Annotated in this window: 58 protein-coding genes (2 of these 58 only partly in view); 24 read left to right on the forward strand and 34 right to left on the reverse strand. The window is 71.1% G+C overall.

From position 1 onward, the window contains the following. The 5 genes in view from AC5JJ1_RS13870 to AC5JJ1_RS13890 are tightly spaced (at most 42 nt apart) and all read right to left on the reverse strand, a layout consistent with a single transcriptional unit that may run on beyond the window. On the reverse strand, positions 1 to 461 hold the 5' portion of the coding sequence (locus AC5JJ1_RS13870; RefSeq protein WP_495785693.1) for a chromate transporter. It extends 118 nt beyond the left edge of the window; only the first 461 of its 579 coding nucleotides appear in the window; the start codon lies at positions 459 to 461; the stop codon falls past the left edge of the window. 42 nt (positions 462 to 503) lie between these two features. After that, positions 504 to 968, reverse strand: coding sequence for a GNAT family N-acetyltransferase (locus tag AC5JJ1_RS13875; RefSeq protein WP_495785694.1), 465 nt, complete (start codon positions 966 to 968; stop codon positions 504 to 506). After that, the gene (locus tag AC5JJ1_RS13880) at positions 969 to 1,436 is read right to left on the reverse strand and encodes a YybH family protein (RefSeq protein WP_495785695.1); all 468 of its coding nucleotides are present in this window, start codon (positions 1,434 to 1,436) and stop codon (positions 969 to 971) included. It lies immediately after the preceding gene. Continuing rightward, positions 1,436 to 1,960 carry a demethoxyubiquinone hydroxylase family protein gene (locus AC5JJ1_RS13885; RefSeq protein ID WP_495785696.1) on the reverse strand — a complete coding sequence of 175 codons (525 nt, stop codon included), beginning with the start codon at positions 1,958 to 1,960 and terminating at the stop codon, positions 1,436 to 1,438. Before AC5JJ1_RS13885 ends, AC5JJ1_RS13880 begins: the two co-directional genes overlap by 1 nt. Beyond that, on the reverse strand, positions 1,960 to 2,424 hold the full coding sequence (locus tag AC5JJ1_RS13890; RefSeq protein WP_495785697.1) for a disulfide bond formation protein B: 465 nt from the start codon (positions 2,422 to 2,424) through the stop codon (positions 1,960 to 1,962). Before AC5JJ1_RS13890 ends, AC5JJ1_RS13885 begins: the two co-directional genes overlap by 1 nt. Before the next feature lie 101 nt (positions 2,425 to 2,525). Here AC5JJ1_RS13890 and AC5JJ1_RS13895 point away from each other — a divergent pair, with 101 nt between their 5' ends. The 3 genes from AC5JJ1_RS13895 to AC5JJ1_RS13905 are packed head-to-tail and all read left to right on the forward strand — an operon-like array spanning position 2,526 to position 4,173. Then, positions 2,526 to 3,152, forward strand: coding sequence for a glutathione S-transferase family protein (locus AC5JJ1_RS13895; RefSeq protein ID WP_495785698.1), 627 nt, complete (start codon positions 2,526 to 2,528; stop codon positions 3,150 to 3,152). 3 nt (positions 3,153 to 3,155) lie between these two features. Beyond that, complete coding sequence (locus AC5JJ1_RS13900) at positions 3,156 to 3,791, forward strand: glutathione S-transferase family protein (protein ID WP_495785699.1); 636 nt, start codon at positions 3,156 to 3,158, stop codon at positions 3,789 to 3,791. A 16-nt stretch (positions 3,792 to 3,807) separates the two neighbouring features. Further along, positions 3,808 to 4,173, forward strand: coding sequence for a nuclear transport factor 2 family protein (locus AC5JJ1_RS13905; RefSeq protein ID WP_495785700.1), 366 nt, complete (start codon positions 3,808 to 3,810; stop codon positions 4,171 to 4,173). A gap of 207 nt (positions 4,174 to 4,380) precedes the next feature. Here the strand turns inward: AC5JJ1_RS13905 and AC5JJ1_RS13910 are convergent, their stop codons facing one another. The 7 genes from AC5JJ1_RS13910 to cysK all read right to left on the reverse strand — a co-directional run bounded on the left by AC5JJ1_RS13910 (position 4,381) and on the right by cysK (position 10,174). Further along, positions 4,381 to 5,718 (reverse strand): alpha,alpha-trehalose-phosphate synthase (UDP-forming), encoded by a 1,338-nt coding sequence (locus AC5JJ1_RS13910; RefSeq protein WP_495785701.1) that lies wholly within the window; start codon positions 5,716 to 5,718, stop codon positions 4,381 to 4,383. Then, positions 5,715 to 6,458, reverse strand: coding sequence for a trehalose-phosphatase (gene otsB / locus AC5JJ1_RS13915; RefSeq protein WP_495785702.1), 744 nt, complete (start codon positions 6,456 to 6,458; stop codon positions 5,715 to 5,717). Before otsB ends, AC5JJ1_RS13910 begins: the two co-directional genes overlap by 4 nt. A 61-nt stretch (positions 6,459 to 6,519) precedes the next feature. Next, positions 6,520 to 6,732 carry a hypothetical protein gene (locus AC5JJ1_RS13920; RefSeq protein ID WP_495785703.1) on the reverse strand — a complete coding sequence of 71 codons (213 nt, stop codon included), beginning with the start codon at positions 6,730 to 6,732 and terminating at the stop codon, positions 6,520 to 6,522. Positions 6,733 to 6,835: 103 nt separating this feature from the next. After that, positions 6,836 to 7,885, reverse strand: coding sequence for a DUF4214 domain-containing protein (locus AC5JJ1_RS13925; protein ID WP_495785704.1), 1,050 nt, complete (start codon positions 7,883 to 7,885; stop codon positions 6,836 to 6,838). 222 nt (positions 7,886 to 8,107) lie between these two features. Continuing rightward, entirely contained in the window at positions 8,108 to 8,299 is a 192-nt protein-coding gene (locus AC5JJ1_RS13930; protein ID WP_495785705.1) for a calcium-binding protein, read from the reverse strand. Positions 8,300 to 8,458: 159 nt separating this feature from the next. Then, the gene (locus AC5JJ1_RS13935) at positions 8,459 to 9,253 is read right to left on the reverse strand and encodes an enoyl-CoA hydratase/isomerase family protein (protein WP_495785706.1); all 795 of its coding nucleotides are present in this window, start codon (positions 9,251 to 9,253) and stop codon (positions 8,459 to 8,461) included. 6 nt (positions 9,254 to 9,259) lie between these two features. Further along, entirely contained in the window at positions 9,260 to 10,174 is a 915-nt protein-coding gene (gene cysK / locus AC5JJ1_RS13940) for a cysteine synthase A (protein ID WP_495785707.1), read from the reverse strand. Between the two features lie 113 nt (positions 10,175 to 10,287). Between cysK and AC5JJ1_RS13945 the strand changes: the two genes are divergently transcribed. After that, positions 10,288 to 10,974, forward strand: coding sequence for a DsbA family oxidoreductase (locus AC5JJ1_RS13945; protein WP_495785708.1), 687 nt, complete (start codon positions 10,288 to 10,290; stop codon positions 10,972 to 10,974). Positions 10,975 to 10,982: 8 nt separating this feature from the next. On the opposite strand, the gene AC5JJ1_RS13950 is transcribed toward AC5JJ1_RS13945, so the two are convergent. Continuing rightward, positions 10,983 to 11,723, reverse strand: coding sequence for an SDR family oxidoreductase (locus tag AC5JJ1_RS13950; protein WP_495785709.1), 741 nt, complete (start codon positions 11,721 to 11,723; stop codon positions 10,983 to 10,985). Positions 11,724 to 11,832: 109 nt separating this feature from the next. On the opposite strand from AC5JJ1_RS13950, the gene parA reads away from it, so the two are divergent. The 6 genes from parA to AC5JJ1_RS13980 all read left to right on the forward strand — a co-directional run bounded on the left by parA (position 11,833) and on the right by AC5JJ1_RS13980 (position 15,670). Beyond that, a complete protein-coding gene (parA, locus tag AC5JJ1_RS13955; protein ID WP_495785710.1) occupies positions 11,833 to 12,480 on the forward strand; it encodes a ParA family partition ATPase in 648 nt (215 codons plus the stop codon). A 3-nt stretch (positions 12,481 to 12,483) separates the two neighbouring features. After that, positions 12,484 to 12,945, forward strand: coding sequence for a CopD family protein (locus tag AC5JJ1_RS13960; RefSeq protein ID WP_495785711.1), 462 nt, complete (start codon positions 12,484 to 12,486; stop codon positions 12,943 to 12,945). Then, a complete protein-coding gene (locus AC5JJ1_RS13965; RefSeq protein ID WP_495785712.1) occupies positions 12,942 to 13,388 on the forward strand; it encodes a GNAT family N-acetyltransferase in 447 nt (148 codons plus the stop codon). The genes AC5JJ1_RS13960 and AC5JJ1_RS13965 overlap by 4 nt, the downstream gene beginning before the upstream one ends. Further along, positions 13,388 to 13,813: a GNAT family N-acetyltransferase gene (locus AC5JJ1_RS13970; protein ID WP_495785713.1), complete on the forward strand. Its 426-nt coding sequence runs from the start codon at positions 13,388 to 13,390 to the stop codon at positions 13,811 to 13,813. The genes AC5JJ1_RS13965 and AC5JJ1_RS13970 overlap by 1 nt, the downstream gene beginning before the upstream one ends. Before the next feature lie 118 nt (positions 13,814 to 13,931). Further along, a complete protein-coding gene (locus AC5JJ1_RS13975; RefSeq protein ID WP_495785714.1) occupies positions 13,932 to 14,312 on the forward strand; it encodes a hypothetical protein in 381 nt (126 codons plus the stop codon). 14 nt (positions 14,313 to 14,326) lie between these two features. Continuing rightward, complete coding sequence (locus AC5JJ1_RS13980) at positions 14,327 to 15,670, forward strand: hypothetical protein (protein WP_495785715.1); 1,344 nt, start codon at positions 14,327 to 14,329, stop codon at positions 15,668 to 15,670. On the opposite strand, the gene AC5JJ1_RS13985 is transcribed toward AC5JJ1_RS13980, so the two are convergent. After that, a complete protein-coding gene (locus AC5JJ1_RS13985) occupies positions 15,660 to 16,595 on the reverse strand; it encodes a DMT family transporter (protein WP_495785716.1) in 936 nt (311 codons plus the stop codon). The genes AC5JJ1_RS13980 and AC5JJ1_RS13985 overlap by 11 nt on opposite strands. 37 nt (positions 16,596 to 16,632) lie before the next feature. Between AC5JJ1_RS13985 and AC5JJ1_RS13990 the strand changes: the two genes are divergently transcribed. The 4 genes from AC5JJ1_RS13990 to metC are packed head-to-tail and all read left to right on the forward strand — an operon-like array spanning position 16,633 to position 20,048. Next, on the forward strand, positions 16,633 to 17,271 hold the full coding sequence (locus tag AC5JJ1_RS13990; RefSeq protein WP_495785717.1) for an NUDIX domain-containing protein: 639 nt from the start codon (positions 16,633 to 16,635) through the stop codon (positions 17,269 to 17,271). Further along, the gene (locus AC5JJ1_RS13995) at positions 17,271 to 17,993 is read left to right on the forward strand and encodes an alanyl-tRNA editing protein (RefSeq protein WP_495785718.1); all 723 of its coding nucleotides are present in this window, start codon (positions 17,271 to 17,273) and stop codon (positions 17,991 to 17,993) included. Before AC5JJ1_RS13990 ends, AC5JJ1_RS13995 begins: the two co-directional genes overlap by 1 nt. 7 nt (positions 17,994 to 18,000) lie before the next feature. Then, positions 18,001 to 18,846 carry a sulfurtransferase gene (locus AC5JJ1_RS14000; protein WP_495785719.1) on the forward strand — a complete coding sequence of 282 codons (846 nt, stop codon included), beginning with the start codon at positions 18,001 to 18,003 and terminating at the stop codon, positions 18,844 to 18,846. Next, positions 18,846 to 20,048: a cystathionine beta-lyase gene (gene metC, locus AC5JJ1_RS14005; protein ID WP_495785720.1), complete on the forward strand. Its 1,203-nt coding sequence runs from the start codon at positions 18,846 to 18,848 to the stop codon at positions 20,046 to 20,048. The genes AC5JJ1_RS14000 and metC overlap by 1 nt, the downstream gene beginning before the upstream one ends. On the opposite strand, the gene AC5JJ1_RS14010 is transcribed toward metC, so the two are convergent. Beyond that, the gene (locus AC5JJ1_RS14010; RefSeq protein WP_495785721.1) at positions 20,037 to 20,939 is read right to left on the reverse strand and encodes a LysR family transcriptional regulator; all 903 of its coding nucleotides are present in this window, start codon (positions 20,937 to 20,939) and stop codon (positions 20,037 to 20,039) included. The two genes, metC and AC5JJ1_RS14010, sit on opposite strands and share 12 nt — an antisense overlap. 83 nt (positions 20,940 to 21,022) lie before the next feature. Here AC5JJ1_RS14010 and AC5JJ1_RS14015 point away from each other — a divergent pair, with 83 nt between their 5' ends. Beyond that, positions 21,023 to 22,246, forward strand: coding sequence for an MFS transporter (locus AC5JJ1_RS14015; RefSeq protein WP_495785722.1), 1,224 nt, complete (start codon positions 21,023 to 21,025; stop codon positions 22,244 to 22,246). Between the two features lie 85 nt (positions 22,247 to 22,331). Here the strand turns inward: AC5JJ1_RS14015 and AC5JJ1_RS14020 are convergent, their stop codons facing one another. The 3 genes from AC5JJ1_RS14020 to AC5JJ1_RS14030 all read right to left on the reverse strand — a co-directional run bounded on the left by AC5JJ1_RS14020 (position 22,332) and on the right by AC5JJ1_RS14030 (position 24,803). Further along, positions 22,332 to 23,048 (reverse strand): cold-shock protein, encoded by a 717-nt coding sequence (locus tag AC5JJ1_RS14020; RefSeq protein ID WP_495785723.1) that lies wholly within the window; start codon positions 23,046 to 23,048, stop codon positions 22,332 to 22,334. Positions 23,049 to 23,145: 97 nt separating this feature from the next. Next, complete coding sequence (locus AC5JJ1_RS14025) at positions 23,146 to 24,405, reverse strand: NAD(P)/FAD-dependent oxidoreductase (protein ID WP_495785724.1); 1,260 nt, start codon at positions 24,403 to 24,405, stop codon at positions 23,146 to 23,148. Continuing rightward, a complete protein-coding gene (locus AC5JJ1_RS14030) occupies positions 24,402 to 24,803 on the reverse strand; it encodes an AtzH-like domain-containing protein (RefSeq protein WP_495785725.1) in 402 nt (133 codons plus the stop codon). Before AC5JJ1_RS14030 ends, AC5JJ1_RS14025 begins: the two co-directional genes overlap by 4 nt. Positions 24,804 to 24,914: 111 nt before the next feature. Between AC5JJ1_RS14030 and AC5JJ1_RS14035 the strand changes: the two genes are divergently transcribed. Beyond that, positions 24,915 to 26,192, forward strand: coding sequence for a family 1 glycosylhydrolase (locus AC5JJ1_RS14035; RefSeq protein WP_495785726.1), 1,278 nt, complete (start codon positions 24,915 to 24,917; stop codon positions 26,190 to 26,192). 58 nt (positions 26,193 to 26,250) lie between these two features. Here the strand turns inward: AC5JJ1_RS14035 and AC5JJ1_RS14040 are convergent, their stop codons facing one another. From AC5JJ1_RS14040 to AC5JJ1_RS14105, 14 genes are all read right to left on the reverse strand, one after another. Further along, positions 26,251 to 27,045 carry an FAD binding domain-containing protein gene (locus AC5JJ1_RS14040; RefSeq protein ID WP_495785727.1) on the reverse strand — a complete coding sequence of 265 codons (795 nt, stop codon included), beginning with the start codon at positions 27,043 to 27,045 and terminating at the stop codon, positions 26,251 to 26,253. 15 nt (positions 27,046 to 27,060) lie between these two features. Further along, complete coding sequence (locus AC5JJ1_RS14045; RefSeq protein ID WP_495785728.1) at positions 27,061 to 29,448, reverse strand: xanthine dehydrogenase family protein molybdopterin-binding subunit; 2,388 nt, start codon at positions 29,446 to 29,448, stop codon at positions 27,061 to 27,063. 98 nt (positions 29,449 to 29,546) lie between these two features. Then, a complete protein-coding gene (locus AC5JJ1_RS14050; RefSeq protein WP_495785729.1) occupies positions 29,547 to 30,050 on the reverse strand; it encodes a (2Fe-2S)-binding protein in 504 nt (167 codons plus the stop codon). Between the two features lie 108 nt (positions 30,051 to 30,158). Continuing rightward, positions 30,159 to 30,467 carry a hypothetical protein gene (locus tag AC5JJ1_RS14055; RefSeq protein ID WP_495785730.1) on the reverse strand — a complete coding sequence of 103 codons (309 nt, stop codon included), beginning with the start codon at positions 30,465 to 30,467 and terminating at the stop codon, positions 30,159 to 30,161. Between the two features lie 4 nt (positions 30,468 to 30,471). Further along, positions 30,472 to 31,512, reverse strand: coding sequence for an ABC transporter ATP-binding protein (locus AC5JJ1_RS14060; protein ID WP_495785731.1), 1,041 nt, complete (start codon positions 31,510 to 31,512; stop codon positions 30,472 to 30,474). Next, complete coding sequence (locus AC5JJ1_RS14065) at positions 31,509 to 32,507, reverse strand: ABC transporter ATP-binding protein (protein ID WP_495785732.1); 999 nt, start codon at positions 32,505 to 32,507, stop codon at positions 31,509 to 31,511. Before AC5JJ1_RS14065 ends, AC5JJ1_RS14060 begins: the two co-directional genes overlap by 4 nt. 4 nt (positions 32,508 to 32,511) lie before the next feature. Then, positions 32,512 to 33,435 carry an ABC transporter permease gene (locus AC5JJ1_RS14070; RefSeq protein WP_495785733.1) on the reverse strand — a complete coding sequence of 308 codons (924 nt, stop codon included), beginning with the start codon at positions 33,433 to 33,435 and terminating at the stop codon, positions 32,512 to 32,514. Beyond that, a complete protein-coding gene (locus tag AC5JJ1_RS14075; RefSeq protein WP_495785734.1) occupies positions 33,435 to 34,376 on the reverse strand; it encodes an ABC transporter permease in 942 nt (313 codons plus the stop codon). Before AC5JJ1_RS14075 ends, AC5JJ1_RS14070 begins: the two co-directional genes overlap by 1 nt. A gap of 77 nt (positions 34,377 to 34,453) precedes the next feature. Then, complete coding sequence (locus tag AC5JJ1_RS14080) at positions 34,454 to 36,058, reverse strand: ABC transporter substrate-binding protein (RefSeq protein WP_495785735.1); 1,605 nt, start codon at positions 36,056 to 36,058, stop codon at positions 34,454 to 34,456. Between the two features lie 153 nt (positions 36,059 to 36,211). Beyond that, positions 36,212 to 37,792, reverse strand: a complete 1,581-nt coding sequence (locus AC5JJ1_RS14085; protein ID WP_495785736.1) for an ABC transporter substrate-binding protein — start codon at positions 37,790 to 37,792, stop codon at positions 36,212 to 36,214. Between the two features lie 226 nt (positions 37,793 to 38,018). After that, complete coding sequence (locus AC5JJ1_RS14090) at positions 38,019 to 39,590, reverse strand: ABC transporter substrate-binding protein (protein WP_495785737.1); 1,572 nt, start codon at positions 39,588 to 39,590, stop codon at positions 38,019 to 38,021. 3 nt (positions 39,591 to 39,593) lie between these two features. Further along, entirely contained in the window at positions 39,594 to 41,177 is a 1,584-nt protein-coding gene (locus AC5JJ1_RS14095; protein ID WP_495785738.1) for an ABC transporter substrate-binding protein, read from the reverse strand. A 3-nt stretch (positions 41,178 to 41,180) separates the two neighbouring features. Further along, on the reverse strand, positions 41,181 to 42,758 hold the full coding sequence (locus tag AC5JJ1_RS14100) for an ABC transporter substrate-binding protein (protein ID WP_495785739.1): 1,578 nt from the start codon (positions 42,756 to 42,758) through the stop codon (positions 41,181 to 41,183). Positions 42,759 to 42,838: 80 nt separating this feature from the next. Next, positions 42,839 to 44,431 (reverse strand): ABC transporter substrate-binding protein, encoded by a 1,593-nt coding sequence (locus tag AC5JJ1_RS14105; RefSeq protein ID WP_495785740.1) that lies wholly within the window; start codon positions 44,429 to 44,431, stop codon positions 42,839 to 42,841. A 285-nt stretch (positions 44,432 to 44,716) separates the two neighbouring features. On the opposite strand from AC5JJ1_RS14105, the gene AC5JJ1_RS14110 reads away from it, so the two are divergent. The 6 genes from AC5JJ1_RS14110 (at position 44,717) to AC5JJ1_RS14135 (ending at position 49,406) form a co-directional block, all read left to right on the forward strand. Continuing rightward, a complete protein-coding gene (locus tag AC5JJ1_RS14110) occupies positions 44,717 to 45,199 on the forward strand; it encodes a GtrA family protein (RefSeq protein ID WP_495785741.1) in 483 nt (160 codons plus the stop codon). Positions 45,200 to 45,273: 74 nt separating this feature from the next. Continuing rightward, positions 45,274 to 46,770 carry an exopolysaccharide biosynthesis polyprenyl glycosylphosphotransferase gene (locus AC5JJ1_RS14115; RefSeq protein WP_495785742.1) on the forward strand — a complete coding sequence of 499 codons (1,497 nt, stop codon included), beginning with the start codon at positions 45,274 to 45,276 and terminating at the stop codon, positions 46,768 to 46,770. A gap of 68 nt (positions 46,771 to 46,838) precedes the next feature. Continuing rightward, positions 46,839 to 47,849, forward strand: coding sequence for a glycosyltransferase family 2 protein (locus AC5JJ1_RS14120; RefSeq protein WP_495785743.1), 1,011 nt, complete (start codon positions 46,839 to 46,841; stop codon positions 47,847 to 47,849). After that, positions 47,846 to 48,880 carry a glycosyltransferase family 2 protein gene (locus AC5JJ1_RS14125; protein WP_495785744.1) on the forward strand — a complete coding sequence of 345 codons (1,035 nt, stop codon included), beginning with the start codon at positions 47,846 to 47,848 and terminating at the stop codon, positions 48,878 to 48,880. Before AC5JJ1_RS14120 ends, AC5JJ1_RS14125 begins: the two co-directional genes overlap by 4 nt. A 31-nt stretch (positions 48,881 to 48,911) precedes the next feature. After that, entirely contained in the window at positions 48,912 to 49,202 is a 291-nt protein-coding gene (locus AC5JJ1_RS14130; RefSeq protein ID WP_495785745.1) for a hypothetical protein, read from the forward strand. Between the two features lie 6 nt (positions 49,203 to 49,208). After that, on the forward strand, positions 49,209 to 49,406 hold the full coding sequence (locus tag AC5JJ1_RS14135; RefSeq protein ID WP_495749052.1) for a hypothetical protein: 198 nt from the start codon (positions 49,209 to 49,211) through the stop codon (positions 49,404 to 49,406). A 1-nt stretch (position 49,407) separates the two neighbouring features. Here AC5JJ1_RS14135 and AC5JJ1_RS14140 read toward each other — a convergent pair whose 3' ends face one another. Together AC5JJ1_RS14140 and AC5JJ1_RS14145 are read right to left on the reverse strand one after the other, a co-directional pair. Further along, entirely contained in the window at positions 49,408 to 50,154 is a 747-nt protein-coding gene (locus tag AC5JJ1_RS14140) for a WecB/TagA/CpsF family glycosyltransferase (protein WP_495785746.1), read from the reverse strand. Then, complete coding sequence (locus AC5JJ1_RS14145) at positions 50,144 to 51,451, reverse strand: outer membrane beta-barrel protein (RefSeq protein WP_495785747.1); 1,308 nt, start codon at positions 51,449 to 51,451, stop codon at positions 50,144 to 50,146. Before AC5JJ1_RS14145 ends, AC5JJ1_RS14140 begins: the two co-directional genes overlap by 11 nt. 424 nt (positions 51,452 to 51,875) lie before the next feature. Here AC5JJ1_RS14145 and AC5JJ1_RS14150 point away from each other — a divergent pair, with 424 nt between their 5' ends. Both AC5JJ1_RS14150 and AC5JJ1_RS14155 read left to right on the forward strand, forming a co-directional pair. After that, positions 51,876 to 52,286 carry a hypothetical protein gene (locus tag AC5JJ1_RS14150; protein WP_495785748.1) on the forward strand — a complete coding sequence of 137 codons (411 nt, stop codon included), beginning with the start codon at positions 51,876 to 51,878 and terminating at the stop codon, positions 52,284 to 52,286. A 3-nt stretch (positions 52,287 to 52,289) separates the two neighbouring features. After that, positions 52,290 to 53,794 carry the 5' portion of a type I secretion system permease/ATPase gene (locus AC5JJ1_RS14155; protein ID WP_495785749.1) on the forward strand. It continues 259 nt past the right edge of the window, so only the first 1,505 of its 1,764 coding nucleotides appear in the window; its start codon is at positions 52,290 to 52,292; the stop codon falls past the right edge of the window.

The raw sequence follows: 53,794 nt of genomic DNA on the forward strand, positions 1-53,794 counted from the left end.
GCCAGCAGCAGGATGGCGAGCGCCTCCGGCCGCAGCTTCAGCTTGCCGGCCATCTTGAAGGCGGTGCCGATCACCATCCCCGCCGCGCCGGCCGCGATGCCCGCCATCACCGGCGCCACGGCCGGGAGCTGCCCGTAGCGGTCATAGAAGAGGCACAGCAGCACGAGGATGAGGAAGGGCGCGCAATAGAGGCCCGCGGTGGCCAGCAGCGCGCCCGAGAGGCCGTGGAAGCGCCGCCCGATCATCACCGCCGCATTGCCCACATTGGGCCCCGGCAGCACCTGGCCGAGACCGAGCACCTCGGCATAATCCCGCTCACTCAGCCAGTGCCGCTCCTCGACGATGACGCGCCGCGCCCATGCGGCGACCCCGCCGAAGCCAAAGAGGCCGATCTTGAGATAGCCGGTGAAGAGCTCGGCGGGACCGGGGATGGTGGTCATGGGCGGCGGGGCTTCGGGCAAGGCAGCTCTCCGGGCGGTCGCGCCATGCTCGCGCCGAACCGCCTACGGGTCCAGGCGCCGCCGCATCAGCGTGACCTCGCGGCCCTTGTCCTGCTCGAGGCCGACGCGCTCCCAGCCGAGGCGGGCATAGAGCGGCTCCGCCGTGCGGGTGTAGAGCCAGAGCTCGGCGACCGAGGCGGCGCGGGCGAAGCCCTCCACATGGCGCACCAGCGCCGAGGCATGGCCGCGCCCGCGATGCTCCGGCAGGACGAAGACGCCGGCGAGCCAGGGCGTCAGGTCCGGGCGGGAGGGCAGGTCGTCAGGCGCGAGGCTCGCCGTGCCGACCGGACGGTCGTCCTCGAACAGGACGAAGCTGTCCTCCGGCCCCCGGGCCGGCGCCTGGATCAGCGCCGTCATCGCCTCCACGGTCATGCCGCCGGGCTCACGGTGAAATGCCTCCACCACCCAGCGAGCGACCAGCGGGGCCAGCTCCGGCTGCTCGGAGACGGCGAGGATGCTCGTGGCCATCTACCGCGCCTTCACCGCCCGCCGGCCATGGCTGTCCTGCGGCACGCCGCGCTGCAGCGACATGTGGCTGTGGACGCCGACCCAGCGCCCGTCCTTCTGCCGCGCCAGCACGATCGTCGCCCGCCCCGGCCGGGGGAAGGGCCTGCCGTCCGGGTGGAAGCCGGTGCTGTCCCAGGGGGTGATGGCGACCGCCATCGCCCCGTCCGGCGAGGCCAGCACCAGCGTCTGGCCGAGGTCGAAGGCGAAGCCCTCCGTTCGCGGCCAGACATTGTCCCATTGCGTCTCGGTCCAGGCCTGGCGGCTGCGCACTAGCTCCTGGTAGGTGCCGAAGATGACGATGTTCTCGTGCCAGAAGGGATAGGCGGCGGCGTAGTCCACCTCCCGCACGCAGGCGGCGAAGCGCCCCAGCCAGTCCCTCACCGCCGCGGTGGTGGCGGCATCGGCTTCCGGCAGGGGCAGCGTGTCCATCAGATCTTCTCGCTCACCTTGATCGCCACCTTGCAGCCGGCCTTGATGGCGGCGCTCAGCAGCCGGTAGGCGGGCGTCAGCTCCGCCTCGTGCTCGATGCCGATATCGCGGTGCTCCAGCTCCTCGGCCCGGAACTGCACGATATGGGCGCGGAGCGCCGCCTCGTCCTCGCCGAGGGCGGCTTCCTGCGCGCCGTAATGCTCGTCGATCGCCTCCTCCACCGCAACGGTGCAGGCCATGGCAGCACGGTGGCCGAGCATGGCGGTCGCGGCGCCGAGGGCGTAGCCGGCGACATGCCAGACGGGCAGCAGCGCGGTCGGGCGCACCCGCCGCTCCGCGATCAGGCGGGAGAAGGTGTCGAGATGCACCTGCTCCTGCTCCTGCATGTGGCGGATCAGCCCCTCCCATTTCGTCCCGCGCAGGACGTCGAGCTGGCCCTGGTAGATCCGCTTGGCGCCGTACTCGCCGGCATGGTCCACGCGGATGGTCTCCTCTACCATCCGCCGGTCGGTCTTCCTCGTCATCAGCGTGCTCCTCTCCGCATCCAGATGGCGGCCAGGACGGAAAGGCCAAGCGCGTAGAGCAGGTTCATCCCCGCCATCGAGACCGGCAGGCCGGGGATGAGGTAGGTCGGCGCGTCGCAGGGCTTGGAGGGGGCGGCGGCCAGCGAGCGCATCAGGTCCTCGACGCTCGCCCCGCCCGCGGCGCGCGGCGCCTGGCAACCGGCGAGCGGCGAAGGCCACCAGCCCTGCTCAACCCCGACATGGAAGCCGGCGATCGCCCCCGAGGCCAGGACGGCGAGCACCGCGAGCAGGGCGAGCGGCCGCCGCGCCCGGGGCAGCAGCGCGGCGGTGAGGGCCAGCGCCGCCGCCAACCAATAGGGCGCCCGCTGCCAGGTGCAGAGCTCGCAGGGGGCGATGCCCCAGATGTCCTCGCTGGCGCGGGCGAAGAGCGGCGCGGCGACGGCGGAGAGGGCAAGGGCGAGCATGGCGAACATCCCGCCTGTGTGGCGCCGCCCGGCCTCCGGCGCAACTGGACCGCCGCACACGGCCCGAATAGGGTCGCGCCGGGATGGGGGGATGCACGCCGATGCTGAGGCTCTGGGGCCGCACCAGTTCGAGCAACGTCATGAAGGTGCTCTGGCTCTGCGAGGAGCTTGGCCTCGCCCATGAGCGGATCGATGCCGGCGGCGAGTTCGGCCGCACCACCGAGCCGGGCTACCTGGCGATGAACCCGAATGCCAAGGTCCCGGTCATCGAGGAGGCGGATGGATTCTCGCTTTGGGAGAGCAACTCCATCCTCCGTTACCTGGTCGCCGCGCACGCCCCCGGCAGCCCGCTCCACCCCGCCGCGCCGCGCGCCCGCGCCGATGTGGAGCGCTGGATGGACTGGCAGCTCGCCAGCCTCAGCGGGCCGATGACGACGATCTTCTTCACCTATGTCCGCACGCCCGAGGCCGAGCGCGACCACCAGGCCGCTGGCCTGGCGCGGGATGCGGCGGAGGCGCTCTGGGCGATGGTCGACCGGCAGCTCGAGGGCCGGGACTATGTCGCGGGCAGCTTCACCCTCGCCGATATCGTCCTCGGCCCCTACCTGCACCGCTGGTCGGCCCTGCCGGTCGCGCGGGCGCCGATGCCCCGCCTCGAAGCCTGGTATGCCCGCCTCCGCGAGCGCCATCCGGGCTTCGCCACCCATGTCGCCGTCGAGATGCGCTGAGCCATGGACCACCCGCTGATCACCGTCTGGGGCCGGGCCAATTCGGTCAATGTGATGAAGGTGCTCTGGTTGCTGGACGAGCTGGCCCTGCCCTTCCACCGCATCGATGCCGGGGCCGCCTTCGGCCGCACGCGCGAGCCCGAATACCTGGCGATGAACCCGAACGCCACGGTGCCGACCCTCGTCATGCCGCACGGCTACGTCCTGTGGGAGAGCCACGCGATCCTCCGCTACCTCTGCCGCACCCAGCCGGGTGGCAATGCCTTCTACCCGGAGGCGCCGGAGGCGCGGGCCGATGCCGAGCGCTGGATGGACTGGACGCTCGCCTCGATGAACGAGCCGATGCGGGTGATCTTCTGGACCTTCGTGCGCACGCCGCCAGCGCAGCGCGACCTCGCCGCGGCGGAAGCGGCACGCGCGGCGGCCGAGCGGCTCTGGCGCATCGCCGATGCGGCGCTGGAGGGGCGGGACTTCATCGCCGGCAGCTTCAGCCTCGCCGATATCGCCCTCGGCGGCTTTTTGCATCGCTGGTTCCAGCTGCCCATCGCGCGGCCGGACCTGCCGCGGCTTCGCGCCTGGTACGACCGGCTGTGGGAGAGGACGCCCTACGGCACCCAGGTGGCGGTCCCGCTGAGCTGAGATAGGGATCATCCGAATGGCGAGCATCGAGGCGGGCTTGGACGAGGAGACCCTCTGGGCGCTGGAGGAGCGTTTCTGGCTGGAGGGTTCCTCCGTCTATGACGACCTGCTGGACCCGGCCTGCCTCATGGCCTTTCCCGGCATGGGCGTGATGCGCGCGGCCGACATTCTCGACAGCCTCCGGCAGGCACCGCGCTGGGCCTCGGTGGCGATGACCGGCCGGTCGCTGGGCCGGGCCGGCGATGCCGTGCGGGTGCTCGGATACACCGCCGAGGGCCGCCGCGACGGCGCGGCGCCCTATCGCTGCCACTGCACCTCGACCTACCGCGCAGAGGGCGAAGGCTGGCGGCTGGTGCAGCACCAGCAAACCCTGGCGGGCTGACGCGGGCCCGCGACGGCGTGCGGCCTCCGCAGGCATGACGGCGGACGGTCCGAGGGACTTGCCCGATCGGCCAACAAGCCAGGGCGGGTTCTGGAGCCGAAGCGAACGGACGCCGCTCCAGGACGGCTTCGTCCGGAGGCGTCGCCCTGCCCTGTCATCCACAGCCGGGAGCATGTCCGGCGAAGCGGGCGAGCCGGAGGAGATGCCCTAGCCTTCGAGTGCCGCCAGGAAGGACTGGCCCCAGGCCCGGGCACTGTCCTCCCAGACGGCCGGGCGGTTGGCCTGCCAGCGCGCCACCCGCTCCTCCCGCGGCATGGCCAGCGCGGCGTCCAGGCTTTCGGCGATCTCGTCCGGGTCGAGCGGGTTGACCAGCAGCGCCCCCGGCATCGCCGGCGCCGCACCGGCGAAGCGGGAGAGCACCAGCACGCCCGGATCCGCCGGGTTCTGCGCCGCCACGTATTCCTTGGCGACGAGGTTCATGCCGTCCCGCAGCGGCGTCACCAGCCCGACCCGGGCGAGGCGCATGAAGCCGGCGAGGACCGGCCGCGGCACCGGCCGCGTCATGTAGCGGAGCGGCACCCAGTCCGGCTCGGCGTATTGCCCGTTGATGCGGCCCGCCCATTCGTCGAGCTCGCGCCTGAGGCTGCGATACTGCGCCACATCGCCGCGCGAGACCGGCGTCACCTGCAGGTAGGTCGCCCGGCCGCGATTGGCCGTGAAGCGCGCCAGCAGCTGGGCATAGCCGGCGAAGCGCTGCGGCAGGCCCTTGGTGTAGTCCAGCCGGTCGACGCCCATCACCAGGGCGCGGCCGACCAGGCTCTGCTCGAAGCGCCGCGTCTCGGCCCGCGTCAGGGCGCGCTCGGCCAGGCGCAGGAAGGCCTCGGCATCGATGCCGACGGGGAAGGCGGCGACGCGGCCGGCGGCCTCGGCCTGCCCCACCGTCTCGAGCGCGGCACGGAGATTGGCGGCATCGTCCTCGGTCTGCACGCCGATCACGTCATAGGCGGCGAGGTCGGTCAGCAGCTCCTCCGCCCGCGGCAGGGCGCAGAACAGGCCGTAGGGCGGGAAGGGCACATGCAGGAAGAAGCCCTGCCGTTGCCGGCAGCCGAGCCGCCGCAGCTCCCGCCCGAAAGGAAAGAGGTGGAAGTCGTGCGTCCAGACCAGGTCGTCCGGCCGCAGCAGCTGGGCGAGGGCGGCGGCGAAGGCGGCGTTCACCGCCCGGTAGCCGGCATAGTCCTCGCGCTGGAAGCGGGCGAGGCCGAGCCGGTAGTGCAGCGTCGGCCAGAGCACGGCATTGGCGAAGCCCGTGTAGTAGCGCCTGTAGTCCTCCCGCCCCAGGTCGAGGGTCGCGTAGGTCAGCTTGCCCTGCACCACCTCGGTCGGCCGCGCCGCGGTGGCCTCCGCAGTCTGGCCGGACCAGCCGAACCACATCGCCTCGCGCTGGGCGACGGCATCCTGCAGGGCCACCGCCAGGCCACCGGCCGTGGCGCCGCGGTCCTTGGGGTTGGGGACGCGGTTGGCGACGATGACGAGGCGTTGGCTCATCGCCCGGACGCGGCCTCGGAGAGCCATTCGCGCAGGACCTGCGGGGTGCCGAACATGTCGTCGAGCCGCCAGCCCTGGCCGCCATAGCTGCGGGCGGCCTCCATCCCGTGCTCGTCGGTCACGTCGTCGCCGATGAAGATGGGAAGGCGGCCGACGAAGGGCGCACGCGCCATCAGCGCATGCACGGCCGTGCCCTTGGAGGCGCCGCGCGGCCGCAGCTCCCAGGCCATGCGGGCCTCGAGCAGGTCGAAGGATCGGGGGTCCTGCGCGACGAATCCGGCGAGCAGGTCATGCGCCGCCCTCTCCGCCTCTGGCGCCAGGCGGTAATGGATGACGAAGCCATGCGCCTTGTCCTCGACCAACGCGCCGGGATGGCGGGCAACCAGCGCATCGGCAGCTGCCCGCCACTCGGGCGGCACGGCGGCGAAGCGTGGCAGGACGGGCGGGGCGAAAGGGTCCGGGCGCAGCGAGGCGCCATGGTCGCCCGCCTTCGGGATGGGCACCGGCAGGAACTGATCCAGGGCGGCCAGCGCCCGGCCGCTGACGATGGCGAGCGCCCCGCCGAGCCCCTCGGTCAGCCGCAGCAGCAGGGGCGGCAGATGCTCCGGCACCACCACCGCATCGGGGCGCGGCGCGATCTCCACCAACGTTCCGTCGAAGTCAAGAAACAGCGCAGCATCGACGATGGGCCCCAGGCCGGGGACGCGGGGCGGCGGCGGCAGGGTAATAAGATCAGGCATGCGGCCGGAACAAGCAGAGTTCGCGGCAGCGGTTGCGTCACGGCTGCGTGAGTCCGACCTGTCAAGCCGCGGGGCGATGCGTCTCCAACTGCCACAGGGCGAGCGCCGGCGGCATCACGCCGAGGATCAGCCAATGCACCAGCGCAGCCTGGCGGGTCAGCCAGCCGCTGTCCCACAGCACGACGCAGATCAGCTGCAACGCCAGCATCCACAGGATGGCGATGGCGAGGGCAAAGGTTTCGAGGTGCCAACCGCCTTGGGAGTTGCCGCGCATGCCCTGCCGTCCTGCTCCGGGGTTCGGCCTTCCGGTGGAAGGCTGGAGAGGGCGGGATACACGATATCGCGATAAAACTCTCTCAAAAACGTGATCCAAAGGGTCAGGCGAAGGTGATGCCGCCCTCGATCAGCGGCAGGGTCTTGTTGATGAACTCGGTGCTGTCGGCAAAAGACTGCAGCAGCTCGACCCGGCTGTGGCCCGCATTCATGTAGCCGAGCCAGGCGTCGTAACCGCCCTGGTCCGGCTCGCGCCCCAGGGTGTTCTGGTAGAGCAGCCGGACATAGCCGGCACTGTCGACGCTCGGGTACCGCGTCTGGAACTCGAGGCTGGCGGGGAAGGCCGCCGCCAGGTCGGACAGCGCGTGCCCGGACTTGGCGTAGTTGGTCCAGGCCTGCCAGCCGCCTGCATCCGGCGCCCGGCCGAGCGCCGCATAGTAGAGCCGCGCCACCCCCGCCCCGGTCTCGTCGAGATCCCAGATGCCGTTGGTCCAGAGGCCGGCGGTGCGGCTGTAGTGCTCGGCACTTTCGGAGAAGGCGGTGAGCATCTCGACCTTGCTGCGCCCAGCATTCATATAGCCTGTCCAGGCGTCGAGCCCGCCCTGGTCCGGCTCGCGCCCCAGGGTGTTCCGGTAGAGGAGGGTGACGAAGCCCGCATGGCTGACCGAGGGGTAGCGGGCGTTGAACTCGGCGCTGGTGACGAAGGCCTGGGCCAGGTCGCCGATCGAATAGCCCTTCTGCACGTAGCCGGTCCAGCTGTTCAGCCCGAGCGTGTCGGCCGAGCGGCCGAGGGCGGCGAGGTACATGCGCGACACCTGCCCGATGGCATCGCCCGGGTCGAAGACCAGCCGGCCATCGGCGAACTGGATGCTCTCCATCCCGCTGAAGCTGTCCACCTCGGTGCCGCGCGTCAGCGTACCAGCGATGTTGGTGGCCCGGTAGGCGACGTTGGTGGAGGAGACCAGGGTCGCGTCGCTGAGCCTGGTGGTGGTGGCGGCGGTCCACAGCTTGCGCGGCAGCTCCATGACCATGACGTCGTTGCCGGCGGCGCCCGTCAGCAGGTCGCTGCCGGCGCCGCCGCGCAGGACATAACGGCCGCTGTCGCCCGCGCTGATGGTGTCGTCGCCGTTGCCGCCGAGGAGAGTGGCCTGCACCGGGCCGGCGGCCGAGACGGAGATGACGTCGTTCCCGTCCCCGCCATCGGCGGTGAAGGCGGCGCCTGCCCCGCTGCCGGCCAGCAGGATCCAGTCGTCGCCGGAGCCGCCGAGGACATGGGCGCCGTCGAAGGCGGTGATGGTGTCGTTGCCGGCGCCGCCGAGGATGGTGGCACGGCCGGACTGGTGCAGCAGCGTGTCGTTGCCGGCGCCGCCATTGAGCTAATCCTGGCCGCCATCGCCGCTCAGCGTGTCGTCGCCGCCGCCGCCGATCAGGGTATCGTTGCCCGGCCCGCCCAGGAGCAGGTCCTGCCCTGGCCCGCCGTCGAGGGAGTCGTCGCCGCCGAGGCCGAGCAGCGTCTCGTTCGCCGCGCTGGCGATCAGGGTGTCGGCACCGGACGTTCCTGTAGCCACGATGGGACTCGCACCGTCTTGGTTCGGGCAGGGCAGGCGCCTGGCGCCCGGCCCCCGCGGAGGGCAGGAGCGGCCGGCACCCTCCCGCTTCCGCGATTGCGCCCGGCCTCGGCTCCTGCGTCAGCCTAGCGGACGAAGCGTAAATAAATCGTGGCGCCCTCAGCCGGCCCAGCGCGGTTTCCGCTTGGCCCTGAAGGCCGCGATCCCCTCCTGCGCCTCCTCGCCAGAGGCAGTCCGGGCGAAGGCGGCCGCCCCCGCCTCGGCATAGGCCTCGGGCGCGACGGGGCCAAGGGCGGCGAGCAGCCCCTTGGTCTCGGCCAGCGCCTCGGGCCCGCCTTCCAGCACCGCCGCGATCGTCGCGCTGGCCTGCGCCGCCAGCGCCGCCGCATCCGGCAGCACTTGGTGGACGAGGCCGATCCGCCCGGCTTCCGCCGCGTCGATCACCGCCGCCTCCAGCACCAGCCGGGTCGCCGCCGGGCGGCCCATGCGCCGCACCAGCCAGGGGAGGATCTGCGCCGGTACCAGGCCGCGCCGCACCTCGGGCGCGGCGAAGCGGGCATTGCCGGCGGCGAAGGCGATGTCCGCCGCGCAGGCGAAGCCGAGCCCGCCCGCATGGCAGGAGCCCTCGACCGCGGCGATCACCACCTGGGGCAGCGCCGCGATCTCGGCGAAGCGGGCGCCGATTCGCCGGTTGCGGGCCTGCTGCCGGGCCAGCTTCCGCTCCGGCGTCTCGTCCGTCGCCACCTCGGTCAGGTCGAGGCCGGCGCAGAAATGGCCGCCCGCCCCCGCGATGACCAGCACCCGCGCGCTGCGGTCCGCGGCGAGCTCGGACAGCAGGCGGTCCCAGGCCTCGCCCATGGCCGTGCTGATGGCGTTGCGCCGCTCCGGCCGGTTCATGGTGGCGCGGATGACGGGCCCCTCGCGGGTCACCAGCAGCGGGGTCTCATCGGCCATGGGCACTCACTCCGGCAGGAAGTCGGGGATGGAGAGGTAGCGCTCGCCGGTGTCGTAGTTGAAGCCGAGCACCCGCGCGCCGGCGGCCAGCTCGGGCAGCTTCTGGGCGATGGCCGCGAGCGTCGCGCCGGAGGACATGCCGACCAGCAGCCCCTCCTCCCGCGCCGAGCGCCGGGCGAACTCCTTCGCCGCCTCCGCCTCGACCTTGATCACGCCGTCCAGCAGCCCGGTCTCCAGATTGGCCGGGATGAAGCCGGCGCCGATGCCCTGGATCGGATGCGGCGAGGGCTCGCCGCCCGAGATCACCGGCGAGGCCGCGGGCTCCACGGCGAAGACCTTCAGCCCCGGCCACTCGGCCTTCAGCATCCTGGCGCAGCCGGTGATGTGCCCGCCGGTGCCGACGCCAGTGATGAGGGCGTCGAGCCCGTCCGGGAAATCCTCGAGGATCTCCCGCGCGGTGGTGCGGACATGCACCTCGGGGTTCGAGGCGTTCTCGAATTGCTGCGGCATCCAGGCGCCGGGCGTCGCGGCCACGATCTCCTGGGCGCGCGCGATGGAGGCCTTCATCCCGCCCGCCCGCGGCGTCAGGTCGAAGCTCGCCCCATAGGCCAGCATCAGCCGCCGCCGCTCGACCGACATGCTGTCCGGCATGACGAGGACCAGCTTGTAGCCCTTCACCGCGGCAACCATGGCGAGGCCGATGCCGGTATTGCCCGAGGTCGGCTCCACGATCGTCCCGCCCGGCTTCAAGGCGCCGGAGGCCTCGGCCGCCTCGACCATGGCCAGCGCGATGCGGTCCTTGATCGAGCCGCCGGGATTCGCCCGCTCCGACTTGATCCAGACCTCCGCCGTGCCGAACAGCCTGGTCATGCGGATATGCGGCGTGCCGCCGATGGTGGCGAGGACGTTCTGGACCTTCATGGCGGCTCCCTCCCGGTTGCAGCCGGGGAGGATGCGGGGCCGCCGCGCGCCCGTCCAGCCTTGCGCCCCGGGCGCCGGGGCCCAACCTTGCCGGAACATCGAGGAGAGCCGCCATGGACCAGCCCCGCCCCATTGCCCCGCCTGGCCGGATCGACGTGGTCTCGGATGCCATCTGCCCCTGGTGCTGGGTCGGCAAGCGCAACCTCGAGGGGGCGCTGGCGATCCTCGCGGAGGAGGGCGAGCGCTTCGAGGTGCATTGGCGCGCCTTCCAGCTCAACCCGGACATGCCGGCGGAGGGCGTCGACCGCGCCAGCTACCGCGCCGCCAAATTCGGCAGCGAGGCGCGCGGGCGGGAGCTGGATGCGCAGGTCGCCGCGGCCGGCCGGGCCGCCGGGCTCGAATTCCGCCATGACCTGATGCGGCGCACGCCGAACACCGTGGATGCGCACCGCCTCATCCATTGGGCCGGCGAGCGGAGCCTCGCGCTGCAGTCCGCGGTGAAGGAGGCGATCTTCCGCGCCTATTTCCAGCAGGGCCAGGATATCGGCCAGCGCGAGGTGCTGGCGGCGCTGGCCGGCGAGGCCGGGCTGGATGCCGAGGCGGCGGCCGCCTTCCTCGCCAGCGGCGAGGGCGCGGAGGAGGTCCGCGCCGAGGATGCCGGCTTCCGCCAGATGGGGCTCTCCGGCGTGCCGACCTTCGCGCTCGACGGGCATGTGCTGTTCAGCGGGGCGATGCCCGCCGAGCGGATCGCCGAGGCCATCCGGCGGGGGCTCGCCATCCTCCGCCGCCAGGCCGCCTGAGGCCGGGCTCAGTAGGTCGCCCGGCCGCCCGAGACGTCGAAGACGGCGCCGGTGGAGAAGCTGCAATCCTCGGTCGCCAGCCAGCAGGCGAGTGCGGCGATCTCCTCCACCTCGACGAAGCGGTTCGCCGGGATCTTGCTCAGCATGTAGCCGATCTGTGCCTCGGTCATCTGCTTGAAGATGTCCGTCTTCGCCGCCGCCGGCGTCACGCAGTTCACCCGGATGCCGGTGGTCGCCAGCTCCTTGCCGAGCGACTTGGTCAGCCCGATCACGCCTGCCTTCGCCGCCGAATAGGCCGCAGCATTCGGGTTGCCCTCCTTCCCCGCCACCGAGGCGATGTTGACGATGCGGCCGTAATCCCGCACCCGCATCCCCGGCACCACCGCCCGGCAGCAGAGGAAGACGCCGGTGAGGTCGATCTCGATCACCTGCCGCCAGGCATCCACCGGGTAGCTCTCGACCGGGGCGTTCGGCCCGGTGATGCCGGCATTGGCGACGAGGATGTCGAGCGGCCCGAGCGCCGCCTCGGTCGCCGCGAGCGCCGCCTCGATCGCGGCAAGGTCGGTCACGTCCACTCGCGCGGCGAAGCCGCCGAGGCGGGCCGCCTGCCGCTCCGCCTCCGCCAGGTCGACGTCCCACAGGGCGACGCGGCCGCCGCTCGCCGCCATCCGCTCGGCGATGGCGAGCCCGATGCCGCGCGCCCCGCCGGTGATGGCCGCGACCCGGCCCTTCAGGTCAAGCTGGTTCATGTCCATCCTCCCTCGATGACCCGAGGCTAAACCGGGGGCCCCGGCATGGCGATGCTGGCCTCCGCGCCGATCCGGGTTAGGTTGCCCGCTTCGGCTGGGAGTCGCAGGGATGGCCTTCGTGGTGGCAGTGGCGCAGCAGAAGGGAGGCGCCGGGAAGTCGACCGTCGCGGCCAACCTGGCGGCGGCGCTGGCGGCCGAGGGCCACCGCGTCGCCCTGCTGGACACCGACCCGCAGCAATCCCTCCTCCGCTGGCATCAGGAGCGGCAGAAGCAGGGCGACCGCGCCCGGCCGCTCAGCTTCGACACGCCCTCCGGCTGGCGCGTCCCCGGGGCGCTCGACCGGCTGCGGCGGGACCAGGACTTCATCATCGTCGACACCCCGCCCCATGCCGAGACCGAGGCGAAGCAGGTGATCCGCGCCGCCGACCTGGTGCTCATGCCGATGCAGCCCTCGCCCGCCGATTTCTGGGCCAGCGAGGCGACGGTGAAGCTGGCGGTCGAGGCGCATCGCCGCGTCACCGCCGTGCTGAACCGCGTCCCCGCCCAGGGGCGGCTGAAGGAAAGCATCCGGGCGGCGCTGGCCGAGCGCGGCGTGCCGGTGCTGGAGGGCGGCCTCGGCAACCGGGTGGAATTCGTCACCGCCTTCCTCGACGGGCTCGCGGTGACGGAATCCGCGCCGAAGAGCCCGGCGGCAGCCGAGTTGCGGGCGCTGGCCACGGCCATCGCCGCCATGTCCAAGGCCCATTCCAAGGGATGACCGATGCTGGGTAGCCTGTTCTACGCCCTCCACGTGCTCGGGGCGGTGCTCTGGGTCGGGGGGATGGTCTTCGCCGTCCTCGTCCTCCGCCCGGCGCTCGCGGTGCTGGAGCCCTCGCCGCGCCTCGCCGTGCATGAGGCGGCGCTCAAGCGCTTCTTCCTCATCGTCTGGCATGCCATGCCGACCCTGCTGCTGACCGGATACCTGCTGCTCTTCGGCTGGTATGGCGGCTTCCGCGGCGCGGGCTGGCACATTCACGTCATGCACCTCACCGCGCTGCTAATGGCCGGCGTCTTCCTGACCATCGTGACCGGGCCCTGGCGGGAGTTCCGCACTGCCCGCGCGCGGGGCGATGCCGCCGGCGCCGTCGCGCAGGCCGAGCGCATCCGCCAGCTCATCACCATGAACCTGGCGCTCGGCCTGCTGACCGTCCTGGTCGCCGCCTGGGGGCGGTTCGGCGGATGAGCGACGCGCAGCGGGACGCCCGGCCGCCGATCGAGATCAGCGAGGACGACTATCCGGAGATGGAGGCGGTGGCCGCCATCCAGCGCGGCCTCCATGCCTACAACCAGGAGATGGGCGGGCCCTACGACCGCGAGCCGGTGACCGTCCTCGCCCGCGACCCCGCCGGCCAGGTCCTCGGCGGGCTGCTCGGCCTGACCTACTGGAACTGGCTCTTCATCGACTGGCTCTGGATGGCGCCGGACCAGCGCGGCCAGGGCCTCGGCGGGCAGCTGCTCGAGCGGGCGGAGGCCATCGCCCGCGCCCGCGGCTGCACCCATGCCTATACCGATACCTTCAGCTTCCAGGCGCCCGGCTTCTGGACGCGGCACGGCTATGCCGAGTTCGGCCGGCTGGAGGGCATGCCGCCGGGCCATGCCCGCATCTGGTTCCAGAAAGCGCTCTGATGCTGGCGCTCGAAGTTTCGGCCCGCCCGGCGCCGGCGGACCGCAAGGCGGTGAGCCGCGGCCTCGATGCCCATAACCGCGCCGCCTATGGCAGGCTGGGCGGGACGGAGCGTTGGATCCTGGCGCGCGACGCGGCCGGCACGGTGCAGGGCGGCGCGAAATGCGAGATTGCCTGGGGCTGGCTCTATGTCGACTGGCTCTGGGTCGCCGAGGCCTTTCGCGGCCAGGACTGGGGCACCCGCCTGCTCGCGGCGGCTGAGGCGCTGGCGCGGGAGAACGGGTGCATCGGCACCCATCTCAACACTTGGTCCTTCCAGGCGCCGGGCTTCTACCGCAACCGAGGCTATGTCGAGGTCGGGCAGGTGATCGACATGCCGCCGGGCGCCATCCGCTACTGGTTCGCCAAGCGCCTCGATCCCGCCTGAGACGGCGTTTTTCCGCTGACAGATGCAATCGAGGCGTTAGAACAGGGGCCTGCGGTCAGCATTCCGGCAAGCTTGCCCTGCAATGCTGGGCCGCGTCGCGGTTGGGGGATTCGAGTCTTTGGGCGAGCAGCATGACCTGGCCGAGGCGGCGCCCGCGGTGGAATTGGCGCTGCTGCGGTCCATCGCGCTGGCGCTGGCGGAGGCCGAGGCGGCCGGCACGCCCCTGCCCGCCCGGCTCGCCGATAGCCTCGGGACCTGGCTGCAGGGAGGCTGGCTGGCCGGCGAGGCGCCGGACCGCGACTTCGCCCAGGGCTACCTCGCCGGGCTCGAAGCGGCTGCGCGGCACTGCGAGACCGCGGCCGAGCGACGCTTGGCCGAGCGTCGCCTCCGCTGGAGCCCGCTGCGCCGGCGCGGCCTCGGCCGTTGGGCGGCGCAGCTGCGGAGCGTCGCCGGCAACCTCCGCCTGATGGCGCGCGGCGTGCGGCCCCAGGCCGGTTGAACGGGACACAGGCGATGCTCGAACGGGTCCTGAGGCCGGCCAGGCGGCAGATCGAGGCGGAGCGCGACGACTACCGCGCCGAATACGAGCGGCTCTCGGCCCTGATCGGCCGCGCTGAATACGAGCGCGTGCTGCTGCAGCGCCATGCCGATGCGGCGATGGCCGAGGCGGCGGAACTCCGCGCCGAGTGGGATGCCCATGCCGCCGCCCGCGACGCCGCCGAGGCGGCGGCCGGGCAGGCGCTCGCCGATGCCGCGGCGATGCGTGCCGGCTGGGAGGAGCATGCCGCCGCCCGCCGGGCCGCCGAGGCCCGCATTGCCCCGGCCGAGGCCCGGGCGGAGGCGGCGGCGGCCGAGGCGGCCCGGCTGCGGTCGGGCTGGGAGGAGCACCTTGCTGCCCGGCAGGCGGCGGAGGCGGAGAGCGCCAGGCTTCGCGCGGACTGGGACGCGCATCTCGCCGCCCGCCAGGCTGCGGAGCAGGCGCGCAAGACCGCCGAATCCCGCTTCAACGAGCTCCGCGCCGCCGCCCTCCGCGTCCGCGCCGAGCGCGATGCCCTGCTGCAGGGCCGTGAGGCGACCGAGGCCCGCGCCGCCGAGGCAGCGGCCCTCGCCGGGCAGCACCGCGCCGCCCGCGAGGCGGCCGAGGCAGAGGCCGCCAGCCTCCGCACCGAGCGCGACGCCGCGCGCCGGGCAAAGGCGGCCGCCGAGGCTCGCGCGACCGAGGCGGGCAGCCTTGCCGAGCAGCACCGCACCGCCCGCGAGGCGGCCGAGGCCGAGGCCGCCAGCCTCGGCGCCGAGCGCGACGCCGCCCGTCAGGGCGAAGCCGCCGCCGCGGCCCGTGCCACCGCAGCGGCCAGCCTCACCGAGCAGCAGCGCAATGCTCGCGAGATGGCCGAGGCCGAGCTCGCCATTCTTCGCGCCGAGCGCGATGCGGCCTGCCAAGCGGAAGCCGCCGCCGAAGCCGAGGCCAGCAAGGCCCTCGCCGCCCGCGACAAGGCCCTGGCCGAGGCGCGGGCCGCCGTCGCCTCCCTCGCCCGGCTCGAAGCCGAGCATGCCAGCCTCAGCCTCGCCCGTAATGCGGCCGAGGACATCCGCAACCACGCGCAGGAGACGGTGATGATGCTGCAGATCCAGCTCCTCCGCCTGCGCGCGGAGACCGGCCGCCTCGCCCCGCCGGAGCCGGATGCGGAGGAGGCCGAGGAGGAATTCGAATTCGACGAGGCGTGGTACCTGCGGAAATACCCGGATGTGCAGGCGGCGGTGAAGGCGGAGTTCGTCGCCTCCGGCCGCGAGCATTACCGCCGCTACGGCCGCAACGAAGGCCGCCTGCCGGTGCCGGAGCAGCCGGTCAGCGCCTGAGGCCGAGCGCCACCTCCCGCCGCCAGATATAGAGCCCGCTGCCGACCAGCACGGCGATGCCGGCAGCGTCCCAGCCATCCGGCAGCTCGCCCCAGAGCAGCCCGCCCATCAGCGTGGTCCAGAGGATGGCGGAGTATTCGAAGGGGGCGAGCAGCGTCGCCTCGCCGCGCCTGTAGGCCTCGGTCATCATCACCTGGGCGATGGCGGAGAGCAGGCCGGTGCCCACCAGCATCGCCCATTGCAGGGGACTCGGCGCCACCCAGACCGGCAGGGCGAGCGCGCCGGAGACGAGCGTGGCGCCGAGGGCGAACCACAGCACGATCGTCGCATTGCTCTCGCCGGCGTGGCCCATGCGGCGGATGGTGATCATCGACAGCGCCCAGCACACCGCGCCCGCCAGCACGGCGAGGGTCCCCGGCAGGTGCCCCTGCCCTGCCCCGCCACCTGTCCCGCCCATGGGCAGCGCCATCAGCAGCACGCCGCCGAAGCCGACCAGCACCGCGATCCCCCGCCGCGGCCCGACGCGCTCGCCGAGCAGGGGGATGGAGAGCAGCGTGAGGAACAGCGGCATGGTGAAGCCGAGCGCCGTCACCGTCGCCAGCGGCAGCACCGCGTAGCCGTAGAAGGCGCCGGCCATGCCGACGAGGCCGGTCAGCATCCGCACCGCATGCAGCGCGGGGTTCCGGGTGCGGAGCGCGGCGATCCCGCCCGCCTGCCAGAGCAGCGGCAGCAGGGCCGGGATGGCGAAGAGGTTGCGGCACAACACCACCTGGGCCAGCGGCAGCTCGCCGCGCAGCCCCTTCACCAGCGCGGCGGCCAGCGAGAAGACGGCGGCCGCGCCCAGCACGCCGAGCACGGCGCGCCGGCGCCGCGCGGCGAGGTCCGAGGCGGCCTCGGCGGGGAGGATTTGGGTCGGGGAGTCCATGGACGGCGTTTCGGGGCGAGTCTAGGGTCCTCGGCGCATGAAAGCCAGATCACCCAAGGCGCCGCCGATCCCGGCGCATCCCGGACTCGAGGTGCAGGCGGATGAGGTCGTCTGGGACGGGCGCTTCCCGCTCCAGCGCGTGCGCTTCACCTACCAACGCTTCGACGGCGTCCGCTCCGCCGAGCTGACCTGGGAGCTCTGGCGCCGTGGCCGTGGCATCGCCGTGCTGCCCTATGACCCGGCGACGGATGCCGTGGCGCTGATCGAGCAGTTCCGCCTGCCCGCGCTGGCCGCCGGCCTCCCGGCGGTGATGACCGAATGCGCCGGCGGCTTCCTCGAGCAGGGCGAGGACCCGGAGGCCGCCGCCCGGCGCGAGCTGGAGGAGGAGACCGGCCTCCGCCCCGACCGGATGGAGCGCATCGGCCGCTTCATGCTGATGCAGGGCGGTTGCGACGAGACGATGTTCCTCTACGCCGCCCGCGTCGCCCTGCCCGAGGCCGCCGATGCCGGCACGCATGGGCTGGTGCAGGAGGGCGAGGATATCCGCGTGCTGATCCTGCCGGCGGAGGAGGCCTTCGCTCTGCTGGATGCCAACCGCATCGAGAATGTGACGGCCGGGCTCTGCCTCTGGTGGCTGCGCCACCACCGCGCCCGGCTGCGCCAGGAATGGGCCTGATGCCGACCGAGCTCCTCTACCGCGACGATGCCTACCTCACCGAAGCGGCCGCGACGGTTCTCGCCGCAGGGCCCGAAGGAGTGGTGCTGGACCGCACCTCCTTCTACGCCCAGGCCGGCGGCCAGCCCGGCGATGCCGGCTGGCTGCGCTGGGAGGGTGGCGAGATGGCCGTCGCCAAGGCCGTGAAGGGGCCGGAGGACAGCATCCTCCACCTCCCCAGCGAGGGTGCCGCGCTGCCGCCGGTCGGCGCCGCCGTGACGGCCGTGCTCGATTGGGGCCCGCGCCACCGCCACATGCGGATGCACACGGCACTGCACCTGCTCTGCAGCCTGATCCCCGGCGCCGGCGTCACCGGCGGGCAGATCGGCGCCGACCGCTCTCGCCTCGATTTCGACCTCGCCGCGCCACCGACCAAGGAGGCGCTGACCGAGGCGCTGAACGCCCTCGTCGCCGCCGACCACCCGGTCGGCGAGCGCTGGATCAGCGAGGCGGAGCTGGATGCCAACCCCTCCCTCGTCCGCACTCTCTCGGTGCAGCCGCCGCGCGGCGCGGGGCGCATCCGCCTGGTGCGGATCGGGCCGGACGAGGCGCCGGTCGACCTGCAGCCCTGCGGCGGCACCCATGTGCGCCGCACCGGCGAGATCGGCCGCGTCGAGGTGACGAAGCTCGAGAACAAGGGCAAGCAGAACAGGCGGGTCTATCTCGTGCTCGTCGGGGAGTAGGCAGTCGATGGAGAACCTGGTTTCCACGGAATGGCTGGCCGCCGAGCTCGGCAAGCCGGACCTCATGGTCTTCGACACCACGAAGTACCTGCCGAACGAGCCCCACGACGGCAAGGCCAAGTTCGCCGAGGCGCATGTGCCGGGCGCCGACTACTTCGACATCGACCTCGTCGCCGACCCCGATTCCGCGCTGCCGCACATGATCCCGACGGCCGCGCGCTTCGAGAAGCTGATGGGGCTGTTCGGCGTCTCCAACGCCTCGCGCATCGTCTTCTACGACCAGAAGGGCCTCGCCTCGGCCGCGCGCGGCTGGTGGCTGATGCGGCTCTTCGGCCATGCCCAGGCGGCCGTGCTGGATGGCGGGCTGCCGAAATGGGTGAAGGAAGGCCGCCGGACCGAGGCCGGCCCGCCGCCGCCCCGCGACTCCGCCGAGTTCACCGCCGACTTCCAGGCCGAGCTGGTGCGCGGCATCGGCGACGTGAAGCGCATCGTCCGTCAAGGTGGCGGCGGGGCGCTGATCCTCGATGCCCGCGCCAAGGGCCGCTTCGACGGCACGGCGGCGGAGCCGCGGCCGGGCCTGCCCTCCGGCCACATGCCGGGCGCGGCCAATCTCCCCTTCACGGAGCTGCTGAAGCCGGACCAGACCCTGCTGGACCCGGCGGCGCTGCGCGAGCGCTTCAGCGCCGCCGGGGTCACCGCGGAGCGGCCGGTCGTCACCACCTGCGGCACGGGCGTCACTGCCTGCATCCTCTCGCTCGGCCTGATGCAGGCTGGCTTCCCCGAACCCGCCGTCTATGACGGCTCCTGGACCGAATGGGCCGGCCGGCCCGAAACCCCGAAGGTGCACGCCTGATGCCGGACGATTCCATCCCCTCGACAAAGACCCAGGGCTTCGCCACCCGCCTGAGCCATGCCGGCCGCGCGGGGACGCATGTGCATGGCTTCGTCAATCCGCCGGTGCATCGCGGCTCCACCGTGCTCTTCCCGAATTGCGAGGCACGGCGGGAGGGCGCGAAGCGTCGCTTCGAGCAGTTCATGACCTATGGGACGCAGGGCGGCCCGACGCACTACGCCTTCGAGGATGTCATCGCCGAGATCGAGGGCGGCACGCGCTGCCTGGTCGTCGGCACCGGCCTCGCCGCCGTCGCGGTGCCGCTGCTCGCCTACCTGAAGGCCGGCGACCACTGCCTGATGCCGGACAGCGCCTATGGCCCGGCCCGCAACATCTGCGAGGGGCTGCTGAAGAACTGGGGCATCGAGACGACCTATTACGACCCGACGGTGGACGAGGAAGCGGCCGTCGCGCTCATCCGTCCGAACACCAAGGTCTTCTACACCGAGAGCCCCGGCAGCCACACCTTCGAGGTGCAGGACATCCCGGCCATCGCCCGCGCCGCGCATGCGCGCGGCGTCAAGGTGCTGATGGACAATACCTGGGGCATCCATCACTTCATGCCCTTCCAGCACGGCGTCGATGTCTCCATCCAGGCGCTGACCAAATATGTCGGCGGCCATTCCGACGTGCTGCTCGGCAGCGTCACGGTGAACAGCGAGGCCGACTGGCAGGCGGTGCGCAGCACCGGCTCGCTGCTCGGGCAATATGCCTCGCCGGACGATGTCTGGCTGGCGCTGCGCGGCGTCCGCACCATGGCCGTGCGCCTGAAGCGCCAGGAAGCGAGCGGGCTCGAGGTCGCCCGCTGGCTGGAGGCGCGGCAGGAGGTGAAGCAGGTGATGCATCCCGCCCTGCCGAGCCACCCGCAGCACGCCATCTGGCGGCGCGACTTCACCGGCTCCTGCTCGCTCTTCGGCGTCGTCTTCCAGCCGCGCTATGCGATGGCGGATGTGGCGCGCTTCATCGACAGCCTCGCCCTCTTCGGCATCGGGGCGAGCTGGGGCGGGTTCGAGAGCCTTGCCATCCCGACCACGGGCTTCATCACCCGCACCGCCGGCACCGGCGAGTTCGGCGGGCCGATGGCGCGGCTGCATATCGGCCTCGAGGAGCCGGCGGACCTCATCGCCGACCTGGAGCAGGCGCTGGCGACGCTAGGCGGCTGAGGCGAGCGCCTCCTTCAGCCACTCCCGCAGCCGACGGATGGCCGGTTGCGCGGCGGCCTCCGGCCGGGTGACGAACCAGTAGTGCTGCCCGTTGCCGCCGAAGCGGCGCGGATGGGCGAGGCAGAGGCTGCCGGCGGCGATGCGGTCCTGCACCGCCACCTCCGGCGCGAAGCCGATGCCGAAGCCGCCTTCGGCCATGCGCAGCGCGGCCTCCATGGAATCCGAGACGATCTCCCGGCGCGGCCCCTCCGGCAGGCCGAGCCGCGCCAGCACCTTCGGCCAGAACTCCGCCAGCGGCTTGATGCCGAGCAGCGGCCCCTCGGCGATCTCGGCCGGCGTCAGCGCCGCCCGGCCGGCCATCCGCGCCGGCGAGGCGAGCAACACGGCGGTGGTCGAGGCCAGCCGCTCCGAGGCCAGATGCGCCGGCGGCCGTCGCCCCATGCGGATGGCGACGTCGCAGGCGCCGCTCTCGAGGTCGGCGGCGCGGCTGGAAAGCTCCACCCGCAGCTCGATCCCCTCGCGCCGCAGCGCCTCCATCGCCGGCAGCAGCCAGCGCCCGGTGAAGACCGGTGCGCCGGAAACGGCGAGTGGCCCGCGCGGCGCCCGGGCTGCACCATAGGCCGCGGCGATGGCGCCGAACCCCTCGGCCAGCGCCGCGGCGAGGCTCGCCCCCGCCGGGGTCAGCGCCACGCCCCGATGCAGGCGGCGGAAGAGCGGCACGCCGAGCGAGGCCTCGAGCCCCCGCACATGGTGGCTGACGGCCGAGGGCGTCAGCCCGATCTCCGCCGCCCCGGCCTGGAAGCTGCCCTGCCGCGCCGCCGCCTCGAAGGCGCGCAGCGCGGCGAGCGGCAGGGCGCCGAAGCCGGCATGGTTCGCATGATTCAGGCTCATCCCACGGGAGAGACTATTCGTTGGACGCGTGTCCCGCCAGGGAGTCTGCTGACAGTCCAGAACTCCAGGGGACCGACCGGACCATGGCTGACTTCCGCGCGCTGAGGCCCGTCGCGCCCATCCTCATCGGCGCCTCGGTCATGCTGAGCCTTGCCATGGGGCTGCGGCAGAGCCTCGGCCTCTTCATGCAGCCGGCCGTGCAGGACATCGGCATCGCCGTCTCCCAGTTTACGCTGGCCGTTGCGGTGCAGAACCTGGCCTGGGGCTTCCTGCAGCCCTTCGCCGGGGCGATCGCTGGGCGGCACGGCTTCCGCCCGGTGCTGATGGTGGGCGTCGTCGCCTACCTCGCCGGGCTGGCGCTGCTGGGCCTGGCGCAGTCGGCCCTCATGGTGACGCTGGGGGCGGGGATGCTGATCGGGCTGGCGCTGGCCTGCACCGCCTCCGGCATGGCACTCTCCGTCGCCTCGCGGCCGGTCTCGCCGGCGCTGCGCAGCACGGTGCTCGGCATCGTCTCCGCCGCCGGCTCGCTCGGGGCGTTGATCGCAGCCCCCATCGGGCAGCTTCTGTCGGCCGGCTATGGCTGGCGGATCGGCGTCGCCGGCTTCTTCCTGCTTGGCCTCGCTATGCTGCCCGCCGCCTGGGCCGCGGGGCGCGTCGACAAGGTGGCGCTGCCGCCGGCGCGGGACGATGCGACGACGGCCGGCGCCGCCTTCGGCCTCGCCATGCGGCACGGGCCCTTCCTCGTCATGTCGGGGGCCTATTTCATCTGCGGGCTGCAGCTCGTCTTCCTGACGACTCACCTGCCCTCCTACCTGCAGATCTGCGGCATGGACCCGATGCTGGCGGCCGAGGCGCTGGCGGCGATCGGCGGCTTCAACGTGCTGGGCAGCCTGTTCTTCGGCTGGGCGGGCGGGCGCTGGTCCAAGCCGGCGCTGCTGGGCGGGATCTACCTGATGCGCTCGCTGGTGCTCGCCTGGTACTTCGCCGTGCCGCCGACGCCGGCCAGCACGCTGGTCTTCGCCTCCATCATGGGCTTCCTCTGGCTCGGCGTGGCGCCGCTGGTGGGCGGCATGACGGCGGAGATGTTCGGGCTGCGCTGGCAGGCGATGGTGCAGGGCCTCGCCTTCACCAGCCACCAGGTCGGCAGCTTCCTCGGCGCCTTCGGCGGCGGGCTGATCTTCGACCAGCTCGGCTCCTACGACCTCGCCTGGAAGCTTGGGGTTGGGATGGGTCTGGTGGCCGGGACGATCCAGATGCTGGCCGCCCTGCCGCGCCGCCCGGCGGCGCCGAGGCCGGCGCCGGCCTGAGCCGCCTCGCCCCGATACGAGAAAGGGGCCCCGGCCTACCGGCCGGGACCCCCTTCAACCCGTCGCACCCTGTGGCGCGAGGACCCTATTCCTTCAGGCTGACCGCCTGCCGCCCGCGCTGGCCGTCCCGCACGTCGAGTGCGACCTTCTCGCCCTGCTGCACATCGGCCTTGCCGGCGCGCTGCAGCACGGAGGAATGCAGGAAGACGTCCTGCCCGCCGTCATCCGGGGTGACGAAGCCGAAGCCGCGCACCTGGTCGAACCACTTGACGGTGCCGTTCACGGCATAGGTCGGGCCGCCCGCATCGCGGTCGCCGAAGTCGCGCCGCGGCGGACGATCGCCGAAGCCAGCGCGCGGGCCGCCGAACCCGCCGCCGCCGGCGCCGAAGTCGCGCCGCGGGGGGCGATCGCCGAAGCCGCCACCGCCGAAGTCGCGCCGCGGGGGCCGGTCGCCGAAGCCACCGCCGCCGAAGTCGCGCCGCGGCGGGCGATCGCCGAAGCCGCCTTCGCGAAAGGGCCGCCGTGCCGCACCCGCCACCGCTGCCCCGCCGCCATCGCCGAGCTTGCGTTCGGTGATGCGCGTCACCAGCCGTCGACCCTGCCGATCCGTGCCGATCTCGCAGACCAGCGTGTCGCCCGTCTCAGGCGGCTCGATCCCGGCCTCGGTCAGGGCGGAGGCGTGGAAGAACACGTCCTGTCCGTCGGGGCCGAGCACGAAGCCGAACCCCTTGCGGGCGTTGTACCATTTCACCTGGGCCTCGACGGGCCCGGCGCCGCCCTGGATGTCGCTGTCGGAAGGCACTTGCTGATTGATCCGTATCTAGGTCGAACGGCCCACGAGGATGCAGGACCGCTACTTGGAAGGATGACATCGCCGCCGCGACAAAGCGAGCACGAAATCATTCGAATCGGCCCGGATCGAAGGGTTTCGCATCGATCTCCGTCGCTTGCCCGGTCAGCATTTGCGCCACCAGCCGGGCCGAGCGCGGGGCCGAGACCAGCCCGACATGACCGTGGCCGAAGGCATGGACGACATCCGCCGTCGCCCGCGCCGGGCCGATGCAGGGCAGCCCGTCCGGCATGCTTGGCCTATGGCCCATCCAGACCCTCACCCGCTCCGCCGGCAGGTCGCGCGGCAGTCCGGGGAAGCTGCGCAGCAGGTGGTCGCGCAGGATCTCGGCGCGCTTCCAGTTGGGCGCGGCGGCGAGCCCGGCGATCTCCACTTGCCCGGCGCAGCGCAAGCCGCGTGCCGTCATGGTGACGGACATCTTGCCGTCGGAGGGCATCAGCGGCGTGCGCGGCCCGACCTCGGCGCCCTCGATCATCGCGTGGTAGCCGCGCTCCGTCTCGAGCGGCACCGCATCCCCGACGGCGGCGGCGAGCGGGCGCGAATGGGCGCCGGCGGCGATCACGGCGCGGTCGGCGGCAACCTCCCCCGCCTCGGTCCGCACCGCGCGCAACCGGCCCACCTCGAGGCGGAAGCCGGTGGCGCGGGCGGCGATGCGCTCGGCGCCCTCCGCCTCGGCCAGCGCCACCAGCGCCGCGACATAGGCGCCCGGGTCGCGGCAATGCCCGCCCTCCTCCACCAGCGCGGCGAAGCCGTAGCGGCGGTCGAGCTCCGGCTCGCGCTGGCGCAGCTCATCGGCGGAAAGCTCGATCCACTCCACGCCGACCTGGCGGCGGATGCGCCAGGCCATGGCCTCCGCCTCGTATTCGGCGCGGGAGGGGTAGATGTACATCAGCCCCCGCCGCTCGATCAGGTGGCCGACGCCGGCCGCCTCGGCGAGTACGGCATGCAGCGCCGGCGCGCCCTGCAGAAGCGCCCGCAGCGCCTGCGCCGTCCTCAGCACCCGCGCCTCGGTCCAGCCGGAGGCGAGGTAGCGCGCCAGCCAGGGCAGCACGCGCGGGAAGTACCCCCAGCGGATGGCGAGCGGCCCGAGCGGATCGGCGAGGAAGCCGGGGACCTTGCGCCAGAGCCCCGGCACGGCGGGCGGGATGACGGACATCGGGCTCAGCCAGCAGCCATTGCCATAGCTCGCCGCCTGCTCGCCCCCTGGCGGCCCCGGCTCGATGATCGTCACCCGATGCCCGACGCGCAGCAGTTCAAGCGCCGTGCAGGCGCCGAGGATGCCGCCACCAATGACGACGCTATGGGTCAACGCTGCACCCGCCCGGGGTCGCCCCCGGCCAGCAGCGAGACATGGGCGGAGACGACCCGCCAGCCCTGCTCCGGCAGCCGGGCCATAATCTTTGTCTCGCGCCCGATCAGGCCGCTGTCCTGGCGCTGGTATTCCAGGTGGGTGCAGGCGAAGTCCTGCCCGAAGCTGGTGACCTGCACCCGCCGGATGGCGCGCGGCGCATAGCGGGCGACGCTCGCCCGGAAGGCGCGGATCGCCTCGATCCCGTAGAGGATCTCGGTGATGCCGAAGCGCACTGTCCGCGGGTCCGCCCAGAAGCAGGCATCCAGCGTGGCGGCATCGTTGGCGGCGATCGCCGCTTCGTAGCGGTCGAAGAGGGCGCGGGCTTCGGCGATCACCGCCGGGTCGTCGATCTGCATGTGGCAAGGATGCAGCGCTTGCGCTTGCCGAGCAAAGATTACGCGCAGTTCATGTGCAGCGGCTCACGGAATACTGAATACTCATCGGATCACGCTTTCGTGGGACCCGCCATGCTGGACGCCCTGACTACCCGCCCCGCCTCCCCCGCCGCACTCGGGCTCCACAGCCTGGCCGAACAGGGCTTCCTCTTCGCCACCGGCATCGAGAACAGCGCGCCCACCATCCAGAATGGCCGCGTCCGTCGCGACCAGATGGCCGAATGCGGCCATTACGACCGCTGGCGGGAGGACCTGGCGCTGGTGAAGGAGATCGGCTGCGGCGTCCTGCGCTACGGCCCCCAGCTCCACACCAGCCTCCGCGGCCCGGGCCTGCACGACTGGGCCTTCGCCGACGAGACCTTCGCCGAGGTCCGCCGCCTCGGCATCCTGCCTGTGGTCGATCTCTGCCATTTCGGCGTGCCCGACTGGATCGGCGACTTCCAGAACCCGGATTTCCCCGAGCTCTTCGCCGCCTATGCCGAGGCCTTCGCCCGGCGCTTTCCCTGGGTGCAGCTCTACACCCCGGTGAACGAGATGTTCATCACCGCCGTCTTCTCGGCCAAGTACGGCTGGTGGAACGAGCAGCGGACGGATGACCGCAGCTACGTCACCGCCATCAAGAACATCGTCCGCGCCAATGTCATGGCGATGCAGGCGATCGTCCGCGTGCGGCCGGATGCGATCTTCATCCAGTCGGAGTCGACCGAGCAGTTCCACCCGGAATGCCCGGACTCGCTCATCCATGCCGAGCACCGCAATGCCGAGCGCTTCCTGACGCTCGACCTCAACTACGGCCACCGCGTCTGCTCCTCGATGTACGAGTACCTGCTCGACAACGGGATGACGCGGGAGGAGTACCACTTCTTCCAGCGCTCGGCCCCGGCCCTGAAGCGCCATTGCATCATGGGCAACGACTGGTACGCGACCAACGAGCACATCATCGGCGCCAACGGCCACAGCCGCTGGGCCGGCGAGGTCTTCGGCTACGACACGGTGACGCGGGACTACTACGCCCGCTACGGCCTGCCGATCATGCATACCGAGACCAACATGGACGAGGGCCCCCGCGGCGACGAGGCCGAGCGCTGGCTGTGGAAGCAGTGGTCCGGGCTGATGCGCCTCCGCCGCGACGGCGTGCCCATCCTCGGCTTCACCTGGTACTCGCTGACCGACCAGATCGACTGGACCCACGCGCTCCGCGAGCGCCGCGGCGACGTGAACCCGCGCGGGCTCTACGACCTGGACCGCAAGATCCGGCCGGTCGGGCGGGCCTATCAGCGGCTGATCGAGGGCTGGCGGCCGGTGCTGGCGCAGCAGGGGCATTGCCTCCGGCTGCCGGTGACGGCCTGAAAAAAGAAAGGCCGGGGAGAAGGTATTCTCCCCGGACCCCTCATCTACTTCTGCGACTTCAGCCGGCGGCGGCGACGGCGCGCTTGGCCATGACCGTGACTAGGTGGGCGCGGTACTCGGCGCTGCCATGGATGTCGCTGTTCAGCCCATCCGCCGGCTGCTTCACGCCGGCAACGGCGTCGGGGGACCAGTTGGCCGCGAGCGCATTCTCCATCTCCGCCTGACGGAAGACGCCCGGGCCGGCGCCGTTGATCGCAACGCGCACCCCGCCGCCGGTCTTGGCGACGAAGGCACCCGCCATCACGTAGCGGCTGGCCGGGTTGCGCATCTTGGCATAGCCCGACTTCTCCGGGATCGGGAACTCGATCGCCACCAGCAGCTCGCCCGGCTCCAGCGCCGTGGTGAACATGCCCTGGAAGAAATCGTCCGCCACGATGCGCCGCTTGTCGGTGACGATCGTCGCATTCAGCCCGAGCACCGCCGAAGGGTAGTCCGCCGCCGGGTCGTTGTTGGCGACGCTGCCGCCGATCGTGCCCCGGTTGCGCACCTGCGTGTCGCCGATGGTGGAGGCCATCTGAGCGAGGGCCGGGATCGCCGCCTTCACCTCGGGGCTGGTCGCCACCTCGACATGCTTGGCGAGCGCGCCGATGACGAGCTTGTTGCCCTCCCGCTTGATCCCCTTCATCTCGGCGATGCCGGAAAGGTCGACGACGGAGGTCGGCTTGTTCAGCCGGTGCTTCAGCGCCGGCAGCAAGGTCTGCCCGCCCGAGATCGGCCGCGCATCCGGATCGGCCGAGAGCAGCTTCACCGCATCCGCCAGCGAGCCGGGCTTGTGGTACTCGAAGTCATACATCGCTCGATCCCCTGATCATTCCGCGGCCATGGCCGGCCGGCTTGCGTTGATGATGCCCCAGACTTTCGCCGCCGTCGCCGGCATCTCGATATGCCGGACGCCGTACTCCTTCAGCGCATCCACGACGGCATTGATGACCGCCGGCGGCGAGCCGATCGCCCCCACCTCGCCGCAGCCCTTCACCCCGAGCGGGTTGTGGGTGCAGAGGGTGGTATGCGTGGCGACACTGACGGGCGGCAGGTCGTTCGCCCGTGGCATCTGGTAGTCCATGAAGCTCGCCGAGACGAGTTGGCCCTCGCTGTCGTAGACGCAGGATTCGAGCAGCGCCTGGCCGATACCCTGCGCCACGCCGCCCTGCACCTGGCCCTCGACGATCATCGGGTTGATGACCCGCCCGACATCGTCGACGGCGGTGAAGTTGACCACGGTGGTGATGCCCGTCTCCGGCTCGATCTCGACCTCGCAGATATGGCAGCCGCCGGGATAGGTGAAGTTCTTCGGGTCGTAGAAGGCGGTCTCGTCGAGGCCGGGCTCCAGCTCCTCGATCGGGTAGTTGTGCGGCACATAGGCGGTGAGCGCGATCTCGCCCCAGGACTTGGTCTTGTCCGTCCCGGCGACGCGGAAGGTGCCGCGGTCGAATTCCACGTCCTCGACCGAGGCCTCCATCAGGTGGGCGGCGATACGCCGCGCCTTGGCGACGATCTTGTCCATCGCCTTCACCATGGCCGAGCCGCCGACCGCGAGGCTGCGGCTGCCATAGGTGCCCATGCCGAAGGGGATCTTGGCCGTGTCGCCATGCACGATGTCGACCTGCGCCAGCGGCACGCCGAGCCGGTCGGTGACGAGCTGGGCGAGCGTCGTCTCATGCCCCTGGCCATGGCTGTGGGTGCCGGTCAGCACGGTGACGCTGCCGGTCGGATGGACGCGGATGGTGCCGACCTCGTAGAGGCCCGCCCGCGCCCCGAGCGAGCCCACCACGGCCGAGGGCGCGATGCCGCAGGCCTCGATATAGGTGGAGATGCCGATGCCGCGCAGCCTGCCGCGCGCCTTGGCCTCCGCCCTCCGCGCCTCGAAGCCGGCCCAGTCGGCCGTCTTCAGCGCCTGGTCGAGCGTTGCCGTGTAGTCGCCGCTGTCGTATTGCAGGGCGACCGGCGTCTGGTAGGGGAAGGCGTCGTTCGGGATGAAGTTGCGCCGGCGGATCTCGATCCGGTCCATCCCCGTCTCGGCCGCCGCCACATCCACCAGCCGCTCGAGCAGGAAGGTCGCCTCCGGCCGCCCGGCGCCGCGATAGGCATCGACCGGCACGGTGTTGGTGAAGACCGCCTTCACCTCCGCATAGACGGTCGGCGTGGTGTACACGCCGGCCAGCAGCGTCGCGTAGAGATAGGTCGGCACACTGGTGGCGAAGGTCGAGAGATAGGCGCCCATATTGGCGAGCGTCTGGACGTGCAGCGCCAGGAACTTGCCGTCCGCATCCATGGCGAGCCGCGCCTTGGTGACGTGGTCCCGCCCATGCGCATCGGTCATGAAGCTCTCGGTGCGCTCGGCCGTCCACTTCACCGGGCGCTTCACGCGGCCCGCGGCCCAGGTGACGATCGCCTCCTCGGCATAGTGGAAGATCTTGCTGCCGAACCCGCCGCCCACATCCGGGGCCACGACCCGCAGCTTGTGCTCCGGCAGGTGGAGGACGAAGGCGCCCATCAGCAGCCGGATCACATGCGGGTTCTGGCTGGTGGTGTAGAGGGTGTAGTCCTCCGTCGTCGGGTCGTAGTCGCCGATGGCGGCACGGGGCTCCATCGCATTCGGCACCAGCCGGTTGTTCACCAGCTCGAACTCGACCACCTTGGCCGCCTTGGCGAAGGCCGCCTCGTTGACCGCCTTGTCGCCGATATGCCAGTCGTAGCAGACATTGCCGGCGACGCCGTCATGCACGAGCGAGGCGCCCGGGGCGAGCGCCGCCTCCATGGTGGCGACCGCCGGCAGCACCTCGTACTCGACCTCGATCGCCTCCGCGGCATCCTTGGCCTGGGAGCGAGTCTCGGCGATCACCGCCGCGATGGCGTCGCCGACGAAGCGCGCCTTGCCGACCGCGAGCACCGGGTGCATCGGCTCCGCCATCGGCGTGCCGTCCTTGTTGTGGATCTGCCAGCCGCAGGGGATGCCCCCGAGGTCCGGCATGTCCGCCCCGGTGAAGATGGCGACCACGCCCGGCATCGCCGCCGCCGCCGCGGTATCGATGGAGACGATCCGCGCATGGGCATGCGGGCTGCGGAGGATGGCCGCATAGGTCTGGTTGGGGCGGTTGATGTCATCGGTGTACTGGCCGCGGCCGGACAGGAAGCGCAGGTCTTCCTTGCGCCTGACGCTGGCGCCGATGCCTTCGAACGGGGTCACGACATTCATCTGCAACGCCTCCCTGGGTGCTGCGCGCCCCGCCTTGTGCGGCAGGGTCTCTTATGATGCGGCGCGCGGGGGATACCGCGCGCCCTTGGGGTACCCGCTTACTCGGCCGCCGGCGCCAGCGTCTGGGCGCGGCCGTGCATCACGTCCTGCGCCGCGGCAATCGCCTTGACGATGTTGTGGTAGCCCGTGCAGCGGCAGAGATTGCCCTCGAGCCCCTCGCGGATCTCCTTCTCGGAGAGGCCATCGGGATGCTTTTGCACCAGGTCGATGGCCGACATCACCATCCCCGGCGTGCAGAAGCCGCATTGCAGGGCGTGGTACTCGCGGAAGGCCTCCTGCATCGGGTGCAGCGTGCCATCCGGCTTGGCCAGCCCCTCGATGGTCGTCACATGGCTGCCATTGGCCTGGAGGGCCAGGATGGTGCAGGCCTTCACGCTCTCGCCATCGACATGGACGACGCAGGCGCCGCACTGGCTGGTGTCGCAGCCGACATGGGTGCCGGTCAGCCGCAGCTTCTCCCGCAGCAGCTCCACGAGGAGCGTGCGGCCCTCGACCTCGACCGTGCTGGACTTCCCGTTCACGGTCAGTGTTACCTGCGGCATGCCGCGCCTCCCCCGATCCATTGCAACCCGGCGCCCCACGCAACGAAGGGCGCCTGTGGATGGAAAGGTCGCCTCGCCCCCGGCTTCCGTCAAGGACCAGCGCAGGGGTCAGCCGCGCAAGCCCGGCTCCGGCGCCGGAATCAGCCGTTTCCGCCCCCGCGTCAGCAGCAGCAGCAGGCCAAGGACCAGGGTGCCGACCGGCCAGAGGGTCCAGAGCGTGCCGATGGCCATGGCGCCGAACATCCCGGCGCCCATCGCCACCTCCGGGTCGGGCCCGGCGAGGTAGGGGGTGACGGCGGCGCAGGTGCCGAGGCTGCCGACCGCCATGAGCAGCTGGAAGCCCCAGAAGCACCATTTCACCATCCGGCCGAAGCGGCTCCGCCGCTCCCGCACCTCGAGCAGGACCGGCTCGGCCATCCGGTCACACCGCCATCAACGCCTGGCCCTTGGCCACCGCAAGCGGGTTCCGGTCGGCCGGCAGGTCGTGCAGGTGGCAGGCGGCCATGTGCCCCGCGTCCAGCGCGGTCGGGATGGGGTGGAGCGGCGGCTCCTCCACCCGGCAGCGGTCGAAGGCATAGGGGCAGCGGGTGTGGAAGCGGCAGCCGGTCGGCGGGTTGATCGGGCTCGGCACGTCGCCCTTGAGGATGACCCGCTCCCGCGCCTTGCCCGGCATGGGCACCGGCACGGCGGAGAGCAGCGCCTCCGTATAGGGGTGCTTCGGCGCGGCGAAGAGGCTGCGCTTCGGCGCCACCTCCACGATCTTGCCGAGATACATCACCGCCACCCGGTGCGTCATGTGCTCGACGATCGCCAGGTCGTGGCTGATGAAGAGCAGGGCGAGGCCGAGCTGCTCCTGCAGCTCCTGCAGCAGGTTGACGATCTGCGCCTTCACCGAGACGTCGAGCGCCGAGACCGCCTCGTCGCAGATGATGAGGTCCGGCTCGGCGGCCAGGGCGCGTGCGATGCCGATGCGCTGGCGCTGCCCGCCGCTGAACTCGTGCGGCCAGCGGTTCACCGCGTCGCGCGGCAGCCGCACCGTGTCCATCAGCTTGCCGACCCTCTCCTCGAGGTCGGCGCCGTTGCGCGCCAGATCGAAATTGCGGATCGGCTCGGCCAGGATGTCGCGCACCCGCATGCGCGGGTTGAGCGAGGAGAAGGGATCCTGGAACACCACCTGCATGCGCCGCCGCAGCGGCCGCAGCACGCTGGCCGACATGTCGTCGATCCGCGTGCCGTCCAGCACCACCTGCCCGGCGGTGATGGGAAAGAGCTGCAGGATGGCCTTGCCCACGGTCGACTTGCCGCAGCCGCTCTCGCCGACCAGGGACAGCGTCTCACCCTTGTTGATGTAGAAGGAGACGCCGTCCACCGCATAGACCTTGCCGGTGACGCCGCCGAAGAACCCGCCCTTGATCGGGAAGTGCTTCTTCAGGTCCTGGACATCGAGCAGCGGGGAACTCATGCGGCGATCGCCCCTTCCTTGAGCGCGTAGTGGCAGGCGGCGACGTGGCCCGGCGCCTTCTCCTCCAGCGCCGGCGCGACCTGCACGCAAAGGTCAGTCGCATGCGGGCAGCGCGAGGCGAAGACGCAGCCGGGGATCTTCTGCTTGAGGCTCGGCACCAGGCCGGGGATCTCGGCCAGCCGCGTCTCCGTCCCGGTCAGCGAGGAGCCGAGCTTCGGCATGGAGCCGAGCAGCCCCTGCGTGTAAGGGTGGCGCGGGGTGTTGAAGAGCTCGACGACCGGCGCCTCCTCCACCTTCTTGCCGGCATACATGACCACCACCCGCTCCGCGACCTCGGCGACGACGCCGAGGTCATGGGTGATGAGCACGATGGCGGCGCCGACGGTGTTCTTCAGCCCGCGCATCAGCTCGAGGATCTGTGCCTGGATGGTCACGTCGAGCGCCGTGGTCGGCTCGTCGGCGATCAGCAGCTTCGGGTTGCAGGCGAGCGCGATGGCAATCATCACCCGTTGCCGCATGCCGCCCGAGAGCTGGTGCGGATACTCCCGCACCCGTCGCCCCGGCTCCGGGATGCCAACCAGCTTCAGCATCTCGACCGCCTTGGCCTCGGCATCGCGCGCCGAGAGGCCCTGGTGCAGGCGGAGCGTCTCGCCGATCTGCCGGCCGATATTCAGCACCGGGTTCAGCGAGGTCATCGGCTCCTGGAAGATCATGCTGATCTCGTTGCCGCGGATGGCGCGCATCTCGGGCTCGGATAGCGTCAGCAGGTCCCGGCCCTGGAAGCGGATGGAGCCGGCGATCTTCCCTGGCGGCTCCGGGATCAGGCGGAGGATCGACATCGAGGTCACGGATTTCCCGCAGCCCGACTCGCCGACGATCGCCACCGTCTCCCCGGCATTGACCTGGAAGCTGACGCCATCCACCGCGCGGTTGATGCCATCCGGCGTGCGGAAATGCGTCTGCAGGTTCTCGACGACGAGGAGGGGCTCGGCCATGGCGTCAAACCCTCTTCGCCATGCGCGGGTCGAGCGCATCGCGCAAGCCATCGCCCAGCAGGTTGATGGCGAGAACGGTGATGGAGAGAAAGACGGCGGGGAAGAAGACGATATAGGGCTTCACCTGCCAGAGCGCCCGGCCCTCCGCCATGATGTTCCCCCAGGAGGGGATGATCGGCGGCGTGCCCGCGCCGATGAAGGAGAGGATCGCCTCCGTGATCATCGCCGCGCCGCAGACATAGGTCGCCTGCACGGTGATCGGCGCGAGAGTGTTCGGCAGGATGTGGCGGAGGATGATGCGCGGCGTCCGCGTCCCCGCCGCCACCGCGGCATCGACATAGGGCTGCTCGCGCAGCGAGAGCACCACGCCGCGCACCAGGCGCGAGACGCGTGGGATCTCGGCGATGGTGATGGCGAGGATCACGTTCTGCACGCTGCCCCGGGTCAGCGCCATCAGCGCGATCGCCAGCAGGATGGAGGGGATCGACATCATCCCGTCCATGATCCGCATGATGATGCTGTCCGCCCAGCGCACATAGCCGGAGACGAGGCCGATCGTCAGCCCGATCACCGAGGCGAAGAAGGCGACCGAGAAGCCGACGATGAGCGAGATCCGCGCGCCGTAGAGCACGCGGGAATAGACGTCCCGCCCCAGCATGTCGCTGCCGAACCAGTACATGGCCGAGGGCTCGCGCGTGCGCCGCGCCGGCGCGAGGGCCGTCGGGTCCACCGTCCAGAGCAGCGGCGCGAAGATGGCGATACCCACCATCAGCAGCAGAAGGAAGCCGCCGAGCGCCATGGTCGGGTTGCGCCGGATGAAGCCGATGAGGCCGCGCCGCGGCTTCACCGGCGGCAGGACGTCGCCCATCGGTTCGGCGGCGGCGACTTCGCGCGGCGGGGCGGAGGGGGAAAGGACGGCGGAGGACATCAGTAACGGATCCTCGGGTCGAAGAGGGTATAGGCCAGGTCGATCACCAGGTTGACCAGCACGTAGACGAAGCTGAACAGCAGCACGACGCCCTGGATGACCGGATAGTCGCGCCTGAGGATCGCATCGACCGTCAGCCGCCCGAGGCCGGGGATGGCGAAGACGCTCTCCGTCACCACCGCGCCGCCGATCAGCAGCGCGATGCCGATGCCGATGACGGTGACGATCGGCACGGCGGCATTCTTCAGCGCGTGCAGGAAGAGGATGCTGCGCTGCCCCGCCCCCTTGGCGCGTGCAGTGCGGATGTAGTCCTGCTGCAGCACCTCGAGCATCGTTGCCCGGGTGATGCGGGCGATCAGCGCGATATAGACGCCGCCCAGCGCGATGGAGGGCAGGATCAGGTTCTCCAGCCAGGGGAAGAAGCCCTCGCGGAAGGCGGTGTAGCCCTGCACCGGCAGCCAGTCGAGCTCGAGGGCGAAGATATAGGCGAGCACATAGCCGACGACGAAGACGGGGACGGAGAAGCCGAGCACTGCGAAGCCCATCACCGCGCGGTCGATCCAGCTGCCCTGCTTCCAGGCGGCGACGACGCCCATCGGCACGGCGATGCTGACGGCGAGGCAGAGCGTCAGGACCATCAGCGAGAGCGTGGGCTCGATCCGCTGCTGGATCATCGTCGTGACCGGCAGGTTGGTGAAGATGGAAACGCCCATGTCGCCGTTCAGGATGTTCCACACCCATTCGCCGAACCGAACCAGGAAGGGCCGGTCGAGCCCGAGCGAGGCGCGGATGCGCTCCACATCCTGCGGCGTCGCCTGGTCGCCGGCGATGACGGCGGCCGGATCGCCCGGCGCGATGTAGAGCAGGCTGAAGACGAAGAGCGCAACGATGGCCATCACCGGGATGGTGGCCAGGACGCGCCGGACGGCATAGGCGAACATGGCGCCTCCTTACGCTTTGGGGAGCCCCGCGCAACCGGTATGCGGCTGCGCGAGGCTCCCGATCTTATCCGCTACAGTCAAGACTTGGAGACGCCCCAGAAGAAGGGCAGCGGCCCCTTCACGATGCCCGAGACACTCGCCCGCCAGGCCTGGTAGCCGAGGAAGAAGCCTGTCGGAGCATAGACGACGTTGTCGAGCGCCGCCTTGTTCAGCCGGCCGATGACGGCCTTCTCGGCGGCGCGGTCGGGCGCATCGAACCAGTTCGCCACCTCGGTCTCGACCGCCGGAATGTTGGGCCAGCCGAACCAGGCGCCGTCGCCATTCGCGCGGATGGCGTTGTAGACCGCCGGGTTGATGCAGTCCGCGCCGGCATGCCAGCTGTGGAACATGCTCCAGCCGCCCTGCCCCACCGGGTTCTTCATCGCGCGGCGCTGGCCCGTGGTGCCCCAGTCGGTCGCCACGAAGTCGACGTTGAAGCCCATGCGCTTCAGCAGGTCGGCCGTGACGTCGCCGAAGGACTTGGTGATCGGCTGGTCCTGCGCGACGACGCATGTGACGGGCGAGCCGTCATAGCCGCTCTCGGCCAGCGCCTTCTTCGCCGCGTCGAGGTTGCGCGGTCCCTTCAGGATCTCGCCGCCCTCCTCGGTATAGAGCGGCGTGCCGGGGGTGAAGTAGCCCGGCAGCGACTTCCACAGGTTGTTGTCGTCGCCGACCAGGGCTCGCATGTAGTCTTCCTGGCTCATCGCCATCAGCACCGCGCGGCGCACCTTCACGTTGTTGAAGGGCGTCGTCGTGTGGTTCATGCGGAAGGTGCCGATATTGCCGAGCGGGTCGGCGATGTCGACGCGGATGCTGCGGTTGCGGCGGAGCTGCGGCACCAGGTCGGTGATCGGGTTCTCCCACCAGTCGACCTCGCCGTTCTGCAAGGCGGCGGAGGCGGTCGCCGGGTCGGGCATGATGAGCCATTCGATCCGGTCGACGCCCATGCGCTTGCCGCCGGCGAGCCAGGAGACGGGCTCCTCCCGCGGCAGGTAGTCGGCGAATTTCTCGAAAACGGCCCTGGCGCCCGGGTTCCACTCGTCGCGCTTGAAGCGCATCGGCCCGCTGCCGATGAACTCGCTGACCTGCTGGAAGGGGTCGGTCTTCGCCAGCCGCTCCGGCATGATGAAGGCCATCGGCGTGCTGTTCTTGCCGAGCGCCATCAGCAGCTTCGGATAGGGCTTCTTCAGCACCCAGCGGAAGGTGCGGTCGTCGACCGCGACCAGCTCGTTCTGGATGGCCTTGACCATCAGCCCCATCGGGTCGCGGGCCGACCAGCGCGTGAGGCTCGCCACCACGTCCCTGGCCAGCACCGGCGCGCCGTCATGGAATTTCAGGCCGGGGCGCAGGCGGAATTCCCAGGTGAGCCCGTCGGCCGAGACCTGCTCCGCCTCGACCATCTGCCGCTTCGACGTCAGCGTGTCATCGAAGCCGTAGAGCGTGTCCCAGACCATGGCCGCGGCGTTGCGGACCACATATTGCGTGCCCCAGATCGGGTCGAAATTGGCCAGATTCGCCTGCGGCACGAAGCGCAGCGTCCGCGCCGCCGCACCCTGCGACAGCGCCGGGCCGGCCAGCCCAGCCGAAGCGGCGCCCACCATTCCGGCAGCGGCCGTCCCCTTCAGGAAACTCCTGCGATCCATCCTTTGTCGTCTCCCAGCTCCCAGCCGAGCGGTCCGTTTCCGCCCGGATAACCATCAGCCTGCCTCAGCCTTGGGCATTGCGCCAGCGTACTTACGCCGCCAAGAGCGCTGTCACCCCCACTTGCACGGGCCGTGCCAATCGGAAATCACACCCTAGCCGCGCCTGACATTCCAGAAGAGCGGCGGCCCGCCGGTGACGATGTTGGTCAGGCTGCGCCGGTAGGCCTGGGGCGGCCGCAGCAGCCCGAGCGGGATGAAGGGCGCCTCCTCCCAGACCAGGGCCTGCAGTTCCTCCGCGATCTTCCGCTCCGCCGCCAGGTCGGGCGCGTCGAACCAGGCGTCACGCAGCGCCTCCCGCCGCGGGCTGGTCGACCAGCCGATCCAGCCCTGGGCCCCGTTGCCCCGGATCGGCTGATGGCTGCCGGGGACGGAGACGTCCAGCCCCTCCCAGGTGGTGCAGAAGACGTTCCAGCCGCCCTGGGCCGGCGCCTCCCGCTTCGCCCGGCGCTGCACCAGCGTGCCCCAGTCCATGCTCTGCAGGTCGACCTTCATCCCCGCCCGCCGCAGCGCATCCGCCGCCACCTCCGACAGGGCGTTGATGGCCGGGAAGTCGGTTGGCGAGAGGATGACGACCGGCTCGCCCTTGTAGCCGGCCGCCGCCAGGGCCCGCTTCGCCGCCTCCGGGTCGCGCGGCCCGGCGACCGCCTCCATACCCAGATCGGTGGCGAGCGGCGTGCCCGGGGTGAAGGCCCCTGCCGGCACCTGCCACAGCGCCTTGTCCTCGCCGAGTGCGGCCTGCATGAAGGAGACCTGGTCGATCGCCGGCAGCAGCGCCCGCCGGATCTCCGGCCTGTCGAAGGGCGGGTGCAGGTGGTTGAAGCGGATCATGCCGAGCGCGCCCGCGGTGTTCACCACCTCGATGGCGATGTCGCGGTTGCCCCTCAGCACCGGCAGCAGGTCGGCGAGCGGCGTCTCCCACCAATCGACCTCGTTGTTCTGCAGGGCGGCGGCAGCCGTCGCCGGGTCGGGCATCACATGCCACTCGACCCGGTCGAAATAGACGGTCTTGCCGCCGGCGAGGAAATCCGGCGGCTCGTCCCGCGGCACGTAGCCGGGGAAGCGCTCATAGGCCGCCAGGCTGCCTGGCACCCATTGCGAGGCGCGGAAGCGGAAGGGGCCGCTGCCCACATACTCCGTGATCTGGGTGAAGGGATCGGTCTGCGCCACGCGCTCCGGCATGATGGCGCAGATATTCGCCGATGGCTTGCCGAGCGCCCAGATCAGCCCCGGCCAGGGCTTCTTCAGCGCGATCTCGAAGCGGTCATCGGCCTTGACCTGCATCTCCTCGAGCAGGGCGGCCAGGCGCTGGCCCAGCACGTCGCGCTTCGACCAACGGGCGATGGAGGCGATGCAGTCGCGGGCCAGCACCGGCTGTCCGTCGTGGAAGCGGAGGTCGGGCCGGAGCGTGATGGCATGGACCAGCCCATCGGCCGAGACCTCGTGCCCCGCCGCCATCTGCGGCTTCGGCTGGAAGTCGCGCCCGAGGCCGAAGAGCGTGTCATAGACCATCAGCCCGTGGTTCCGGGCCAGCGTCGTCGTCGTCCAGATCGGGTCGATATTGGCGAGGTTGCCCTGCGGCACGAAGCGCAGCGTCCGGGCATTCCCCTGCGCCAGGGCCAGGCGCGGGGCGGCCATGGCGAGGCCCGTGCCCTTCAGCAGGGTGCGACGATGCATGCGGCGTTCCTCCCGGTCCGGTCGGCTGTCCTTGCCTCAGCCCCGGGGCCGGCGCAACGGGGTCTGGGCGCGTCAGACGAGGTCGGCGGTTGAGGGCTGGCGAGGGGTTTTTCGCCCCGGGAAGAAGGATGGCGCCGCCGATGCAGGTTGCATCGGCAAGCCCGGCGACGCAGCCGAGGCGGAAGTGACCCGCCAGGCCGACCCGCCCGACCTTGCCTCGCGAGCCCTAGGCCTTGGACATGTTCCAGAAAACCGTCGCCGGCGCCCGGAAGGCCCCGGTGACGTTCCGCCGCCAGGCCGAGGGCTGCCAGTAGAAGCCGAGCGGGATGTAGGCCATGACCTCCATGGCCCGCCGGTTCAGCGCCTCGGCCACGCGCCGCCCCTCGGCCGGGTCGGGCGCATCGACCCAGGCCTGGCGCAGCCGCTCGATCTCCGGGTCATCGGGCCAACCGAACCAGGCCTGCGGCCCGTTGGCGCGCAGGAAGAGGTGATAGACCGGCAGGCTGAGGCTCTGCCCGGAGGAGGTGGTGTGGATGATGCTCCACCCGCCCTTGTCCACCGGCTCCTTGCTCGCGCGCCGCTGCACCAGCGTGCCCCAGTCGGTGGAGACAAGCTCGAGATTCATCCCGAGCCGCCGCAGCAGGTCGGCCGTCACCATCGAGAGGGCATTGATCTGCGGGTAGTCGCCGGGCGCGATCAGCACGACCTTCTCGCCCTTGTACCCCGCCTCGGCCAGCGCCGCCTTGGCGCGCTCGAGGCTGTGGGTCTTCAGCACCTCGCTGCCCGCCTCGTTGGCGAGCGGCGTGCCGCAGGTGAAGACGCCCTCGCAGGTCTCCCACCCGCCCGCCTCGTTGCCGGCGACGGCACGCAGGTAGTCCCGCTGGTCGACCGCCATGGCGACGGCGCGGCGGATGCCCGGGTTGTCGAAGGGCGGCTGCAGGCAGTTGAAGCGGCAGATGCCGTAGAAGCCGTCCAGCAGCCGCTGCTCCACCACCACCTGCCGGTTCCGCTTCAGCAGCGGCAGCAGGTCGTGCAGCGGATACTCCCAGTAATCCTGCTCGCCCGTCGACATGGCGGAGGCCGCCGTTGCCGGGTCGCTGATGATGGTCCACTCCACCCGGTCGAGCCGCGGCACCCGCCCGCCGGCCAGCCCGTCCACCGGCTCCGGCCGCGGCTCGTAGCCGTCGAACTTCGCCCAGACCGCGCGCTGCCCCGGGTTCCATTCCTCGGCGAGGAAGCGGAAGGGCCCGCTCCCCACCGCCTCCCGCACCTGCTGGAAGGCATCGGTCGCGGCGATCCGCTCCGGCATGACGAAGCAGGGGAATTGCGTTTGTCCCAGCGCCAAGGTCAGCAGCGGCACCGGCTTCCGGAGGCGGAAGCGGAAGCGCCGGTCATCCACCACCTCGACGCCGGCGATGCTCGGCTGCAGCACCTGCATGAAGGGGTCGCGCCGCGCCCAGCGATTGATGCTGGCGACGCAGTCGCGGGCCAGCACCCGCTCGCCGTCATGGAACCTCAGCCCCGTCCGCAGGGTGAAGGTGACGGCCAGCCCATCCGGCTCCGTCACCCAGCCCTCGGCCATCTGCGGCCGGATTTCGCCCTTGGCATCCTGGGCGCAGAGCTGGTCATAGACCAGGAAGCCGTGGTTGCGGGTGACGACCGCCGTGGTCCAGACCGGGTCGAGGCTGGTGAGGTTGGACTGTGGGATCACCCGCAGCACGCGCCCCGCCGCCTGCGAGAAGGCCGGGGCGGGCAGCGCCGCGAGCGCGGCGCCCTTCAGCAGGCTGCGGCGTTCCATGGGCTAGCTCCGCTTCAGGTTCCAGAACAGCGCGAAACCCGGCACGCGGCCTGTGAGGTTCCGCCGCAGGGAGGTCATCGCCCGGTAGGCGCCGACCGGGATGTAGGGCAGCTCGTCGAGGGCCGTGAGCTGAATCTCCCGTGCCAGCTTCTGCTGCGCCTCGAGGTTCGGCGCATCGAACCAGGCATCCCGCAGCTCCTCCAGCTTCGGGATGGTCGGCCAGCCGAACCAGCCGGCCGGGCCATTGCCGCGCAGCGGAAAATTGCTCGAAGGGTCGGCGAACTCGAAGGAGGAGAAGGCGGTGAGGAAGACGCTCCAGCCGCCCTTGTCGAGCGGCTCGCGGTTGGCGCGGCGCTGCACCACGCTGCCCCAGTCGGTGAGGGCGAAATCGAGGTTCACCCCCAGCTTGCGGAACATGTCGGCCGCCACCTGCGTCATCGCGGCCGGCGCCAGGATGTCGGTCGGGCCGATCAGCCGGATCGGCTGGTTGGTGTAGCCCGCCTCCTTCAGCAACGCCTTCGCGCGGTCGATGCTGCGCGGCCCGAGCAGCGCCCCCATCCCGGCATCGTTGGCGAGCGGCGTGCCGGGGGTGAAGACGCCCATGCTGGTGAAGCCCGCCGGGTCCGGCCCGACGATCGCCGTCATGTAGTCCGCCTGGTCCACCGCCGGCAGCAGCGCCTGGCGCATCTTCTTGTCGTTGAAGGGCGGGTGGAGGTGGTTGAAGCGGAGGATCGCCGGGTTCGGCAGGGTGTCGATCGCCTCCACCACGATCTGCCGGTTGCGGCCGAGCAGTTGCTGGATCTCCGGCGGCGGCTGCTCGTACCAGTCGATCTCGCCCGCCTGCAGCGCGGCGGCCGCCGTCGCCGCATCGGTGATGATGTGCCACTCGATGCGGTCGAAATGCGCCACCTTCGGCCCCGCCGTCAGGCTGACGGCGCCGGCGCCGACGGGCTGGTAGTTCGGGTTGCGCTCATAGGCGACGAAGCTCCCCGAGTTGTACTCGCCGGGCAGGAAGCGGAAGGGCCCGCTGCCCACCGTCTCGCGGATCTGCTGGAACGGGTCGGTCCGCGCGATCCGCTCCGGCATGATGAAGGCGGCCGGGTTGGAGGGGTTGGAGATCGCCTCGAGCAGCCGCGGGAAGGGCCGCTTCAGCCGGAAGCGCAGCCGCTTGTCGTCCAGCGCCACCAGCTCCTCGATCAGCGGCTCCATCTTCTGGCCGTTGGAGTTGCGCTTCATCCAGCGGCGGAGGCTGGCGACGCAGTCGCCCGCCCGCACCGGCTCCCCGTCATGGAAGCGGAGGCCGTCGCGCAGGGTGAAGGTCCAGGCCCGCCCGCCATCCTCGACCGTGTGGCCGGCGGCCAACTGCGGCTGCGGCTGGAAGCGCGCATCCATCCCATAGAGCACGTCATAGACGAGCCAGGCATGGTTGCGGGTGACATTGGCCGTGGTCCAGATTGGGTCGAGGCTCGTCAGGTTGGCCTGGGGGACGAATTTCAGCACCCGGGCATTGCCGGGCTGGGCGAGGCCGGGGCTGGACAAGGCGGCCGGCAGCGCTGCGGCGCCGGCAAGGAGGCTGCGTCGCTGCATGGTTCAGGTCTTCCTTACCGACCAGAAGAGCGGCGGCCCCTTCGGCACGTCGGTGATGCTCCGCCGGTAGGCCGTGGTGGTGAAGCTTTGGCCGAGCGGCAGGGTCGGCACCTCCTCGTAGGCGATCGCCTGCTGCTCCCGCGCCGCCTGCTGCTGCGCGGTAAGGCTGGGTGCATCGAACCACTCCGCCCGCTTCGCCTCCAGCCGCTCGGAGCTCGCCCAGCCGAACCAGCCATTGGCGCCGTTGCCCCGGAGGATCTGGTTGATGCCCGGGTTCAGCGTGTGGAGGCCGGCCCAGTAGGTGAAGAAGATGCTCCAGCCGCCCTTCTCCGGCGGCTCGCGGCTGTTGCGCCGCTGCACGACCGTGCCCCAGTCGGCGGCGACGTAGTCGACATTCAGCCCGACCTGCTTGAAGAGATCGGCCGCCACCAGGCCGAGCGCGTTGATGATCGGGAAGTCGGTGGCGCCGAGCAGCACCACCGGCTCGCCCCTGTAGCCGCTCTCGGCCACCTCGCGCTTCACCTTCTGCAGGTCGCGCGGCCCGCTCAGCGCCTCCATCCCGGCATCGCTGGCGAAGGGCGTGCCCTGCGGGAAGAAGCCGACCTTGTCCGCCCAGGCGCCCCGCTCGCTGCCCCAGGCCGCGGTCATGAAATCCGCTTGGCTGACGGCGCCCAGCAGCGCGCGCCGGAGCTTCGGGTTGTTGAAGGGCGGGTGCAGGTGGTTGAACCGCCCGAAGCCGAGCAGCCCGGTCGGGTCGGGCTGCTCGGTCACGATGTCGCGGCTGCGGCGGAGCGGCGGCAGCAGGTCGTTCGGCGGGTTCTCCCACCAGTCGACCTCGCCCGACTGCAGCGCGGCGGAGGCCGTCGCGCTGTCCGGCGTCACCCGCCACTCGACGCGGTCGACGAAGGCGCGCTTCGGGCCCGAGGTCCAGGCCGGGGTGCCCTCGCGCGGCACATAGCCGTCGAAGCGCTCATAGACGAAGCGGCTGCCCTGCACCCGCTCATCCGCCTTGAAGCGGAAGGGACCGCTGCCGATGAACTCGCCGACCGGGCGGAAGGGATCGGTATTCGCCAGCCGCTCCGGCATGATGAAGGGCACCGGCGAGCCGATCTTGCCGAGCGCATCGGGCAGCAGGGGAAAGGGCTTCCTCAGCCGGAAGACGAGGGTGCGGTCGTCGGTCGCCACCAGTTCCTCGGTGCGGGCGGCGAGCTCCTGGCCGAGCGGGTCGCGCTGCTGCCAGCGCTTGATCGAGGCGACGCAATCCTGCGCCCGCACCGGCTCGCCATCATGGAAGCGGAGGCCGGGGCGCAGGGTCAGCGTCCAGCGCCGGCCGTCATCCTCGACCCGATGGCCCTCGACCATCTGCGGCTGCGGCTTGAGGTCCCCATCCAGCCCGTAGAGCGTGTCCCAGACCATCAGCCCATGGTTGCGGGTGACATAGGCGGTGGTGGTGATCGGGTCGAGCGTGCCGATATCGGATTGCGGGATGAAGCGGAGGACCCGGCTGCTGGCCGGCTGGGCGATCGCGAAATGGGCGAGGGGCGCCGCGGCGGCAGCGCCCAGCACAGTGCGTCGGAACATCCTGGTCTCCCCGGAGGCCGGTCATGCCGGCCGTTCCGGGAAGTGAAGCGCGGATTGCAGCCCCGCCGCAAGCTGGGCTTTCAGCTCTTCTGCAGGTTCCAGAAGAGCGGCATGCCCCCCAGCACCCCCGTCACCCCGCGCCGATAGGACCAGGGCTGGAAGTACTGGCCGAGCGGCAGGTAGGGCGCCTCGCGGAACCCCTCCCCCTGGATCTCGGCGGCCAGCTTCTGCTGCGCGGCGAGGTCCGGCGCATCGAGCCAGGCGGTGCGCAGCTCCTCCATCTTCGGCATGGTCGGCCAGCCGAACCAGGCGCTCGTCCCGTTGCCGCGGAGCCCGAGATGCGTCGCCGGCGAGAAGAAGTCGAGCCCGGCGAAGAAGGTGAAGAAGACGCTCCAGCCGCCACGCTCAGCCGGCTCCCGGCTGGCGCGCCGCTGCACGACGCTGCCCCAGTCGGTCGAGACGTAGTCGACGTTCATCCCCGACTTCACCAGCATGTCCCGCCCGACCTGGGCGAGGGCATTCAGCGACGGGAAATCGGAGGCGGCGATCACCACGATCTTCTCGCCCTTGTAGCCGGCGGCGGCGAGGTCGCGCTTCACCTTGTCGTAGTCCCGCGGCGCCTTCAGCACATCGACGCCGACCGTGCTCGCCATCGGCGTCCCCGGCGGGAAGAAGCCGACGCCGTCCCGCCAGCTGGACGGGTCGGTGCCGATGACGGCGCTCATGAAATCGGACTGCTCGACGCCGCCAAGCAGCGCCCGGCGGATGTCCGGGTTGTTGAAGGGCGGATGCAGCGCGTTGAAGCGCAGCAGCCCCATCAGCCCGGTCGGGTCGTAATTCTCGACGACGAGGCTGCGGTTGCGCCGGAGCAGCGGCAGCAGGTCGGCCGTCGGCTGCTCCCACCAATCGACCTCGTTGTTGCCGAGCGCGGCCGCGGCGGTCGAGGCATCCGGGACTACGCGCCATTCGACGCGGTCGAGACGCGCCTGCTTCGGCCCCGAGGTCCAGGCCGCCGTGCCGCCCTCGCGGGGGACGTAATTCGGGTTGCGCTCATAGACCAGCAGGCTGCCCGGTACGCGCTCATCGGCTTTGAAGCGGAAGGGGCCGGAGCCGATATTCTCCCGGATCGGCGTGTTCGCATCCTGCGCGGCGATGCGCTCCGGCATCATGAAGGGTACCGGCGACGATGCCTTGGCCAGCGCGTCGAAGAGCAGGGCGAAGGGCCGCTTGAGGCGGAAGGTGAGGTTGCGGTCGTCATCGGCGACCAGCTCGTCGGTTGCCGCCATCAGCGCCTGGCCGAGCGCATCCCGCTGCGCCCAGCGCTTGATCGAGGCGACGCAGTCCCGCGCCCGCACCGGCTCGCCGTCATGGAAGGCGAGGCCCTGGCGGAGCGTGATGGTCACGCGCCGCCCGCCATCCTCCACCTTGTGCCCCTCGGCCATCTGCGGCTGCGGCTTGAAGTCGGCATCGACGCCATAGAGCGTGTCGTAGATGAGGAAGGCGTGGTGCCGCGTCACATAGGCGGTGGTGACGATCGGGTCGACCACCGCGACATCGGATTGCGGGATGAAGCGCAGCACCCGGCTGCCGGCCGGCTGGGCCAGGGCGGGCGCCGGGAAGCGGAGCGCGGCACCGGCCAGGGCGGCCCCGGCCAGCAGGTTGCGACGAAGCATGAGCTTTTTCCCCCGGTCTCGAAACGGCTGGACAGTAGCGGTTTTCCCGGCCCCGTGAAGCACCCGATTCGGCCGCCATCCCTGGCCACCGGCCCTGCGGTTCCGGCCCCCGCCGGCGCCTGGTAATTCCCGGATCGAATCGTACTGCGATATCACCCGCCTGCGCCGTGGAACGTGACAGCGGAAGCGGCCGATTCGCGCCCCTGGCGAGCGGTTGTCACCGCGCCGTGGTTTGTCGCAGGGGGCAAGGGCGCGTAAGCCTTGCCGCATACAGGATGCTTTTGGATGACGTCTGCTCTCACCGGTCCCGACCTCTCCGATTCGCCCCTCGCCGCCCGCAAGGGCGGCCGCATGCTGGGCGAGTTCCTGCGCTTCGGCGTGGTCGGCGTCGGTGGCTTCCTCGTGGATGCCGGGGTGCTGACGGCGGGCATCGCGCTCGGCACCGGCCCCTGGATCGGCCGTGTGCTGTCCTACCTGGCGGCGGCGACCACGACCTTCGCGCTGAACCGGGCCTGGACCTTCCGGGCGGCGCGGCCGGCGGGCGGACTCGCCCGGCAGTGGCTGCTCTTCCTGCTCGTCAACTTGCTCGGCTTCGTCTGCAACTATGGCACCTATGCCGCGCTGGTCGCCGGTGTACCTCTGGTCGCGGCGCAGCCCGTGATCGGCGTCGCGGCCGGCTCACTGGCCGGACTCGCCGCGAATTTCCTCATGTCCCGGCGCTTCGTCTTCGGCGCCGCCGGGGTCGCCCCCCGTCCCTCCAGAGCGTGAAGGCCAGCGGGAGCCATGCCCATCGCAATCGAGAGCCTCAACCCCATCCGCAGGCAGTCAGCATGCAGGACGTGATGCCACCCGAGCACCGCACCGGCGACCGCCGGCTGCTGACCGCGGTGGCGGAGGCCGGCTGGGTCGGCCTTGGCAGGGCCGCGCGGCGCGACCGCTGGGCAATCGGCTCGCCGCTGCCGCCGGCGCTGCTGGCGCTCGCGGTTGCGCTGCTGGACGTGGCCTGCCTCGCCGCCGGCGGCTTAGCGGTGAAGGCGCTGCCGATCGCGCCGATCGAGGGGCCGGCGCTGCGGCTGATCGGCTTCGTCGCCCTGCTGGTGCCCTGCCTGATCGTCGCGGCCGGCGGCTATAGCCATGCCGCGCTCTTCGGCGGCAAGCGGGCCGGGCTCGGCGCCGTGGCCGGGCTGGTGCTCGGCATCGGCGGCATGGGGCTGGCGGCACAGGCGCTCGGCGCCCGCGGCAATTTCCCGCCCGGGCTGGCGCTGCTCTGGCTCGGCATCGCCATGCCGCCGCTGCTTGCCGGGCGGATGGCCGCCGCCGTCGCGCTCCGCGCCGCGGCCGAGCGCACCCGGCAGCGCGCCGTGGTGGTGGGCGACGGGCCGCAGGCCGCCCGCCTGGTCGCCGCGCTCGGCGGCCGGCCGGACCGCAGCCTGGAGCTGGTCGGCCTTGTCGACGACCGCCGTGCCCATCAGGTCGGAGGCTTGCGCAACGGCCTGCCCTATCTCGGCTCGCTCGAGGCGCTCGACGCCATGATCCGCCGCGGCGAGGTCGACCAGGTGATCCTCGCCCTCCCCTGGGCGGCGGAGGCGCGGCTGCAGGGCCTGCTCAAGCATTTCGCCGACTTCCCGGTCGATGTCCGCCTCGCGCCGGACCTCATGGCCTATCGTAGCCTCGGCACCGCGCCGGAGGGCGAGCGGCTGCGCCTGCTCCGCCTCGCCGACCGGCCGATCAGCGGCTGGGGCGCCGTGGTCAAGACGGTGGAGGACTACATCCTTGCCACCCTCGCCCTCGCCGTTGCCGCGGTTCCGATGGCGCTGATCGCGCTGGCGGTGCGGCTCGACAGCCCAGGTCCCGTGCTGTTCCGCCAGCGCCGCACCGGCTTCAACAACCAGCCTTTCTACGTGCTGAAATTCCGCACGATGTACCAAGAGGCTGCGGATTACACCGCTGCCCGCCAGGTCTCGCTCGGCGACAAGCGGGTGACGCGGGTCGGCGCCATCCTCCGCCGCACCTCGCTCGACGAGCTGCCGCAGCTCTTCAACATCCTCCGCGGCGAGATGTCCTTCATCGGCCCGCGGCCGCATGCGCCGGGCACCCGCGCGGGCGGAAGGCCCTTCGAGGAGGTGGCCGCCCGCTACGCCGCGCGGCACCGGGTGAAGCCCGGCCTCACCGGCCTCGCCCAGGTGCGCGGCTGGCGCGGCCCGACCGAGACGGAGGAGAAGCTGCTCCGCCGCGTCGAGAGCGACCTCGAATACATCGACACCTGGTCGCCCTGGCTCGACTTCACGATCCTGGTGCGGACGTTGCTGGCCGTCGCCCGGATGCGGAACGCCTTCTGACCGGCGGGGGTCATCCCCCCGCCACATTCCCCGTGTAGAACGGCTTCCGCGACACGGAAGCCCTCGCCATGCCGGAGAGCACCTTGCCCGACACCCATCTGACGCCCGGATCGGAGCTGCTGCCGGGCTACCGCCACGCCCCGCGCGTCGCGGTGCTCATCCCCTGCTACAACGAGGAAGTGGCGATCCCCCGCGTGGTCGCCGCCTTCCGCGCCGCCCTGCCGGACGCCACCATCTACGTCTACGACAACAACTCGAAGGACGGCACCGTCGCGGCGGCGCGCACCGCCGGGGCCCTGGTGCGGACCGAGCCGTTGCAGGGCAAGGGCCATGTCGTGCGGCGAATGTTCGCCGATATCGAGGCCGACGCTTATGTGCTGGTCGATGGCGACGACACCTACGACGCCGCCGCGGCGCCGGAGATGGTCCGCCGGCTTCTCTCCGACCGGCTCGACATGGTGACCGGCGTGCGCCGTACCCCCGAGGCAGTCGCCGCCGCCGCCTACCGCCCTGGCCACCAGCTCGGCAATGCCGTGCTGACGGGGATGGTGCGCTGGGTCTTCGGCGACCGCATCTCCGACATGCTCTCCGGCTACCGCGTCTTTTCCCGCCGCTTCGTGAAGAGCTTCCCCGCGCTCGCCGCCGGCTTCGAGACGGAGACGGAGTTCACCGTCCATGCCCTCGAGCTGAAGCTCCCCGTCGGCGAGGTGCCGAGCGCCTACAAGGAGCGCCCGGCCGGCTCCACCAGCAAGCTCAACACCTACCGCGACGGCTTCCGCATCCTGCGGACCATCGTCACCCTGGTGCAGCGGGAGCGGCCGCTGATGTTCTTCTCGGTCGCCGGCGGCCTCCTCCTCCTCCTTGCCATCGTGCTGGCCATCCCGCTGCTGCAGACCTTCCTCGCCACTGGCCTCGTCCCCCGCCTGCCGACGGCGGTGCTGGCGACGGGCCTCGTCCTGCTCTCCTTCCTCTCCTTCGTCTGCGGCCTCATCCTCGACACGGTGACGCGCGGCCGGCAGGAGGCGAAGCGCATCGCCTACCTTTCCCTGCCCGCGCCGGAGTTCGAGGAGCGGGCATGAGCCTCGGCCCCTACCCCGCGCCCGAGCATGTCGCCGGCGCCCGCGCACCGGCGGGCGAGGTGGATGCCGATGTCATCATCCTGGCGATGGACCGGGCCGAGGAGACGGTCGCCGCCATCGCCTCCGCCCGCGCCCAGGCCGGGGTCGCCAAGCATGTCTGGATCGCCGACCAGGGCAGCAAGCCGGAGAACCTGGCCCGCCTCGCCGCCGCCGTCGAGGGCGCGCCGGATGCGACGCTGGTTCGGCTCGACCGCAATTGGGGCGTCGCCGGCGGGCGCAACCGGGCGACGGCGCTCGGCCGCGGCCGGGTGGTCTTCGCCCTCGACAACGACGCCGAATTCGCCGACGCCGACACCCTCGCCCGCGCCCTCCGCGGCTTGGATGCGGAGCCGGACGTCGCCGCCATCGCCTGCCGCATCCTCGTCTTCGACACGGGCGCGGAGGATCTTTCCTCCTGGGGCTATCCGCCCGGCCTGCTGCCGCGGGCGTCGGAGAGCTTCGATGTCGCCACCTTCGTCGGCGCCGGCCATGCCATCCGACGCCAGGATTTCGAGCGGATGGGCGGCTATGATGATGCGCTCTTCTTCTGCTGGGAGGAGTTCGACTTCGCGCTCCGCGCCATCAATGCCGGCCGGCGCATCCGCTACCGCGGCGACATTGCCGTGCGCCACAAGGTGAGTGGCGAGCACCGCTTCGCCTGGTCCGGCACGCGCTGGTTCCACTTCGTCCGCAACCGCCTCTATATCGGGCTGAAATACGGCCTTGCCCCGGCCTCCCTCCTGCCGCGCTACCTGGCCTATCAGGTGAAGGGCGCCCGCAACGGCGTCCTTGGCCAGGGGCTGAAGGCGGGGCCGGCGGCGCTCGGCCTCTGGCGCCGCTTCCGCCCCGCGCCGGGGATGGAGGCACTCTACCGCCTGACGCCCGCGGCGCACGACTACCTCGCCCGCAACGACGCGGCCCATCGTGGCGGCCTCGGCCGGCGGGTGCGGGCGGAGGTGCTGGCGGCCCTCCCCAGTGCCAAGCCCGGTTGAGGCCTGCCCCGGGCGACCCCACCTGAGACGGATGCCCGAGGACAAGAGCGACGAGTTGCGCGGCGAGATTATCGCCTTGGAGACGGCTCTGGCCGCGGCCTTCGGCGAGATCGCCGTGCTGCGCGCCACCATGCAGGGTGAGGGTGCTGCAGGCGCCCTCGCCGCGATGGAGGAGATGGCGAAGCAGCTGGAAGCCTCCGTCCTCCGCGGCGTGGTCGGCGCCGAGGAGGCCGGCCGTCCGCAAGCCGCCGCCGGCTTCGAGCGGCGGATGGAGCTGATCGTGCATGCCCTCCGCAACGCCATTGCCTTCCGGGCCGGGTAGGCGGGCGTGGCGCGACTTCTCTGGAGCCTCGGCACGCTGCTCGTGCTGGTCGGCGTGTTGGCGCATCTCTTCGGCTGGGATGCGCTGCTCTGGATCCCGGAGGCGGCGCTGGATGCGCTGCGGGCCGATCCCAGGACCTATGGCGTGATCCTGGCGGGGGCGGTGCTGATGCTCGTCGCGCGGATCATCAGCCGGCGCGGGTAGGTCAGCGCGGCTGCTTCGCCTCCCGCCGCAGCAGGGCGATGATGGCGGGGCTGTCGACCAGGTAGCGCCGGGCGAGGCGCTTCGGGTCCTGCATCAGCCGCCAGGCCCATTCCATCCCGGCCCGCTGCACCGGGAGTGGCGCCCGGCGCTCCTCACCCGTCAGGAAGAGCAGGCTCGCCCCGATGCAGAGGCCGACCCCCCTTCCCTTCCCGCGCGCGGCCACCGCCTGCGCCACGAGTTCCTGCCGCGGCGAGCCGACGGCGAGGAAGGTGGTGCGGGCGGGATTCTCCTCGATGAAGCGCACCGCCGCCTCGAAGGCGGCCGGGTCCCGCTCGAAGCCCATGGGCGGGTTGTGATGCGCGATCCGCCGGAGCCCGGTACGCGCCGCCAGCCGATCCAGCGCCGCCGGCGCCAGTCCGAGCACCGTCACAGGCTCGTCCGGCGGCATGGCCTGCACCAATGCGGCGGTCAGGTCGCTGCCCGGCACCACGGCCGGCGCCGGCAGCCCCATCATCCCGGCAAGCCGCGCCACCACCCGGCTGTCCAGCAGCCGCAGCATCGCCCCGTCATAGAGCGGCTGCAGCGATGGGTCGCGCGACAGCCGCACCAGATGGTCGGCATTCGGCGTCACGACATAGCCGAAAGGCGCATCCGCCGGCCGCTCCGCCAGCAGGGCGAGGACGCCCTGCAGGGGAAGGTCGGCGAAATCGAGCTCGAGCAGGCGCCGGACCGGAGCCTCAGATGGCAAGGCGGAGCCGGACCTGCAGCAGATTGCGGTCAAACTCCCGGAAGCCACCTGTCGCTTCGAGCCGCCGACGATAGCCGTAGCTCGCCACCACCGAAGCGTTGCGGTTCAGCAAGTAGCGCGCGGTCAGGGTGAGGACCATGTCGCTCGCCGTCTGGCTCGGGCTTTCATATTCGCGCCGGTCATAGAGCACGTCGCCCTGGAGCAGCACGTTGCGAAGATACTCATGATCGACGGTCACGCCGGCCTGGGTGCGCTGGTAGCTCACCGAATCCTGGCGGATGGACTCCTCGATGGTCCGAGTGAGCCGGAGGCGGACGGTGGTCAACTGGGTCGGCGCATAGGTGAGGCCAGCCTCGACTGCCGGGCCCTCCAAGGCCTTGATGGGCCCTTGATATTCACGGTGCCGCCAGCCAAGGCCGATGCGCGCCTGCCAGACACCGTCGAAATCATAGTCGAAACCGGCCAGTGCCTCCCAGGTGAAACTGTTCCGGTTCTGAGGGTTGTCGAATAAACTTGGGGTGGTGAGTGCCGGGTTCTGAAAATCAGAAGCGGAGGAGGTGTATTTGATGTCCTGCACCCGAACGACGGCGGTGATGTTGCGTCCCGGGGCGAGGGCATAGCTGGCACCGAGCGCGCCGATCACCGTGTTGAAGCTGTTCCGCGCCGTGTTGAAGCCGGGCTGTGCCGTGGTGAAGCCATCCTGCAGCAACGGCGTCGGGGTGGTGCCGATGATCCTTTCCTGGAAATCGAAGGTCCGGTAGACGCCCTGGGCGATCAGCCCGAGCCGGTTTAACCGCGTGGTGCCGGTGACCGAGATTTCATCCGAATCATAGGCGACAGGCTGGATGATACCGGCGGCCTGGACGTCGAAACTGTAAACGTCGAGGTGCGAGCGGTAGTGGCGGTACTGACCCAGCAGGGAGGTATCGGCCGAGAAGTCATACCGCCCGAAGCCGCCTATGTCCCAATCGTTCCAGTCAAGCTGGCTCTGGCTGAAATACTGCCGGTTGACGGAGTTGGCGGAGAAGCCGACCGCATGCGTGGTCCAGTCGCTGCGCAGGTTCAGGCTGCCGAGCTCCTCGGCGAAGCCGTCGGAGACCACGTTTCTCCTGCGGCCGAACAGGTTGCTGTCCCAGCCGAGCCCGGCCTCGATCGCCCCGTTCAGGCGGAAGCCGCCCAGGCGGACACCCAGCGGATTGTAATCAGGCCGCTGCCGGTTCACCACCGTAATGCCACGCTGCACCTCGGGCGAGTCGCCGAGCTGGGCATGAGCCTCGGCCAGCGGCAGCGCTGCCACGACCAAACCCAGAACCCCCCAGCATCGAAAGCTTTTCACCACTATTTCCCCGTCATCATGAGCCCCGGGCTTCCGTAGCATGGGCAGCCGCAGGAGTATGCGTGCAACGATCACTTCCTGTCATGCCAGAGCGCCAGAGCGCCACTTGCGGGCCAGGTGTTGCATGCCCGCCGCGGATGGCTGCCCCGGATGATCGGTACGGAACGTTATACGTCGCGCCGGTTACCGTGCTGAAACTTCTCGGGTTTAGGGTTGCAATTCACGGAAACCGGAGTGCGTATTCAAGCCAGCGCCGCCACAGGCGCCCCTGTCCCCTTCCCCCGATCCGGGACAACAGCGTGCAAGCCATGCGGGAGGATGAGGCCGATTCGCTCGTTCGGGCGTATCATGGCATCCCCATGGCCGGCCCAGGATGGAGCCCAGAATGGCCAATGTCGAAACCCTCAGGCCGAGCCCCGCTCAGCTCTCCCCACAGGCCGCGGTGACCCCGGCCGACCCCGCGGCCTTCCGCACGGAAGACCGGCTGACCGGCCTCCTGGCCTTCGCCCTCGCCGCCGAGCGGCAGGAGGAGGCCAGCCCCGAGACCATCGCCCGCAGCCAGCGCGAGGCCGAGGCGGCGCTCTGCGACCATGCGCTGCGCTACCTGCACAACAACATCGAGCGCCTCCGCCAGGAGGCCGTCGCCGAGCAGATCGGCCGGCTCCGCCCTCCGCCCGGCTTCCTGCGCCTGGTCGCCGCCAACCTGGTGGCGCTCGTCATCGTTGCCGCCGCCGGCGGCTGGCTCGCCCTGCACCCCGCAACCCTGGCCGGCCTCGCCGGCCTCCTGGCAGGCTGACGCATGTCCTACTCCCGCACCCTCCTCCCCGGGGCCGAGCCGACGGCGGACACCCCGCTGCGCCGGGCGCTCCGGGCCTGCCGGTCCCAGTTCATCATCGTCGGCGTCTTCAGCGGCGTCGTGAACCTGCTGCAGCTCACCACCTCGGTCTACATGATGCAGGTCTTCGACCGCGTCCTGGCGACCCGGGTGCTCGACACCCTGCTCTACCTCTCGCTGATCGCCATCCTGGCCACGGCGGTGCTCGCCATCCTCGAGGGCGTGCGCGGCAAGGTGATGCAGCGCATCGGCAGCTGGGTGGAGCACCGCGTCGCGCCCGAGGGCTTCATCCGGGCGATCGAGAGCACCCTGCGCGGCCGGCCCTACCGCATGGAGGCCCTGCGGGACCTCGCGGTGTGCCGCGGCTATCTCGGCTCGCCGGGCGCGCTCTCGCTCTATGACGTGCCCTGGGTGCCGATCTATATCGGCGTCATCTTCCTCCTCCATCCGGTGATGGGCTTCATCGCCCTCGGCGGCGCGGTGGTGCTCTTCGGCCTGACGCTGGCCAGCGAGGTCTCGACCTCCGCCCTGCTCAAGGAGGCGAACACCGCCGCCATGGCCTCGCAGCGCCGGGCGGACGCCATCTCGCGCAATGCCGAGGTGATCGACAGCATGGGCATGCTGCCCTCGGTCATCGGCCGCTGGCGGGAGTCGGTCGCGGCGATGACGGGCCCGCAGCAGCGCGCCGCCGACCGCGCCGCCTTCCTCGTCGCCATGACGAAGTTCTGCCGCCTTACCGTGCAGATCGCCATCCTCGGCGCCGGCGCCTACCTGGTGCTGCAGCAGGAGCTGACCTCGGGCGCCTCCATCGCCGGCTCGATCATCATGGGCCGGGCGCTGGCGCCGGTGGAGCAGATGATCGGCGGCTGGAAGCAGCTGGTCTCCGCCCGGCAGAGCTTCCGCCGGCTGCAGAGCTTCCTCGCCATGCCGCGGCTGCGCCCGCCGGGCCTGCCGCTGCCGGAGCCGGTGGGCAAGGTCTCGGTCGAGCGCGTCTCCTACGCCTTCCCGGGCCAGGGCGTCGCCATGATCAAGGGCGTGAATTTCAGCCTCGCCCCGGGCGAGAGCCTGGCCGTGATCGGCCCCTCGGCCGCCGGCAAGACGACGCTGATCCGCATGCTGATCGGCACGCTGCCGCCCTCCGCCGGCACCGTCCGGCTCGACGGCGCCGATGTCTACCAGTGGATGCGCGAGGATTTCGGCCGCCATGTCGGCTACCTGCCGCAGGATGTCGAGTTGTTCGACGGCACCGTCTTCCGCAACATCGCCCGCATGGCCGAGGCCGAGCCGGAGGCCGTCTACGAGGCGGCGAAGCTCGCCGGCTGCCATGACATGATCCTCCGCCTGCCGAACGGCTACGAGACCGAGATCGGCGACAGCGGCCAGTACCTCTCGGGCGGCCAGCGGCAGCTGATCGGCCTGGCGCGGGCCATGTTCGGCCGGCCGAAGCTGGTCGTGCTCGACGAGCCGAA

Source organism: Belnapia sp. (genome assembly GCF_059504005.1).

Coding starts and splice junctions, on each gene's coding strand:
- AC5JJ1_RS13875 (WP_495785694.1), bottom strand. CDS start 968: ATGGCCACGAGCATCCTCGCCGTCTCCGAGCAGCCGGAGCTGGCCCCG.
- AC5JJ1_RS13880 (WP_495785695.1), bottom strand. CDS start 1,436: ATGGACACGCTGCCCCTGCCGGAAGCCGATGCCGCCACCACCGCGGCG.
- AC5JJ1_RS13885 (WP_495785696.1), bottom strand. CDS start 1,960: ATGACGAGGAAGACCGACCGGCGGATGGTAGAGGAGACCATCCGCGTG.
- AC5JJ1_RS13890 (WP_495785697.1), bottom strand. CDS start 2,424: ATGCTCGCCCTTGCCCTCTCCGCCGTCGCCGCGCCGCTCTTCGCCCGC.
- AC5JJ1_RS13895 (WP_495785698.1), top strand. CDS start 2,526: ATGCTGAGGCTCTGGGGCCGCACCAGTTCGAGCAACGTCATGAAGGTG.
- AC5JJ1_RS13900 (WP_495785699.1), top strand. CDS start 3,156: ATGGACCACCCGCTGATCACCGTCTGGGGCCGGGCCAATTCGGTCAAT.
- AC5JJ1_RS13905 (WP_495785700.1), top strand. CDS start 3,808: ATGGCGAGCATCGAGGCGGGCTTGGACGAGGAGACCCTCTGGGCGCTG.
- AC5JJ1_RS13910 (WP_495785701.1), bottom strand. CDS start 5,718: ATGAGCCAACGCCTCGTCATCGTCGCCAACCGCGTCCCCAACCCCAAG.
- otsB (WP_495785702.1), bottom strand. CDS start 6,458: ATGCCTGATCTTATTACCCTGCCGCCGCCGCCCCGCGTCCCCGGCCTG.
- AC5JJ1_RS13920 (WP_495785703.1), bottom strand. CDS start 6,732: ATGCGCGGCAACTCCCAAGGCGGTTGGCACCTCGAAACCTTTGCCCTC.
- AC5JJ1_RS13935 (WP_495785706.1), bottom strand. CDS start 9,253: ATGGCCGATGAGACCCCGCTGCTGGTGACCCGCGAGGGGCCCGTCATC.
- cysK (WP_495785707.1), bottom strand. CDS start 10,174: ATGAAGGTCCAGAACGTCCTCGCCACCATCGGCGGCACGCCGCATATC.
- AC5JJ1_RS13945 (WP_495785708.1), top strand. CDS start 10,288: ATGGACCAGCCCCGCCCCATTGCCCCGCCTGGCCGGATCGACGTGGTC.
- AC5JJ1_RS13950 (WP_495785709.1), bottom strand. CDS start 11,723: ATGAACCAGCTTGACCTGAAGGGCCGGGTCGCGGCCATCACCGGCGGG.
- parA (WP_495785710.1), top strand. CDS start 11,833: ATGGCCTTCGTGGTGGCAGTGGCGCAGCAGAAGGGAGGCGCCGGGAAG.
- AC5JJ1_RS13960 (WP_495785711.1), top strand. CDS start 12,484: ATGCTGGGTAGCCTGTTCTACGCCCTCCACGTGCTCGGGGCGGTGCTC.
- AC5JJ1_RS13965 (WP_495785712.1), top strand. CDS start 12,942: ATGAGCGACGCGCAGCGGGACGCCCGGCCGCCGATCGAGATCAGCGAG.
- AC5JJ1_RS13970 (WP_495785713.1), top strand. CDS start 13,388: ATGCTGGCGCTCGAAGTTTCGGCCCGCCCGGCGCCGGCGGACCGCAAG.
- AC5JJ1_RS13980 (WP_495785715.1), top strand. CDS start 14,327: ATGCTCGAACGGGTCCTGAGGCCGGCCAGGCGGCAGATCGAGGCGGAG.
- AC5JJ1_RS13985 (WP_495785716.1), bottom strand. CDS start 16,595: ATGGACTCCCCGACCCAAATCCTCCCCGCCGAGGCCGCCTCGGACCTC.
- AC5JJ1_RS13990 (WP_495785717.1), top strand. CDS start 16,633: ATGAAAGCCAGATCACCCAAGGCGCCGCCGATCCCGGCGCATCCCGGA.
- AC5JJ1_RS13995 (WP_495785718.1), top strand. CDS start 17,271: ATGCCGACCGAGCTCCTCTACCGCGACGATGCCTACCTCACCGAAGCG.
- AC5JJ1_RS14000 (WP_495785719.1), top strand. CDS start 18,001: ATGGAGAACCTGGTTTCCACGGAATGGCTGGCCGCCGAGCTCGGCAAG.
- metC (WP_495785720.1), top strand. CDS start 18,846: ATGCCGGACGATTCCATCCCCTCGACAAAGACCCAGGGCTTCGCCACC.
- AC5JJ1_RS14010 (WP_495785721.1), bottom strand. CDS start 20,939: ATGAGCCTGAATCATGCGAACCATGCCGGCTTCGGCGCCCTGCCGCTC.
- AC5JJ1_RS14015 (WP_495785722.1), top strand. CDS start 21,023: ATGGCTGACTTCCGCGCGCTGAGGCCCGTCGCGCCCATCCTCATCGGC.
- AC5JJ1_RS14030 (WP_495785725.1), bottom strand. CDS start 24,803: ATGCAGATCGACGACCCGGCGGTGATCGCCGAAGCCCGCGCCCTCTTC.
- AC5JJ1_RS14035 (WP_495785726.1), top strand. CDS start 24,915: ATGCTGGACGCCCTGACTACCCGCCCCGCCTCCCCCGCCGCACTCGGG.
- AC5JJ1_RS14040 (WP_495785727.1), bottom strand. CDS start 27,045: ATGTATGACTTCGAGTACCACAAGCCCGGCTCGCTGGCGGATGCGGTG.
- AC5JJ1_RS14045 (WP_495785728.1), bottom strand. CDS start 29,448: ATGAATGTCGTGACCCCGTTCGAAGGCATCGGCGCCAGCGTCAGGCGC.
- AC5JJ1_RS14050 (WP_495785729.1), bottom strand. CDS start 30,050: ATGCCGCAGGTAACACTGACCGTGAACGGGAAGTCCAGCACGGTCGAG.
- AC5JJ1_RS14055 (WP_495785730.1), bottom strand. CDS start 30,467: ATGGCCGAGCCGGTCCTGCTCGAGGTGCGGGAGCGGCGGAGCCGCTTC.
- AC5JJ1_RS14060 (WP_495785731.1), bottom strand. CDS start 31,512: ATGAGTTCCCCGCTGCTCGATGTCCAGGACCTGAAGAAGCACTTCCCG.
- AC5JJ1_RS14065 (WP_495785732.1), bottom strand. CDS start 32,507: ATGGCCGAGCCCCTCCTCGTCGTCGAGAACCTGCAGACGCATTTCCGC.
- AC5JJ1_RS14070 (WP_495785733.1), bottom strand. CDS start 33,435: ATGTCCTCCGCCGTCCTTTCCCCCTCCGCCCCGCCGCGCGAAGTCGCC.
- AC5JJ1_RS14075 (WP_495785734.1), bottom strand. CDS start 34,376: ATGTTCGCCTATGCCGTCCGGCGCGTCCTGGCCACCATCCCGGTGATG.
- AC5JJ1_RS14080 (WP_495785735.1), bottom strand. CDS start 36,058: ATGGATCGCAGGAGTTTCCTGAAGGGGACGGCCGCTGCCGGAATGGTG.
- AC5JJ1_RS14085 (WP_495785736.1), bottom strand. CDS start 37,792: ATGCATCGTCGCACCCTGCTGAAGGGCACGGGCCTCGCCATGGCCGCC.
- AC5JJ1_RS14090 (WP_495785737.1), bottom strand. CDS start 39,590: ATGGAACGCCGCAGCCTGCTGAAGGGCGCCGCGCTCGCGGCGCTGCCC.
- AC5JJ1_RS14095 (WP_495785738.1), bottom strand. CDS start 41,177: ATGCAGCGACGCAGCCTCCTTGCCGGCGCCGCAGCGCTGCCGGCCGCC.
- AC5JJ1_RS14100 (WP_495785739.1), bottom strand. CDS start 42,758: ATGTTCCGACGCACTGTGCTGGGCGCTGCCGCCGCGGCGCCCCTCGCC.
- AC5JJ1_RS14105 (WP_495785740.1), bottom strand. CDS start 44,431: ATGCTTCGTCGCAACCTGCTGGCCGGGGCCGCCCTGGCCGGTGCCGCG.
- AC5JJ1_RS14110 (WP_495785741.1), top strand. CDS start 44,717: ATGACGTCTGCTCTCACCGGTCCCGACCTCTCCGATTCGCCCCTCGCC.
- AC5JJ1_RS14115 (WP_495785742.1), top strand. CDS start 45,274: ATGCCACCCGAGCACCGCACCGGCGACCGCCGGCTGCTGACCGCGGTG.
- AC5JJ1_RS14120 (WP_495785743.1), top strand. CDS start 46,839: ATGCCGGAGAGCACCTTGCCCGACACCCATCTGACGCCCGGATCGGAG.
- AC5JJ1_RS14125 (WP_495785744.1), top strand. CDS start 47,846: ATGAGCCTCGGCCCCTACCCCGCGCCCGAGCATGTCGCCGGCGCCCGC.
- AC5JJ1_RS14130 (WP_495785745.1), top strand. CDS start 48,912: ATGCCCGAGGACAAGAGCGACGAGTTGCGCGGCGAGATTATCGCCTTG.
- AC5JJ1_RS14150 (WP_495785748.1), top strand. CDS start 51,876: ATGGCCAATGTCGAAACCCTCAGGCCGAGCCCCGCTCAGCTCTCCCCA.